The organism is Burkholderia sp. BCC0097 (assembly GCF_902832985.1).
Lineage (GTDB): Bacteria > Pseudomonadota > Gammaproteobacteria > Burkholderiales > Burkholderiaceae > Burkholderia > Burkholderia orbicola.
In genome coordinates, this window is record NZ_CADFDM010000017.1 from 1 (window position 1) to 55,057 (window position 55,057).

A 55,057-nucleotide genomic window follows, 5' to 3' on the forward strand; every position below is an offset into this window, starting at 1 on the left:
TGTAATCCCGCTGCGTCCGCTTGATCCCTTGCTCCACTTGCCACCTCTTCGTCTCGGCGAAAAAGTGTCAACCTATTTCAGGATGGGTCACGGGCAATAAAAAAGGCTGCCAGTCGGGCAGCCCTCTTCGATACAGCGGTCGCGGGCTCGCGCCACGCGCGTCCGTTATCCGGCCTTGCGCACCGCCGCCAGCGCCTGCGCAACGCCGACGTATTCGGCCACGCTCACATCCTCCGCCCGGCGCGCGAGATCGAAGCCGAGCGCATCGAAATCGATCGTCTCGCGGTAGTCGCCGAGCGTATTGCGCAGCATCTTGCGACGCTGCGAGAACGCGGCCGTGACGATTTCGCCGAGCAGTACCGGATCGACGTCCGGCAGTTCGTGCGGCTCGTACGGAATCATCCGGACGATCGCCGAATCGACCTTCGGCGGCGGCTGGAACGATTCCGGCGGCACGTCGAGCATCTTTTCCATCACGTAGCGGTACTGCAGCATCACCGACAGCCGCGAAAACGCCTTCGTGCCGGGCTCCGCGACCATCCGCTCGACGACTTCGTTCTGCAGCATGAAATGCTGGTCGATGACCGCATCGGCGAACGTCATCAGGTGAAACAGCAGCGGGCTGGAAATGTTGTACGGCAGGTTGCCGACGATCCGCAGCGACGGCTTGTCGCCGGGCGCCGCGAGCGACCGGAAGTCGAACGCGAGCGCGTCGCCCGCGTGCAGTTCCAGCAGCGCGCCGAAGCGTTGCTGCAGGCGCCCGATCAGGTCGCGATCGAGCTCGACCGCATGCAGCGGCGAGTCGGGCGTCGCGAGACGCTCGATCAGCGGCCCGGTCAGCGCGCCGAGCCCCGGGCCGATCTCGACCATCCGCTGGCCGCGCGCGGGGCCGATCGTCGCGACGATCGAGTCGATCACGCCCTGATCGACGAGGAAGTTCTGCCCGAAGCGCTTGCGCGCGAAATGGCCTTGGTGCTGTCTGCTGTTCGACATCGGCTGAATGAAACGAAAAAATACGACGAATGGGGTAAACCGGCAGCGTCAGGCTGCGCGGCGATGGCGCGCCATCGTGACGGCCGTATCGAGCGCGGCGATCATGCTGCCCGGATCCGCGCGGCCCGTGCCGGCCAGATCGAGTGCGGTGCCGTGATCGACCGACGTGCGGATGATCGGCAGCCCGAGCGTCACGTTGATGCCCTCGCCGAACGTCGCGTACTTCAGCACGGGCAGACCCTGGTCATGGAACATCGCCAGCACGCAATCGGCATCGGCCAGATGGCGCGGCTGGAACAGCGTGTCGGCCGGATACGGGCCGCGCGCGTCGATGCGTTGGGCGTTCGCGCGGGCCAGTGCCGGCGAGATCACGTCGATCTCCTCGCGGCCGAGATAACCGTTCTCGCCCGCGTGCGGGTTCAGGCCCGTCACGAGGATGCGCGGTGCGGCGAGACCAAAGTCGCGCCGCAGGTCGCGATCGATGATCGCGAGCGTCTCGACGAGCCCGTCGATCGTCAGCGCGGCCGATACGTCCTTCAGCGGCAGGTGCGTGGTCGCGAGTGCGACACGCAGCGGCCGGTGGCCGGTGCCGGCCAGCATCATCACGACGCGCGGCGTATGCGTGCGTTCGGCCAGGTATTCGGTATGGCCGGTGAACGGCACGCCCGCATCGTTGATCGTGCTTTTCTGCAGCGGCGCGGTGACGATCGCGTCGTACCGGCCTGCCAGCGCGCCGTCGATCGCCGCGTCGAGCAGGCCGAGCACGTACCGGCCGTTCGCCGCGTCCAGCTTGCCTGCCTGCGCGGGCACGGCCAGCGCGTGATGCGCGACCGACACCTGCGCGCCGCCGGCCAGCGTGGCCGGGTCCGCCCCGACCGCCGCGGCCCGCGCGTCGAGCAGCGCCGCATCGCCGAGCACGGTGAAATGCGCATCGGGCCAGCGCTGCGCGGCATCACGCAGCGCCTGCACGGTCAGCTCCGGGCCGACTCCCGCGGGTTCGCCGGTCGTGATCGCGATCTGCAGCGCGGGCGTGGTCATCCGAAGCTCGCTCAGTTCGCCGGGCCGACGCCGCCGATCTTGTACTGCACGTACGACGAGTCGCGCAGCTCGCGCAGCCAGTCGGCATACGCCTGCTCTGCCTTGCGCTGGCCGATCGCCTGGCGGGCGATGTCCATCTGCTGCTGCACCGACCCTTCCGCCTCGCGGCGGCTCAGCACCTGGATCAGGTGGTAGCCGTATTCGGTACGAATCGGCTGGCTGATCTGGCCGTCCTGCAGGTTGTTCATCGCGCGCTCGAATTCCGGCACGGTCTCGCCCGGGCTGATCCAGCCGAGATCGCCGCCCTGCGACGCGGAACCGTCCTGCGAATAGGTGCGCGCGAACTTCGCGAAATCGCCGCCGGCCTCGACCTGGTTGCGGATGTCGACCAGTTGCTGACGCGCCTGGCCTTCGGACTTGCCTTCACCGACGCGCAGCAGGATGTGGCGCACGTGCGTCTGGACGATCTTCGGCGCCGCGGCGCTCGCGCCCTGGCTCTGGCGGCGATCGACGAGACGCACGATCTCGAAGCCGTCCGGCACGCGGATCAGCGTCGGGTTGACCTGGCCCGGGCGCAGCTTCGACGCGGCCTCGACGACGTCGGCCGGCAGCGCGCTCGGCGACTTGAAGCCGAGATCGCCGCCCTTCTTCGCGTCGTTCGCTTCGGAGTTGTTCTTCGCGAGGCGCTCGAAATCGGCGCCCGACTTCGCCTGCTGCAGCAGCGCGTCGGCCTTCTTCTGCGCGGCTTCGATGTCGGCCTGCGGCGCGTTGGTGGGCGCCTTGATGAAGATGTGCTGGAAGCGCAGATCCTGCTGCTGCGACGCGTTCGGCCCGCGCTGGCTCGCGATGTAGTTCGCGACCTCGGCGTCCGACACCGTGATCTTGCCGTCGACCTCGCGCTCGCGCAGCTTCGACAGCATCAGCTCGGTACGCGCATCGTTCGTGAAGATGCTCCAGGGCACGCCTTGCGCCTCGAGACGCGCGCGGTACTGGTCGAGCGTCATCCCGTTCGCCTGCGCGAGACGCTGCAGCGTGGCCTGCACGGTCGCGTCGTCGATACGGATTCCGTCGTCCTTGGCCTTCTGCACCTGGATACGCTCGAGCACCATCTGGTTCAGCACCTGCGCGCGCAGCTGGTCGGCCGGCGGCACCGGCGCGTTCTGCTGCTGCAGCCGGCGCGCGATCAGGCCGACGCGCTGGTCGAGTTCGCGGCCCGTGATCACGTCGTTGTTGACGACCGCGACGACTTCGTCGGCGAGCTGCGCACCTTGCGAACCGAGCGCCTGCGCCGCGGCCGGCGCGGCGACGAGCAGCGCGGCGGACGCGGCGAGGCCGGACACGACTGCCGCGAAACGAAGGGTTTTCTTCATTGCCACTGGAACTCCATTGAAATCGTGCTGACCGGTGCAGACATGCCGGCGTTACTCGTAGTTGCTGAAGCGGGACATCGGCGGCGGCGGCGGCGGCAACGGCGTGTAGCCCGGGACCCCGGCGCGGAATGCGGACACGAGGCCGTTGTCGACGGTCGACAGGCCCTTGAGCGTCAGCTGCATCATGAATCGCGTCGACGAGTTCTGCTGTCCCGACGAATTGATGCCGTTCGCGGCCCGCTGCACCCCGACCCCGAGCGCCCAGCAATCCGCGTCGTATTGTAAGCCGACCAGACCGTCGACCACGCGATCGCCGGCGAGGTCGTAGTTGAAACGGCCGATCGCATACAGACGGCGCGTGAGCGGCCATTGCGCGGACACCAGGAACTGGTTGATCGGCTGGTTGTCGAGCGTGGTGTTCGCACGCGTATAGCGGTAGCCGACGTTGATCACGCGGCGCTCGCCCGGGCTGTAGCCGAAACCGACGCTCGACTTCACGAGCTGGTTGTTGTTCTGGTTGTACTGGAACGCCGTCTCGGACATGAAGCCCGAGCCGAGCTTCAGCGCGGCGCCGACGATCAGGTCGGAGTGGCGCGCCAGCACGGCGGCCTGCCCGGGGTTCAGCGTGACGCGCTGATCGGCGAAGTAGTACTGCTGCGCGATCACGAAGCGCGCGCGCTCGTCGCCGGTGCGCGGATCGATGAAGCGCGACGTCAGGCCGGCCGTGATCCGGTTCGCATCGGCGATCCGGTCGTTACCGACGAACGTGTTCGGCTGGTAGATCTCCGCGAGGCCGAAGTCCGATTCCGCGGTGTCGAACAGCGGCGCGTTCGACTGGTCGCGATACGGCGTGTACACGTAGTACAGGCGCGGCTCGAGGGTCTGGATGAAGTCCTGGCCGAACAGGCGCACCGAGCGATCGAAGATCAGGCCCGTGTCGAAGGTCACGGTCGGGATCGACTCGGTGAAGCGCTTCGGGCTGTTCGGCGTGGTCGACGACAGGTAGTTCAGGTCGTACGACGCGAAGTGGTACTGGACCTTCGGCACGACGAAGTAGCCGGGGCCGTACACGCCGTACGAGATGTACGGGTTGAAGACGATCCGGTCGCCTTCGGTCGCATCGGCGGTCGTGATGCGGAACCGCGAATAGTCGGCTTCCGCGCCGAAGTCGAACCCGCCGACGTTGTACTTCGTGTACTTCACGTTCAACTGCGGCTCGCGGCTGTACGGCGCGATCGACGGCGGCAGCGTCTGCCAGTGCTGGTAGCGCGCGAGCACCGACCACGGCCCGTTGTTGTACGTGAGGCCCGCTTCCTGCTGGTACAGCGTCTGCGTCCCGTTGACGAACTGGTTCGCCGAGCCGAGGTCTTCGGGATACGTGTTGTCCGAGACCTTGTTGTAATAGACGTAGCCGCCGAAGCCGCCGCCGAAGTTCTGCTGGTGCTGCCAGTAGATCGCGTAGCGGTTGCGGTGCGCGAGCCGGTCATCCGGCAGGTAATTGGCCGTAAACGTGCCCGAATACGACGGCGACAGATAGCGGAACGTCGCTTCGGTCATCACGCCGCGCCGCGAGATGATGCGCGGCGTGAGCGTCAGGTCGCGGTTCGGCGCGATGTTGAAGTAGTACGGCAGCGACAGCTCGAAGCCGTTGCTCGAGTTCATCGAGAACGTCGGCGGCAGCAGGCCGCTGCGCCGCTCGCCCGACAGCGGGAACGTCATCCACGGGCTCGCGAAGATCGGCACGCCCTGGAAGAACAGCACGCCGTTGCGCGCGGTGCCTTCGTCGGCGCCCGTATCGAAATCGAAGCGGCTGCCCTTGATGTACCACGCGGGGTTCGTCGAGCACTGGCACGCCGTGTACGTGCCGTTGACGAACACCGAGCGCTCGTTGTCGACCATGTCGACACGCTCCGCGCTGCCCGACCCGCCCGTCACGTTGAAGTGATACTTCGGCGCGGTCATGAAGCCCTGGTTCGCCTCGATCTTCAGGTGCGCCTCGGGGCCGGCGAACGACGTGCCGCCATTGATCACCTTGACCTGGCCGTACGCATCGGCCATGTCGGTATCCTGATCGTAGTGGATCGCGTCGGCCTTCACGACGGCGTCGCCGCGCCGCAGCTCGGCCGAACCCTTCGCGGCGAGATCCTGCTCGGCGGTGCCGCTCGTATGGTCGGCGATCACGAAGGCGGCCGGCTTCGCGCCGTCCTTCAGCGGATGATCCTCGAGCTGGGGCGCGAGACGCAGATCCCACGGCGAGTCGAGCGGCTGCGGCTGCGCAGCCGCGCCCGACAGCTGCGCATACGACACGGCCGGCACGAGGCCGGGCACGGCCAGGAGCGCGAGCGCGAGCCGCCGTTTGCGCGGCGCCCCGTCACCGGGGAAAACATTCGGGAATAGCGGTTTGGGCGGCATCTATCGTTTGGCGAATCGCCCCTTGTCAACCGCGCCTGCACGGCACCTCGCGCGCGGCGGCCGCGCCGTCGAGCCGCGACTGCGGCTCTTCGCAAACCGGGGAGGCGATCGGGCGGACGGCGCGACAGGCGGCGGGCCTGCACGGCGGAAGCTGACGCGGGGCGCGTCAAAAAAGTCGTGGGGTATTATATGGCAAGACGTTCCCCCCTCCGCCGAGTTTCATGACGCCCCCATCCGCCGCATCCCAGCCCGACGCCCGCCTCGACGCGCTTACCGCGTGGCTGCACCCGCTCGCCGAGCGCTACGCCCTCGACCTGTCGACCCTCGCGCCCGCCTCGTCGGACGCCAGTTTCCGCCGCTATTTCCGCGTCGCGTCGGCCGCGAGCCCCGGCGGCACGCTGATCGCGGTCGATGCGCCGCCGCCCGAGAAGTGCCGCGAGTTCGTCCAGGTCGCGCAGTTGCTCGCCGCGGCCGGCGACCACGTGCCGGACGTGCTGGCCCACGATTTCGACGCGGGCTTCATGCTGGTGACCGACCTCGGCCGCACGTCGTACATCTCGGTGCTCGATCCGGCCGACCCGGCCGCCGCACGGCCGCTGATGCGCGCCGCGCTCGATGCGCTGATCCGCTTCCAGCTCACGTCGAAGCCCGACGTGCTGCCGCCGTTCGACGAAGCGTTCCTGCGCCGCGAAATGGAGCTGCTGCCCGAATGGTTCGTCGGCCGCCACCTCGGCAAGCCAGTCACCGACGCGATGCGCGGCACGCTCGACCGCACCTTCGCGCTGCTGGTCGCGAGCGCGCACGCGCAGCCGCAGGGCTTCATGCTGCGCGACTTCATGCCGCGCAACCTGATGGTCTGCGAGCCGAACCCGGGCGTGCTCGACTTCCAGGACGCCGTGTACGGACCGCTGACGTACGACGTCGTGTCGCTGCTGCGCGACGCGTTCATCAGCTGGGACGAGGAGTTCGAGCTCGACTGCTTCGCGTATTACTGGGAAAAGGCGAAAAAGGCCGGCCTGCCGGTCGATCCGGATTTCGGCGAGTTCTACCGCCAGCTCGAATGGATGGGGCTGCAGCGCCATATCAAGATTCTCGGCCTGTTCGCGCGCATCAACTACCGCGACGGCAAGCCGCACTACCTGAACGACCTGCCGCGCTTCCTGACCTATGCGCGCAAGGTCGCGCTGCGCTATCGCCCGCTCGTGCCGTTCGCGAAGCTGCTGGACGAGCTCGAGGGCAACGCGCCGGCCGACGTCGGCTATACGTTCTGACCATCCTCACGCCCAGTCGAACATGAGCACTACCCTGACCACGGCGATGATCTTCGCCGCCGGACGCGGCGAGCGGATGCGCCCGCTGACCGACACCCGCCCGAAACCGCTGCTCGAAGTCGGCGGCAAGCCGCTGATCGTGTGGCAGATCGAGGCGCTCGCGCGGGCGGGCATCGAGACGATCGTGATCAACCACGCGTGGCTCGGCGAGCAGATCGAGGCGGCGCTCGGCGACGGTTCGCGCTGGGGTGTGCGGCTCGCGTATTCGGCCGAAGGCGACGCGCTGGAAACCGCGGGCGGCATCGCGCAGGCGCTGCCGCTCATCGAGCGCGACGGGCAGCCGGCCGTGTTCGCGGCCGTCAGCGGCGACGTGTACTGCGCGTTCGACTACCGGACGCTCGCCCCGCGCGCCGCCCGGATGGCCGCGCTCGACACGCCGGCGATGCACCTGGTGATGGTGCCGAACCCGCCGTTCCACCCGGCCGGCGACTTCGCGCTCGGCGACGACGGTCGTCTGGCGCTCGACGGTGCCGCGCGCTTCACGTTCGGCAACATCGGCCTGTACGACACGCGGATGTTCCGCGATCTCGAGCCCGGCACGCGGCGCGCGCTGACGCCGTACTATCGCGCGGCGATCGAAGCCGGCCACGCAACCGGCGAACTGTACGAAGGCATCTGGGAGAACGTCGGCACGCCCGCACAGCTCGGCGAGCTCGACGCGCGACTGCGCGCCGCGGCAGGCTGATCGTTTCGCGACTGACTGCCGGTCCCCCGGCGTGGCGGCCGATGGGCCGACAGGCCGGTGACGGCGCGCGGTCCACCAGCCGCGAACCGTTCCGGAGCGAATGCCGGAAACGCTCCGCCGGCTCACGCAGCCGTGACGGCGCCACGCTGCAGGGTGTCGGACAGCCCGCACACCGCCCGCTCCCGCTCTCGTCGCGCGCCACGGCACGCAGCACGCCTCCAAGCCGTTACGCGGCTTCGGCCTCTTCCCCACCCGCCGCCGCGCGCTGCTGTTGCAGCGCCCACATTTGCGCATACAACCCGTCGGCGCGCACGAGTTCGTCGTGCGTGCCGCGCTCGACGATCCGCCCGTGGTCCATCACGAGGATCTGCTGCGCGTGCACGACCGTCGACAGCCGGTGCGCGATCACGAGCGTCGTGCGATGCCGCGCGATCTGGTCGAGTTCGTGCTGGATCGCGCGTTCCGAACGCGAATCGAGCGCCGACGTCGCTTCGTCGAACAGCAGCACCGGCGGGTCCTTCAGCAGCGTGCGCGCGATCGCGACGCGCTGCTTCTCACCGCCCGACAGCCTCAGCCCGCGCTCGCCGACCGGCGTGTCATAGCCCTTCGGCAAAGTTTCGATGAAATCGTGGATGTGCGCGGCGCGCGCGGCCGCGACCACCTCGTCGCGGGTCGCCGTCGGCCGGCCGTACGCGATGTTGTAGTAGATCGAGTCGTTGAACAGCACGGTGTCCTGCGGCACGATCCCGATCGATGCGCGCAGCGATTCCTGCGTGACGTCGCGAATGTCCTGGCCGTCGATCCGGATCGCGCCGCCCGTCTCGCGATCGAGATCGTAGAAGCGGAACAGCAGCCGCGACAGCGTCGATTTCCCCGAACCGCTGTGACCGACCACCGCGGTCGTCGTGCCGGCCTCGATCGTAAACGTCACGTCGTGCAGGATCTGGCGCGACGGCTCGTACGCGAAGTTCACGTGCTCGAAGCGCACCTGCGCGCCGGCCACCGCGAGCGGCGGCGCATCGGGCCGGTCGGCCACTTCCTTCGGCGCGGACAGCAGCCCGAACATCCGGTCCATGTCGGTCAGGCTCTGCTTCAGCTCGCGATAGACGACGCCGAGGAAGTTCAGCGGAATGTACAGCTGCAGCATGAACGTGTTGATCAGCACGAGATCGCCAAGCGTCAGCTTGCCCGCGAGCACGCCCTGCGTCGCGCGCCACAGGATGAACACGAGGCCCGTGCCGATGATCGCCTGCTGGCCGAAGTTCAGCACCGACAGCGAGTTCTGCGAGCGGATCGCGGCCTTCCGGTAGCGCTTCAGGTTCTCGTCGTAGCGCTGCGCCTCCCACTCCTCGTTGCCGAAGTACTTCACCGTCTCGTAGTTGATCAGCGAATCGATCGCCCGCGAGTTCGCGCGCGAATCGAGCTCGTTCATCGTGCGGCGGAAGTGCGTGCGCCAGTTGGTGACCTTCACGGTGAACACGATGTACGTGACCAGCGCGGCGAACGTCACGTACGCGTAGTAGGCCTCGTACTTGACCACGAAGAAGCCGAGCACGAGCCCGACCTCGACGAGCGTCGGCAGGATGCTGTACAGCGAATACGAAATCAGTTGCTGGATGCCGCGCGTGCCGCGCTCGATGTCGCGCGACATGCCGCCCGTCTGGCGTTCGAGATGAAACCGCAGCGACAGCCCGTGCAGATGCCGGAACACCTGCAGCGCGAGCTGGCGCACCGCGCTCTCGGTGACCTTCGAGAACAGGATCTCGCGCAGCTCGGTAAAGAGCGACGTCGACAGCCGCACGAGCGCATACGCGACCACCAGCAGCCCGACGCCGCCCGCGAGCACGATGCCGGCCGACTGCTCGGCGCGGCCGAGCGCGGTGAGCTGCTGGACGTAGGACAGATGGTCGACGATGCGCTTCATCACGACCGGCACGCCGAGGTTCGCGACCTTCGCACCGATCAGGCAGCCGAGCGCGAGCGCGACGCGCCATTTGTAGGTGGTCAGGTACGGCAGCAGCGACCGGATGGTCTGCCAGTCGTTGCGAGGCCCGGTCGAAGCCGGCGCGGGCTCGCCAGAAGCGGGAAATCGGCGCATGGGGAAGGGTTCCGCGGCGGGGCCGGAACCGTGTCTCGGCGGCCGGCTCGCGCGCTTTCTCGTACAATTTGTGAACGTTGTATTGTCGCAGAAGCCGCTTCGCGCCGCTGCCGGCGCCCTCGCCGGCCAGCCTGCGCGCGGCGGCCCCTTTATTACAGGATGAAAACCCCCGCCATGACCGATTCGACCCTCGATCTCCCGCAGAAGCAGCCCGCGCTGCGCGTCGTCCCGCAACCGCACGACGCGAACGTCCACGGCGACGTGTTCGGCGGCTGGATCATGTCGCAGGTCGACATCGCCGGCTCCATTCCCGCGAGCCAGCGCGCGAACGGCCGCGTCGCGACGGTCGCGGTCAACTCGTTCGTGTTCAAGCAGCCGGTATTCGTCGGCGATCTGCTGAGCTTCTACGCCACCATCATGCGCACCGGCAACACGTCGATCACGGTCGACGTCGAGGTGTACGCGCAGCGCATGCGCCTGATGGGCGAAGTCGTGAAAGTCACCGAAGCGACGCTCACCTACGTCGCGACCGGCTCGGACCGCAAGCCGCGGCAACTGCCGCCGCTCTGACACTCACGCGCCGCGCCGCGCCGCAGCGCGGCATGCGGCCGTCAGTGCGTGGCGGCCAGCCCGAACTCCCGCATCGCGGGCACGAAATCGTGATTCAGCTTCGGCTTGCGCGACAGCTTGACCAGCACGTAGCGCTGGAATGGCGCAAGCCGCTGCCACTGCACGAGCGCAGGCGCCGGCAGCCCGGCCAGCGCGCTTTGCTGCACGAGCGACTCCGGCACCGTGTCGACGGCGCGCCAGGCCGGTTGCTCGTCCGGCTGGAACCATGACGGCTCCAGATCGGCGTGCGTGCGCAGCATTTCGAATAGCGCGTGATCGAAATTGGGCTCGATCGCGGTGTCATCGTCGGCCGGAAAGCGCGCGAGCAGCTTGCGGTCCTCGAGCGGCAGCAGTTGCCACTGTTCGAGCGAAATTCGCAGCCCGAAGCGGTCGAGATTGAAACGCACGATCATCGGGATGTACGTGAAGTTTTCCGACGAATCGTGTTCGAAGTTGAAGAGCAACGGAGCGTCGCTGAGTCCCATGGTCGTTACCTGACGTGGCGGATGCCGGCGCGGCCGGCTTGCCTGGGGTATTTTAGAACCTCTGCGCGCGGGCGGCGGCACGATCGTCGCCGGCCGCGCTTCGAATCAACGGGAGTGCTCGTGAATCCGACCCAATCAGACGAACCGCGCGATGCGTTGCGCGACGAACCGCGCGGCGCGATCGAGCTGCCCGTGAGCCGCACGCGCGGCGGCGCGGTCGAAACCGCGCACGACTTCGTCGGCCAGGAATGGCCGGTCGCACTCGTCTTCAACGGCATCTCGCACGCGGTGATGATGTGTACGCCGTGCGACCTCGAAGCGTTCGCGGTCGGCTTCGCGATCTCGGAAGGCATCGTCGCGCGCGGCAGCGACATCAAGGACATCGAGGTGATCCTGCACGCCGGCGCGCCGCTGCCGCATGCGGAAGTCCATCTGGAAGTGGTCCAGCAGGCGTTTGCCGCGCTGAAGGACCGGCGCCGCGCGCTCGCGGGGCGCACGGGCTGCGGCGTCTGCGGCATCGAAAGCATCGACCTGCTCGACCTCGCGCCCGAACGCGTGCCCGATACCGGCTTTCTCGCGCGCCTCGCGCCCGACGCGCTGGCGCGTGCCGCGCATGCGCTGCCGGCGCATCAGGCGCTCACGAAACTGACCGGCGGCCTGCACGCGGCCGCGTGGTGCGACGCAACAGGCGCGATCCGCGCGGCATTCGAGGATGTCGGCCGCCACAACGCGCTCGACAAGCTGATCGGCTCGCTCGTGCTGTCGCGCGCCGATACCACCGACGGCTTCGTGTTCCTGTCGAGCCGCGCGAGCTACGAGCTCGTGCGCAAGGCCGCGCGAGTCGGCATCCCGCTGGTCGCGACCATCTCCGCGCCGTCGTCGCTCGCGATCGAGATCGCGAAGGCGGCCGGCTTGCGGCTCGTCAGCTTCTGCCGCGAAACCGGCCACGTCGATTACGGCACGGCCTGATCCAGGCCGTGCGATCGCGCCGACGACATCCCGCCGGCGCGCATCAGTCCGTCAGTCGAACTGACGGAAATCCGGCTTGCGCTTCTCGAAGAACGCCGTCATCGCCTCGCGCGCTTCCGGCGCGCGCAGCATCGTCGAGAAGTGGCGCGCCTCTTCAGCCATCCGCGCGGGCGTCGCCACGCCGCCCGTATCCTTGAGCAGCGCCTTCGTCACCCGCAGCGATGCCGCCGGGAGCGCCGCCAGCTTCGCTGCCTGCTTCGCCGCGAACGCGTCGAGTTCGGCCGCCGGCAGCACGCGGTTGACGATACCGATCCGGTGCGCTTCCAGCGCGTCGAACGCCTCGCCCAGCAGCAGCTTCTCGGCCGCGACCTGATGGCCGGCCAGTCGCGGCAGCAGTGCGCTCGACGCGGCTTCCGGGCACAGCCCGAGCTGCACGAACGGCAGCGAGAACGTTGCGGTGTCGGCCGCGTAGACCAGATCGCAGTGCAGCAGCATCGTCACGCCGACGCCGACCGCAATGCCCGGCACCGCGGCCACGACCGGCTTGCTCGCGCTGCTGATCCGCGCCAGGAACTGGAACACCGACGCGGTATCGTCCTGCGGCGGCGCCTTCAGGAAATCCTCGAGATCGTTGCCCGCGCTGAAATTGCCGTCGCTGCCGCGCAGCAGGATCACGCGCGTCGCCTTGTCTTCCTGCGCGTCGGCGAGCGCATCGGCCATCGTCTGGTACATCGCCGCCGTCAGCGCATTCTTCTTCGCCGGGCGCGCGATCGTGATCGTCATCACGCCGTCGGCGCGTTCCACTTGAATGTCGGCCACAACCGTCTCCTTTGACTGTCTCTACCGGAATGAAAAAACGGTGCGCGAGCTCGTGGCCCGCGCACCGTCGTCGCTTTTCGTCGCGTCCCGCTTACAGGCGTTCGATGATGCCCGCCGCACCCATGCCGGTGCCGACGCACATCGTGACCATCCCGTATTTCAGGTTGCGGCGGCGCAGGCCGTGCACGACGGTCGCCGCCCGGATCGCGCCGGTCGCGCCGAGCGGGTGGCCCAGTGCGATCGCGCCGCCCAGCGGGTTGACCTTCGACGGATCGAGGCCGAGATCGCGCATCACCGCCAGCGACTGCGCGGCGAACGCCTCGTTCAGCTCGATCCAGTCGAGATCGTCCTGCTTCAGGCCGGCGGCCTTCAGCGCGGCCGGAATCGCTTCCTTCGGACCGATACCCATGATTTCCGGCGGCACGCCGCGCACCGCGAAGCTCACGAAGCGCGCGAGCGGCGTCAGGTTGAATTCCTTCAGCACCTTCTCCGACACGACGAGCAGCGCACCGGCGCCGTCCGACGTCTGCGAGCTGTTGCCGGCCGTGACCGAGCCCTTGTTCGCGAACACCGTGCGCAGCTTAGCGAGGCCTTCGAGCGACGTATCCGCGCGCGGACCCTCGTCGAGCTTGATCTCGCGCGTCTTCACGTCGACCTCGCCGGTCGCGAGGTTCGGGAAACGCTCGGTGATCGTGTACGCAGCGATTTCGTCGCCGAACTCGCCGGCCTGCTGCGCGGCGAGCGCCTTGCGGTGCGATTCGACCGAGAACGCGTCCTGGTCGTCGCGGCTCACCTTCCACTGCTCGGCCACACGCTCGGCCGTCAGGCCCATCCCGTACGCGATGCCGAAGTCTTCGCTGCGATCGAAGATGTGCGGCGACATCGACGGCTTGTTGCCCATCATCGGCACCATGCTCATCGATTCGCAGCCGCCCGCGAAGATCGCGTCCGATTCGCCGACGCGAATGCGGTCGGCCGCCATCGCCAGCGCGGTGATGCCCGACGCGCAGAAGCGGTTGACCGTCACGCCGCCGACCGTCTGCGGCAGGCCGGCGAGCAGCGCGCCCATGCGCGCGACGTTCAGGCCCTGCTCGGCTTCCGGAATCGCGCAGCCGATGATCGCGTCCTCGATCACCTTCGTGTCGAGACCGGGCACCTGCGCGACCGCCGACTTGATCGCGTGAACCAGCAGCTCGTCGGGGCGCGTGTTCTTGAAGACACCGCGCGGGGCCTTGCCGATCGGCGTGCGGCTGGCGGCGACGATGTATGCGTCTTGCAGTTGTTTGCTCATTTCAGACTCCTTGTCTGCTCGCTCAGTTACGCACCGGCTTGCCGGTCTGCAACATGCCCATGATCCGTTCCTGCGTCTTCTGCGTGCCGAGCAGCTCGACGAACGCGCGGCGCTCCAGCGCGAGCAGCCATTCCTCGTCGACGAGGCTGCCGGCTTCGACGTCGCCGCCGCACACGGCTTCGGCGATGCGGCTCGCGATCAGGTAGTCGTGGTCGCTGATGAAGCGGCCGTCACGCATGTTGACGAGCGATGCCTTGATCGTCGCGATCGCCGAGCGGCCCGCGACCGGCACGTCCTTCGCGCGCAGCGGGGCGCGATAGCCGGTATCGGCCAGCGCACGCGCTTCCTTCTTCGCGGTGTCGAGCAGTTCGAACACGTTGAAGACGATCGTGTCGGACGGCTTCACGTAGCCCATCGCACGCGCGTCGTGCGCGGACGCCGACACCTTCGCCATCGCCGCGTTCTCGAACGACTTCGTGACGAACTTCAGGATGTCGGTGGTCGCGTTCGCGGCCGTCGCGGCGTCCGCCGCGCGCAGCGCCGCTTCCTTCAGGCCGCCGCCGGCCGGCACGAGGCCGACGCCCACTTCGACGAGGCCGATGTAGCTCTCGACGTGCACGACGCGCTTCGCGCTGTGCAGCATCAGCTCGCACCCGCCGCCGAGCGCGATGCCCGACACGGCTGCCACGACCGGCACGTTCGCGTACTTCACGCGCAGCATGCCTTCCTGGAACTTCTTCACGAACGGCTCGATGCCCTTCGCGCCGCCCATCATGAACGCGGGCATCGCCTCCTCGAGGTTCGCGCCGGCCGAGAACGGGCCGCCCGGCGTGCCGAGTTTCAGCGACGTCGGTTGCCAGATCACCACGCCCTTGTAGTCCTTCTCCGCGAGTTCGATCGCCTGCACGAGGCCGTCGATCACGCTCGGTCCGATCGTGTTCATTTTCGACTTGAACGACACGATCACGACGTCGTCCTCACCGGCACGGTCGTCGACCCATGCGCGCACCGCGTCGGTTTCGAACAGCGTCTTGCCGTACGTCTTCGGATCGGCGCCCGCTTCACCCAGCAGCGGCGCGCGGAACACCTGCTTGCGGTACACGGCCAGGTCCGAACGCGGCACGAAGCGCTTCGATGCCGGCGCCCACGAGCCTTCAGCCGTGTGCACGCCGCCCTTCTCGGCGACCGGGCCTTCGAGCACCCACGACGGCAGCGGCACGTTCGCGAGCGCCTTGCCGGCCGCGATGTCTTCCTGGACCCACTCGGCGACCTGCTTCCAGCCGGCGGCCTGCCAGCCTTCGAACGGGCCTTCGTTCCAGCCGAAGCCCCAGCGGATCGCGAGGTCGACGTCGCGCGCGTTGTCGGCGATCGATTCGAGATGCACGCCGATGTAGTGGAACACGTCGCGGAAGATCGACCACAGGAACTGCGCATGCGGATGATCCGTCTCGCGCAGCAGCTTCAGGCGTTCCGCCGGCGGGCGCTTCAGGATGCGGCCGACCGTTTCGTCCGCCTTCGCGCCCGAATCGACGTAGCTGCCCGTCTTCGCGTCGAGCACCTTGATCGCCTTGCCTTCCTTCTTGTAGAACCCGCCGCCCGTCTTCTGGCCGAGCGCGCCCTGCTTCACCAGTTCGGCGAGCACGGCGGGCGTCTGGTACACCGGGAAGAACGGATCATCGGCGAGGTTGTCCTGCATCGTCTTGATCACGTGCGCCATCGTGTCGAGGCCGACCACGTCCGCGGTGCGGAACGTCGCCGACTTCGCGCGGCCGAGGCGGCTGCCCGTCAGGTCGTCGACTTCGTCGAAGCGCAGGCCGAACTTCGCGGCCTCGGTGATCACCGCGAGGATCGAGAAGATGCCGACACGGTTCGCGATGAAGTTCGGCGTGTCCTTCGCGCGCACGACGCCCTTGCCGACGACGCTCGTCAGGAAGGTTTCGAGCTGGTCGAGGATCTCGGCACGCGTGTGCGCGGTCGGGATCAGCTCGACGAGGTGCATGTAGCGCGGCGGGTTGAAGAAGTGCACGCCGCAGAAGCGCGCCTTCAGCTCGTCCGAGAAACCTTCGGACAGCTTCGTGATCGACAGGCCCGACGTGTTGGTCGCGAAGATCGCGTTCGGCGCGATGTGCGGCGCGACCTTCTTGTACAGGTCGTGCTTCCAGTCCATCCGCTCGGCGATCGCTTCGATCACGACGTCGCATTCGGCGAGCTTCGCGATGTCGTCTTCGTAGTTCGCCGCCTCGAGGTACTTCGCATCGTCCTTCACGCCGAACGGCGCGGGCGACAGCTTCTTCAGGTTCTCGATCGCCTTCAGCGCGATCGCGTTTTTCGGGCCTTCCTTGGCCGGCAGGTCGAACAGCAGCACCGGCACGCGCGCGTTGACGAGGTGCGCGGCGATCTGCGCGCCCATCACGCCGGCGCCCAGCACGGCGACCTTGCGAATCAGGAAATTGCTCACGGGATGTCTCCGGATAGTGCCGTGCAGCGCGGAATGTGAGGGCTGCACGGCGAAGTGAGTACCAGGAACCGTTGCGTTCGGGCGGCGCGGCACGCGGCGCACACCGCCCGGACTCGCGTCAGAACAGCGATTCGTCGACTTCCATCAGCGTCTTCGAACCGGCGCGCGCGGCGCGGATCGTCGATGCCGTTTCGGGCAGCAGACGCGCGAAGTAGAAGCGGGCGGTGGCAAGCTTCGACTTGTAGAACGGATCGCCCGACGCTTCCTTGTCGAGGGCGAGGCGCGCCATGCGCGCCCAGAAGTACGAGAACACCAGGTGGCCGACGGTGCGCAGGTACGGCACGGCGGCCGCGCCGACTTCGTCCGGGTTCTGCATCGCCTTCATGCCGATTTCCATCGTCAGCTTCTGCACCTTTTCACCGATGTCGGCGAGCGGGTTGATGAACTCGGCCATTTCCGGCTTCACGCCTTCGGCTTCCGCGAACTCCGTCACGAGCTTGCCGAACTTCTTCAGCTTCGCGCCCATGTCGCCGAGCACCTTGCGGCCCAGCAGGTCGAGCGACTGGATCGAGTTGGTGCCTTCGTAGATCATGTTGATCCGCGCGTCGCGCACGTACTGCTCCATGCCCCACTCGGAGATGAAGCCGTGGCCGCCGTAGATCTGCATCGCGTGGTTGGTCGACTCGAACGCGTTGTCGGTCAGGAACGCCTTGATGATCGGCGTGAGCAGCGCGACGAGGTCGGCCGCTTCCTTGCGCACCGCTTCGTCGGCGTGCGACAGTTCCTTGTCGATCTGCAGCGCGGACCAGTACGTGAACGCGCGCGCGCCTTCCGCGTAGGCCTTCTGCGTGAGCAGCATGCGGCGCACGTCCGGGTGCACGATGATCGGGTCGGCCGGTTTGTCCGGTGCCTTCGGGCCCGTCAGCGAGCGCATCTGCAGGCGTTCCTTCGCGTACGCCAGCGAGTTCTGGTATGCGACTTCCGTGAGGCCGAGGCCCTGCATGCCGACGCCGAGGCGCGCGGCATTCATCATCACGAACATTGCGTTCAAGCCCTTGTTCGGCTCGCCGACCATCCAGCCCTTCGCGCCGTCCAGGTTCATCACGCACGTCGAGTTGCCGTGGATGCCCATCTTGTGTTCGATCGAGCCGCATTTGATGCCGTTGCGCTCGCCCGGCTCGCCCGCGGCGTCCGGAATGAACTTCGGCACGATGAACAGCGAGATCCCCTTCGTGCCTTGCGGCGCGTCCGGCAGGCGCGCGAGCACGAGATGGATGATGTTCTTCGACATGTCGTGCTCGCCGCTCGAGATGAAGATCTTCGTGCCGCTGATCGAGTACGAGCCGTCGCCGTTCGGTTCGGCCTTGGTGCGCAGGATGCCGAGGTCGGTGCCGCAGTGCGGCTCGGTCAGGCACATCGTGCCCGTCCATTCGCCCGACACGAGCTTCGGCAGGTATTGCTGCTGCAGTTCCGGCGCGCCGTGCGCGTGCAGGCATTCGTACGCGCCGTGCGACAGGCCCGGATACATCGTCCACGCCTGGTTCGCCGAGTTCAGCATTTCGTAGAGTGCGTTGTTCACGAACGCGGGCAGGCCCTGGCCGCCGTAGTCGGGATCACAGCCGAGCGCCGGCCAGCCGGCCTCGACGTACTGCTGATAGGCTTCCTTGAAGCCGGTCGGGGTCTTCACGACGCCGTCGCCTTCATACGTGCAGCCTTCGCGGTCGCCGACCTGGTTCAGCGGGAACAGTACCTCGGAGCAGAACTTGCCCGCTTCCTCGAGGACCTGGTTGATCGTGTCGGCGTCGAGGTCCGCATGCTTGGGCATTTGCTTGACTTCGGCTTCGACGTTCAGAAGCTCGTGCAACACGAATTGCATGTCGCGCAGCGGCGCGGCGTACTGTCCCATGACTCTCTCCAAAGGTGGGCTACAACTCGAGCTCCTGGCGGGCGGGTCACGCGCCGCTAACGGCTCTCGCTCTGATACGAAACAATCGTCTTTTCCAGCGCGGCCCACGTGAGGCGCACGGCGTCCGGCGAATGCAGGAAGCGTGCGTCGTGATGCAGGCCGAGCGTGAAGCTGTACAACTCGAAGAGCATCAGGTCCGGATCCGTATCCGCGCGCAGATGCCCTTCTTCCATCGCCTGCGAAATGGCGCGCAGCAACGCGGCACGCCAGGCGGTCACGCTCGCGATCAACTGCTCGCGCACGGGGCTGTCCGGCCGGTCGTCGTACTCCACTGCGCCGCTGATATAGATGCACCCGGTCGTCACCTCCTGGATGCGCTTCTCGATCCAGCGCGCCAGCATCGCCCGAAGACGCGGCAGACCGCGCGACTCGCGCAGGCTCGGAAAGAACACCTCGTTCTCGAAACGATGGTGGTACTCGCGGACGACCTCGACCTGCAGGTCCTCGCGCGATCCGAAGTGCGCGAACACGCCGCTCTTGCTCATCTGCATGCGCTCGGCCAGCAGGCCGATCGTCAGCCCCTCCAGCCCGTCACGGCTGGCGAGGTCCAAAGCAGCTTCAAGTATCGCGGCACGCGTCTGTTCGCCTTTTCGCATAGCTATTTCTGTAACCGTTCGGGGGTTCGAATAAAATCGAACGGCCGTACTATTATTGAGTGCGGCCGCTCGCGAAACAAGGAAATTATTAGAAACCGGTGTCTAACCGAGCCGCTATTTTGCGCGATTCCGGCGGGACCGGAGCGGCTTTTCCGCACGAACGTGCGGACAGATTTTTTGAAGCGAATACTTAGTCTGCGTCAGTCGTAACCGCCGACCGTCAGCGCCTTCATCACGAGGCGGTATGTGTTGTACGCCAGCCAGTTCAGCAGCCGCTCGATGCGCGGGCGCGCCGCGTAGCGCGCGGCGTCGATCTCCCGGCCTTCGGCGAATGCGGTGGCGATCGCATCGCGCAACTGGTTCGTCACTGCATCGTAGCGCACCAGCACGACGTTCGCTTCATTGTTCAGCATCAGGCTCAGCGCGTCCAGATTCGACGAACCGACCGTCGCCCAGTTGTCGTCGATCACGGCGACCTTGCCGTGCAGGATCGTCTTGTCGTATTCGGCGACGCGCACGCCCGCGCGCAACAGCGAGTGATACAGGAACGGCACGGCCGTATCGAGCGCCGTGAATTCCTTGCGGCCGATCAGCACCTGCACGTCGACGCCGCGGCGGGCCGCGCCCGTCAGCGCGCGGCGCAGCTTGCGGCCCGGCATGAAATACGGATTCGCGAGCAGGATCCGCTGGCGCGCCTGGCCGATCGCCGCAAGATAGGCCTTCTCGATCGCGCGGCGGTTCACGACGTTGTCGCGCGCGACGAACGCGACGCTCGGCTCCGTCACGACCCGCAGCGCGCCGGCCTTGATCCATCGATGGCTGCGCATCCAGCGCCGGAACATGTCCGGGAACGCTTCGCCGCCGTGCAGCCCGGCCGCGTACTGCGCATACGGCTTGTGGCCGAACTGGATCCGGTGCCATTGCAGCTCGAACGCGGCACGCACGTCAGCCACCGCGGGCCCGGCCATCTCGACCGCGAAATCCCAGCGCGGGAACGGCAGCGTCGCGCTGCCCTGCGTGTAGTCGTCGACGATGTTGATGCCGCCGCAGAACGCGGTCGTCTGATCGATCACCGCGAGCTTGCGGTGCGTGCGCGAGAAGCCGAAGCGGCCGAACAGGAAGCGGTTGTAGATGCAGTGCTCGACGCCGGCTTCGGCCCATGTGTCGAACAGCGGCAGGCGCGCGGTGCCGATGCCGTCGGTGATCACCCGCACGCGCACGCCGCGCTGCGCCGCGCGAATCAGCGCGTCCGACACCGGGCGGCCGGCCGCGTCGTCGCAGAAGATGTAGGTTTCGAGCATCACCTGCTCGCGGGCGGCGTCGATCCGCTCGATCAGCGCGTGGAAGAATTCGCCACCGGTTTCGCACAGCCGCACCGTGTTGCCGGCCGTAAACGCGAGCCGCGACGCGGAGCCGCGCTCCTGCAGGAACATCTGCCGCAATTGCGCGAAGCGCTTGCGGGTCTCCGCATTCATGCGGATGAGCCGTGCGGCGCACGCGCGAGGGCCATGCGTGCGGGCAATTGCAGGATCGCCTCGGCGTTCGACGGCGAGAAGCAGCGCGCGGCCGCCTCGCGGAACGGCAGCCACGCATGGTCGACATGCTCGCGCGGCGACAGCGTCACGTCGACGCGATGCGGCACGCACAGGCCGAACCAGTGCTCGACGTTGCGGGTGACGCCCGGCGCATAGCGATGCAGGTATTGCGGATAGATCGTGTATTCGATCCGGTGATGCCAGTCGACGAGCGCGCTGGCCGGCACGTCCGGCGTGCCGACCGCGATGCCGGTTTCCTCGGCCACTTCGCGCGCGGCGGTGAGCGCGAGCGGCTCGTCGAGCGCGTCCTTCGAGCCGGTGACCGATTGCCAGAAATCGGGCTGGTCGGCACGCTTGATCACGAGCACATCGAGGTCGGGCGTGTAGATCACGACCAGAACGGATTCGGGGATTTTCGGCGGCTTCGTCATCTTTGTTTCATGCGGCACAGGGCCGTGCGCCGGGCCTGCGCCCGAACGTGCGGCAAGTGCTGCGACTGTACCGCAAAAAACGAAAAAGGCGCATCACTGCGCCTTTTCATGGTGCCGTGCGTGCGTGACCGCACACACGACCGGGGGCGAAAGCGCGTTACGCCTTCGGCTGCTCCGGCTGACGCAGACGGATGTGCAGCTCGCGCAGCTGACGCTCGTCGACCGGGCTCGGCGCCTGCGTGAGCAGATCCTGCGCACGCTGCGTCTTCGGGAACGCGATCACGTCGCGGATCGAATCGGCACCCGCCATCATCGTGACGATGCGGTCGAGACCGAATGCGATACCGCCGTGCGGCGGCGCGCCGTACTGCAGCGCGTCCAGCAGGAAGCCGAACTTCAGCTGCGCTTCTTCCGCGCCGATCTTCAGCGCGCGGAACACCTTGCTCTGCACTTCCTCGCGGTGGATACGCACCGAGCCGCCGCCGATTTCCCAGCCGTTCAGCACCATGTCGTACGCCTTCGCGAGGCAGCGGCCCGGGTCGGTCTCGAGGTACTCGAGGTGCTCGTCCTTCGGGCTCGTGAACGGGTGGTGCGCGGCGACGTAGCGCGCATCTTCGTCGTCGTATTCGAACATCGGGAAGTCGACGACCCACAGCGGCTTCCAGCCGGCCTGGACCAGACCGTTCGCCTTGCCGAATTCCGAATGGCCGATCTTCAGGCGCAGCGCGCCGAGGCTGTCGTTGACGACCTTCGCGCGGTCGGCCGCGAAGAAGATGATGTCGCCGTCTTCGGCGCCGGTGCGCTCGAGGATCGCGGCGATCGACGCGTCGTGCAGGTTCTTGACGATCGGGCTTTGCAGGCCGTCACGGCCCTTCGCCTTCTCGTTGACCTTGATCCACGCGAGGCCCTTCGCGCCGTAGATGCGCACGAATTCCGTGTAGCCGTCGATGTCGCCGCGCGACAGCTCGCCGCCCTTCGGCACGCGCAGTGCCGCGACCCGGCCGTCCTTCGCATTGGCCGGCGTGCTGAACACCTTGAAGTCGACGTCCTTCATCGCGTCGGTCAGCTCGGTGAATTCGAGCTGCACGCGCAGGTCCGGCTTGTCCGAACCGAAACGCGCCATCGCTTCCGAGTACGGCATCACCGGGAATTTCGCGTCGAGCTCGACGTCGATCGTCGTCTTGAAGATGTGACGGATCATGTCCTCGAACAGGTCACGGATTTCCTGCTCGCCCAGGAACGACGTTTCGCAGTCGATCTGCGTGAATTCCGGCTGACGGTCCGCGCGAAGATCCTCGTCGCGGAAGCACTTGGTGATCTGGTAGTAACGGTCGAAGTTCGCGACCATCAGCAGCTGCTTGAACAGCTGCGGCGACTGCGGCAGCGCGAAGAACTGGCCCGCGTTCACGCGCGACGGCACGAGGTAGTCGCGCGCGCCTTCCGGCGTGCTCTTCGTCAGCATCGGCGTCTCGATGTCGATGAAGCCCTGCTCGTCGAGGTACTTGCGCGCCTCGATCGCGACGCGGTAGCGCAGGCGCAGGTTGTGCTGCATCTGCGGGCGACGCAGGTCGAGCACGCGGTGCGTGAGACGCGTCGTTTCCGACAGGTTGTCGTCGTCGAGCTGGAACGGCGGCGTGACCGACGCGTTCAGCACGTTCAGTTCGTGGCACAGCACTTCGATCTTGCCGCTCTTCAGGCCGGCGTTGACCGTGCCTTCCGGACGGTTGCGCACGAGGCCCTTGATCTGCACGCAGAACTCGTTGCGCACGCCTTCGGCGGTCGCGAACATCTCGGCGCGATCCGGATCGCACACCACTTGCACGAGGCCTTCACGATCGCGCAGGTCGATGAAGATCACACCGCCGTGATCGCGGCGGCGCTGCACCCAGCCGCACAGCGACACGGTTTGGCCCAGCAGGTGTTCGGTCACGAGACCGCAGTATTCAGTACGCATCGACATGATGTTTGCTTTCGTTCGGTTTGATCAACGGGCGCCGCAACGCGCGGCCCGGGCGATGATTCTTTACTTACAGCGGCGGCTCGACGGGACGGCGGGCGGGCGCCGGAGCAGGCGCCGAAGGCGCCACGACGCCCATCGAGACGATGTACTTGAGCGCGGCATCGACCGACATGTCGAGTTCGATGACTTCGCTCTTCGGCAGCATCAGGAAGAAGCCCGACGTCGGGTTCGGCGTCGTGGGCACGTACACGCTCACGTACTCTTCCGTCAGATGGTTGACCACGTCGCCGCCGGGCGTGCCGGTCAGAAACGCGATCGTATACGAGCCGCGGCGCGGGTATTCGATCAGCAGCGCCTTGCGGAACGCGTTGCCGCTGCTCGACAGCAGCGTGTCCGATACCTGCTTGACGCTCGTGTAGATCGGCCCGACGACCGGGATGTGGCGCACCACCGCGTTCCACCACGTGACGAGCTTCTGGCCGATGAAGTTCTGCGTGGCCAGCCCGACGACGAAGATGAACGCGAGCGTCAGCACGGCGCCGATCCCCGGCAGGTGGAAGCCGAGCAGCCGCTCGGGCTGCCACGATTCGGGCAGCAGGAGCAGCGTCTGGTCCATCGTGCCGATGATGAGGCCGAGCACCCACAGCGTGATCGCGAGCGGGACGAGAACCAGCAAGCCGGTCAGGAACACCGTTTTCAGGGTCGTCTTTTTCATCATCTGCCGTCAATGAACCGCGCCTAAGGCGCGGGTTGGTCGCGACCCGGCCGGGCCGCGACGGTCAACTGCCGGCGGCGGGCGTCGCGGCCGGTGCCGGCGCGGCGCTCGTCGTCGTGGTGCTGCCCGAACTGCCCGAGCTGCTCGTCGCAGCCGGCGCGGCCGCAGCGGGTGCGGCTTGCGCCGCGGGTGCTGCCGGCGCCGCGTCGCCCGACGCCGTCGCCGGTGCGCTGGCGCCGCCCGAGCCGCCGCGGAAATCGGTGACATACCACCCCGAGCCCTTCAGTTGGAAACCGGCGGCGGTCACCTGTTTGCGAAAAGCATCCTTCCCGCATTCAGGGCATTGCGTCAGCGGCGCGTCGCTCATCTTCTGGAGCACGTCCTTCGCGAAACCGCACGCTTCGCATCGATAGGCGTAGATCGGCATGATATTTTTTCCCGCAGAAACTGGAAACGGCTTGCAAAGCCTTGAATTATAGCCGAAACCCCGGCGCGCTCCGGCAATGGCCGCAACGCCCGCGCATCAGCGACGGCGCCACGTGAGCCAGCGCTCGTGCCCGTCGAACACGGCCAGCGAATCGGTCACGGGCAAATCCTCGAGCAGCTCGAAGTGCGGCGCGAGCAGCGCATCGAGTTCCGCCCGCTCGATCCCGAACGGCGGCCCCTTCGGTTTGGCCACCACGAAGAAATAGCCGGCCAGCAATCCGCCCGTGGGCAGCAGCTCGGCCATCCGCGCCGCATAGCCGGCGCGCAGGCTCGGCGGCAACGCGCACAGGAACGCGCGCTCGTACACCCACTGCACGTCGAACGGCGGCCGGTACTGGAAAAAATCGGCCTGTTCGACGACGTCCGCATGCGCGCCGAGCTGCGCCTTCGCCGCAGCGACCGCCTGCGCGGCGAAATCGATCGCACGCACCGGCCAGCCGGCCTGCGCGAGCCAGCCGGCCTCCTGCGCACTGCCGCAGCCGGGAATCAGCACCGCGCACGGCTCGCGCCGCTGCGCGAATGCGCGAAAGCCGTCCGGCACGCCGCCGAATTCCCACGGCGTCACGCCGCGCTCGAAGCGCTCGTTCCAGAACGACGCACTGCCCGGGTCGCGCGTCGCGAAATCGGAGGCCGACGGTGCGGCCGGTTGCTTCGGTTCGGACATCGCCGCGCTCCTTTCGATCAAGCGCCGTACGCGAGCGCGAGCAGCACGCGCGCGACGAGCGCCCCGACGCCGACGGCCAGGCCGAAGATCAGCAACGCCTGCAGCAGCCGGTTCGTCCGCTTCTGCTCGACGAGGACCTGACGCATCAGCTCCTCGCTCGCGGCGCGCGGCGCGTCGTGGCGCGCGGCCAGCGCATGGTGGATCAGGCGCGGCAGTTGCGGCAGCGTCTTGCTCCACTGCGGCGCCTCGACCTTGAACCGCTCGTACCAGCCGCGCAGGCCGATCTGTTCGGTCATCCAGCGCTCGAGATACGGCTTCGCGGTCTTCCACAGGTCGAGCTCGGGATCGAGCGAGCGGCCGAGCCCTTCGACGTTCAGCATCGTCTTCTGCAGCAGCACGAGCTGCGGCTGGATCTCGACGTTGAAGCGGCGCGACGTCGAGAACAGACGCATCAGCACCTGGCCGAGCGAGATGTCCTTCAGCGCGCGGTCGAAATACGGCTCGCACACCGCGCGAATCGCGCTTTCGAGCTCCTCGACGCGTGTCTCGGGCGGCACCCAGCCCGATTCGAGGTGGAGCGTCGCGACACGGTGGTAGTCGCGCTTGAAGAACGCGAGGAAGTTCTGCGCGAGGTAATTCTTGTCGAAATCGGACAGCGCGCCGACGATCCCGAAATCGAGCGCGATATAACGGCCGAACGTGTTCGGGTCGAGGCTCACCTGGATGTTGCCGGGGTGCATGTCCGCGTGGAAGAAACCGTCGCGGAACACCTGCGTGAAGAAGATCTCGACGCCTTCGCGCGCGAGCTTCTTGATGTCGACGCCGGCCGAGCGCAGCGTCTCGACCTGGCTGATCGGCACGCCGGTCATGCGCTCCATCACGAGCACCTGCGACGTCGAGAAATCCCAGAACATCTCGGGCACGAGCAGCAGGTCGAGGCCCGCGAAGTTGCGGCGCAGCTGGCTGCCGTTGGCGGCCTCGCGCATCAGGTCGAGTTCGTCGTGCAGGTACTTGTCGAATTCGGCGACGACCTCGCGCGGCTTCAGGCGCCGGCCGTCGGCCCACATGCGCTCGGTCCACGTCGCGATGTCGCGCATCAGCGCGAGGTCGGAATCGATCACCGGCAGCATGTTCGGCCGCAGCACCTTGACGGCGACGGCCTTGCCCGCATGCACGCCCTGCTTCAGCTTCGCGAAATGCACCTGCGCGATCGACGCGCTCGCGATCGGCTCGCGCTCGAATTCGTCGAACAGCTCATCGACCGGCGCGCCGAGCGACTTCTCGATGATCGCGATCGCGACGGCCGAATCGAACGGCGGCACCTGGTCCTGCAGCTTCGCGAGTTCGTTCGCGAAATCGACCGACAGCAGGTCGCGGCGCGTCGACAGCACCTGGCCGAACTTCACGAAGATCGGACCGAGGCTTTCGAGCGCGTGACGCAACCGCACGGCCGGCGGATCGGAGAAACGGCGGCCGATCGTCGTGATCCGCAGCAGCAGTTTCACGCGCCGGTCGTCGATCCGGGACAGCATCACTTCGTCGAGACCAAAGCGGATGACGGTGTAGACAATCTTGATGAAACGGAAAATGCGCATGCCCTGCGGCCCTCAGTGCGCGCCGCGCGGGCCGGAGCCTGCGCGCGCGCCGATTTTTTGTTCGAGTCGCTCGACCCGCTTTTCGACCCGCGCGAGTGCATCGCGTGCGCGCGCCAGTTCGGCGTCGAAGCCGCCGAGCGACGCGCGCCGGACGACCTGCGGGTTCTCGTCGAGCCAGTATTCGGCGACGGAATCGAGCACATTGCGGCCGGTGCGGCGCGCGCGCGCGCCGGCGTCGCGCACGACCGTCGCGATCCGGTACGCCGCCGCGTCGCCGACCAGCTTCGCGAGATCTTCTTCCGGCTCCCAGCGCAGATGCTCGGCCAGCTTCGCGATCTGCGTCGCGAATTCCGCGTCGCCTTCGATCTTCACGTGCTTCATCACGGCCGCCTGGCCACCCTGCAGAAACGCGGCGACCGCGTCGCCGGCAAGCGCGATCGACACGTCGACCTGTTGCGCATCGTGCGCGTCGACGGCCGACAGATAACCGTCGGGCTGCACCAGCAGCGTGAGCGTGACGGGAGGCACGTCGATCCGAGCAGTCTTGCCGGCATAGGGAATCAGGCGGTCGCGTGCCCACGATTCGCGCGCGAGCAAGTGGTTGACGGCAGCAGCAAAGGGCTTGGCGGCAAAGGTCATCGGGCTGGGAAAGAAAAAACCCGCGCAGGCCGGGCGCCCACGCGGGTTTCTATTGTAACGTCGGATCGGCGGCAGACCGTGCCTGACCGTACACCCGGGCGGCAAGCGGTCGCAGTGCGGCGGCCGTCGCGCGGGTGCCCGGCGGCGCAGGCCGCCGGCCACGCTCAGTGCGTGTTGATCTGCTGGATACCCGCGAGCAGCCAGCCCTGACTGCCCGACTTCGACAGGTTCCACACCTCGTCGAACGGGGCGGCCGACGTATTCGCCGATTCGCGGATCAGGCCATGGAAGCGCACGCTCGCCGACTGCTCGATGCCGCGATCCTCGATCGCGACCAGTTCCGCGTCGAGCTGCACGACGTCGGTCTGGTTCGCGTCGTTGCCGCGCGAATCGAGGTCGATCTTGATCTCGGCGAACATTTCGGGCGTCGTGAACTCGCGGATGTCGGCCAGGTTGCCCTGGTCCCACGCCGCCTGCAGGCGCACGAAATAGACTTTCGCGCTACGCAGGAACGCTTCGGTGTCGAAGCCGGCCGGCACCTGCAGCGGCGCCGCTGCCGCCGCGGCCGCGCCGGCGGCCGCTGCACCGCCACCGAACACGCCCTGCGCTTCGTTCGCATAGCTGCTGCCGCTACCCGCGTAGTTGCTGCCGGTGTTGCCCTGCTGGAACGACGGGCTTTGCGAGTAGCCGCCCGACGACGATGCCGCGCCGCCGACCGAATACGCCGGCTCCTGCGGGCGACGGCGGTTCATGAACTTGCGGATCAGCCAGATGCCGACCATCGCGAGCAACGCGATCACGATGACGTTCGCCATCATGCTCGCGAATGCGCCGCCGAGACCGAAATGCGACAGCAGCGCCGCGATGCCGAGACCGGCCGCGAGGCCAGCGATCGGCCCGAGCCAGCGCGAGCGGTTGGGCTGCGCGGCCGGCGTGGGCGCGGCCGGGTTCGCACGCTGCGCCTGCGACGGCGCGGCCTGCTGCATCGGCTGCTGCGCGGGCGGCGTGGCCTGGCGCTGCGTGACGGTGGAATTCTGGCGGCCGATGCTGCGCCCGCCGCCCATGCGCCGGGCTTCGGCATCGAGCGATGCGAACGTGCCGGCCGTGAGCAGGCCGACCATCAGCAGCGTGCCGACCCGTCGAGCCCACGGCTTCGACGGTTTGCTACGGTTGAACAACGAACGCGATTCAGACATCAGCTTCTCCGAATGTAAGACGAATGTAGGGAAAGAACCCCTTAGTACTTGGTCCCTAGGTGTAAAGCTACCACGCCACCTGACAAATTGTAATATTTGACGGCGTCGAGGCCCGCTTGTTCCATCATCGTCTTCAGCGTGTCCTGATCGGGGTGCATCCGGATAGATTCAGCAAGATACCGATAACTTTCAGCATCTTTCGCGAACTTGTCGCCAAGCCACGGTAATACTTTGAAAGAATACAGATCGTACGCCTTTTTCAGCGGATCCCACACTTTCGAGAATTCCAGCACCATCACGCGGCCGCCGGGCTTCGTCACGCGACGCATCTCGGCGAGCGCGGCATCCTTGTGCGTCATGTTGCGCAGCCCGAACGCGACCGTGACCACGTCGAAGTAGTTGTCCGGAAAGGGAATTTTCTCGGCGTCGCACAACAGCGACGGCGTCACGATGCCCTTGTCGAGCAGCCGGTCGCGGCCGACGCGCAGCATCGATTCGTTGATGTCGGTATGCCAGACCTCGCCCGTCGGCCCGGCCGCCTTCGCGAACGACTTGGTCAGGTCGCCGGTGCCGGCCGCGATGTCGAGCACCTTGAAGCCGGGGCGCACGTTCGCCTGCGCGATCGTGAACGCCTTCCACGCGCGGTGCATGCCCGCCGACATCAGGTCGTTCATCAGATCGTAGTTGCTCGCGACCGAATGAAACACGCCCGCCACTTTCTTCGCTTTTTCGTTTTCCTCGACGCTCTCGAAGCCGAAGTGGGTTTTGCTCATCGCGTTGATCCTCAGTAAATGGCAAGACGGCGCCGAGCGGGCGCCGTCGATTTCAGTGGCAGTGGCCGTGCGGCGCGCCGGCCGCCTGCATCGGCGCGTCGCGCTCGACGCCCGCCGCCTTCAGTTTGTCGAAATAGTCGCGCCACAGCGCGTCCTGCTGCGTCGCCAGCTCGTACAGCAGGTCCCACGAGTAGATGCCGGTCGAATGGCCGTCGGAGAACGTCGGCTGCAGCGCATAGTTGCCGACACCCTCGAGCGCGGTGATCGTCACTTCGCGCTTGCCGGTCTGCAACGTCTCCTGGCCGGGCCCGTGGCCGCGCACCTCGGCCGACGGCGAATAGACGCGCATCAGCTCGAACGGAATCCGGTAACTCTCGCCGTTCGGGTACTGCAATTCGAGCACGCGCGACACCGCGTGCACGACGACGCCGGACGGAATCGGCGTCGTGGAAGTCAAACCGCTCATGCTTGCCTCGAATCGGTCATGCGTTGAATTTCCTCGCGCACCGCATTGTGCAGCAGCGAGGCCTGCGCCGCGCGCGAGCGCAGCAGCGCCTCGGACACGCTGCGCTGGCGCGGCGCCCACACGGGCTGCGGAAAATGGGCATCGTTGGAAAAACGCGGAATCACGTGCCAGTGCACGTGCGGCACCATGTTGCCGAGGCTCGCGAGATTCACCTTGTTCGGCTGCATCACGCGGCGCACGGCCCGCTCGACCGCGTAGACCACACGCATCAGATGTGCCCGCTCGGGCTCGCCGAGATCGGAGAACTCGGCCACGTGCGCGCCCCAGATCACCCGGCAGAAGCCCGGGTAGTCGTGCTCGCCCGTGGCGAGCACGACGCGCAGCGCATCGTCCTGCCAGAGCACCTCGCCGCCGTCTTCACGGCAAAACACGCATTCCATCGTCGCTCCCATGTGGACGGGCGCCGGCATGACATGCCGGCGCCCGCTCATTCCCGGCCCGGTCGGGCGGTCGTCATGCCCGCATTAGACCAGCACGCGCTCGATCCCGCCATGGTTCGCCCGTGCGACATAATCGGCCATCCAGTTCTCGCCGAGCACCTGGCGCGCGATTTCGACCACGATGTAGTCGGCTTCGAGGTTCGCGTCCTCGCCGTAGCGCGACAGGCCCTGCAGGCACGACGGGCAGCTCGTCAGGATCTTCACGTCCGGGCCGTTCGCGGCCGCGGCGGCCGGCGCCGGCGCATCGCCCGCCACCACGGGAATCGCGCGCAGCTTCGCGGCGCCCTTGCGGATCTCCTCTTCCTTGCGGAAGCGGACCTGCGTGGAGATGTCCGGCCGCGTGACCGCGAGCGTGCCCGATTCGCCGCAGCAGCGATCGTTCTTCTCGATCTTGTAGCCGTCCTTCTCCGAGCCCATCAGCTCGTTGACCAGCTTCACCGGGTCGATCGTCTTGATCGGCGTGTGACACGGGTCGTGATACATGTAGCGCGTGCCCGTCACGCCGTCGAGCTTCATCCCCTTCTCGAGCAGGAACTCGTGGATGTCGATGATCCGGCAGCCCGGGAAGATCTTGTCGAATTCGTAGCCCGCGAGCTGGTCGTAGCAGGTGCCGCACGACACGACCACCGTCTTGATGTCGAGGTAGTTCAGCGTATTCGCGACACGGTGGAACAGCACGCGGTTATCCGTGACGATCTTCTCGGCCTTGTCGTACTGGCCCGAGCCGCGCTGCGGATAGCCGCAGCACAGGTAGCCCGGCGGCAGCACCGTCTGCACGCCGGCTTCCCACAGCATCGCCTGCGTGGCCAGCCCGACCTGCGAGAACAGGCGCTCGGAGCCGCAGCCCGGGAAGTAGAACACCGCTTCCGAATCGACGGTCGTCGACTTCGGGTTGCGGATGATCGGCACGATCTTGTTGTCCTCGATGTCCAGCAGCGCGCGCGCCGTCTTCTTCGGCAGGTTGCCGGGCATCTTCTTGTTGACGAAGTGGATCACCTGCTCGACCGCGGGCGGCTTGCCGGTGGTCGCGGGCGGGTGCTGCGTCTGCTTCGTCACGACCTTCTTCAGCATGTCGTTCGCGAAGCGCTGCACCTTGTAGCCGACGCCCATCATCACGCCGCGCGCGAGGTTGATCGTCTGCGGATTGGTCGCGTTCAGGAAGAACATGCCCGCCGCATTCCCGGCGTTGAACTTCTTCTTGCCCATCTTGCGCAACAGGTTGCGCATGTTCATCGTGACGTCGCCGAAGTCGATCTTCACCGGGCACGGCGTCGCGCACTTGTGGCACACCGTGCAGTGGTCGGCCACGTCGTTGAACTCGTCCCAGTGCTTGATCGACACGCCGCGGCGCGTCTGCTCTTCGTACAGGAACGCCTCGACCAGCAGCGACGTCGCGAGAATCTTGTTGCGCGGGCTGTACAGCAGGTTCGCGCGCGGCACGTGGGTCGCGCACACCGGCTTGCACTTGCCGCAGCGCAGGCAGTCCTTCACCGAATCGGCGATCGCGCCGATGTCGGACTGCTGCATGATCAGCGATTCATAGCCCATCAGCCCGAAGCTGGGCGTGTACGCGTTGCGCAGGTCGGCGCCGTCGAGCAGCTTGCCCTTGTTGAAACGGCCGTTCGGGTCGACGCGCTGCTTGTACGCGCGGAATTCGGCGATCTCGTCGTCGGTCAGGAATTCGAGCTTCGTGATGCCGATCCCGTGTTCGCCGGAGATCACGCCGTCGAGCGAGCGCGCGAGCGTCATGATGCGGGCGACCGATGCATGCGCGTCCTGCAGCATCTCGTAGTTGTCGGAGTTGACCGGGATGTTGGTGTGGACGTTGCCGTCGCCCGCGTGCATGTGCAGCGCGACGAACACGCGGCCGCGCAGCACGCGCTTGTGGATCGCCTGCGCTTCGTCGAGGATCTGCTTGAACGCGCCGCCGTTGAAGATCGCGCGCAGTTCCGCGCGGATCTCCTGCTTCCACGAGATGCGGACCGTGCGGTCCTGCGTAATGTGGAACACGGTCGCGCCCGGCTGCTCGTCCGCGCGATCGGCGAACTTCTCGGCGAGCGCCTCGTAACCGAGCTGCACCAGGTAGTGCTGCGCCTCGCGCAGCGGCTGGTCGAGCCGGTCGCGCACGAACTCCCAGCGCGCGCGCACGCGCTTGAGCAGCTCCAGCGCCTGCTGCACACGGTCTTCGAGCAGTTCGGCGCTCGGGATCTCGTTCGCGTCGTCGGTCTTGCCGAGCGGCAGGTTGCCGCCGCGGAAGAACGCTTCGAGCGCGTCGACCAGCTGCAGCTTGTTCTTCAGCGACAGCTCGATGTTGATCCGCTCGATGCCGTCGGTGTACTCGCCCATCCGGTTCAGCGGGATCACGACGTCTTCGTTGATCTTGAACGCGTTCGTGTGCTTCGCGATCGCGGCCGTGCGGCTGCGGTCGAGCCAGAAGCGCTTGCGCGCCTCCGCGCTGACCGCGACGAAGCCTTCGCCGCTCTTGCCGTTCGCCATCCGGATCACTTCGGACGTCGCCTGCGCGACCGCATCGGCGTCGTCGCCGACGATGTCGCCGATCAGCACCATCTTCGGGAACGCATTGCGCTTGCTCTTGGTCGCGTAGCCGACCGCGCGCAGGTAGCGCTCGTCGAGGTGCTCGAGGCCCGCGAGGATCGCGCCGCCCTGCTTCGACGTTTCGAACAGGTAGTCCTTGATCTCGACGATGCTCGGGATCGCCTCGCGCGCCTGGCCGAAGAATTCGAGGCAGACGGTGCGCGTGTGCGCGGGCATCTTGTGCAGCACCCAGCGCGCGGACGTGATGAGCCCGTCGCAGCCTTCCTTCTGCACGCCCGGCAGGCCGGCGAGGAACTTGTCGGTCACGTCCTTGCCGAGCCCTTCCTTGCGGAACCGGCGGCCTTCGATCTCGAGCATCTCGGTACGCAGCAGCTTCTCGCCGGGGGCGTATGCGCCGTCGAACCACTTCAGCTCGAAGCGCGCGACCGCGATGTCGTGGATCTTGCCCTGGTTGTGCTCGTGGCGCGTGACTTCGAGCCAGTTGCCGTCCGGGTCGACCATCCGCCACCAGGCCAGGTTGTCAAGCGCGGTGCCCCACAACACGGCCTTCTTGCCGCCCGCGTTCATCGCGACGTTGCCGCCGATGCACGAGGCGTCGAGCGAGGTCGGATCGACCGCGAACACGTAGCCGGCCGCTTCCGCTGCCTCGGTCACGCGGCGCGTGACGACGCCCGCGCCGGAGAAGATCGTCGGCACCTTGTGCGCGACGCCCGGCAGCTCGGTCAGCTCGACCGCGCCGAGCTGTTCGAGCTTCTCGGTGTTGATCACCGCGGAGAACGGCGTGAGCGGCACCGCGCCGCCCGTGTAGCCGGTGCCGCCGCCGCGCGGGATCACGGTCAGGCCGAGCTCGAAGCACGCCTTGATCAGGCCGGCGATCTCGGCTTCGGTGTCGGGCGTCAGCACGACGAACGGGTATTCGACCCGCCAGTCGGTCGCGTCGGTCACGTGCGACACGCGCGACAGCCCGTCGAAGCGGATATTGTCCTTCTGCGTGCAGCGGCCGAGCGCCTTGGTCGCGCGGCGGCGCAGGTCGGCCATCTTGTCGAATTCGTCCGCGAACTCGTTGACCGCCCGCTGCGCGGCGGTCTCGAGCATCTCGACGCGCGACGCGCGCTCGCGGCCCGCGTCGTCGCGGTGCTCGGTGAGATCCGCGCTGCGGCGCTTGCCGATCTCGGTCAGGCGGTGGTTCAGCGCCTCGATCAGCAGCGCGCGGCGCTTCGGGTTGTCGAGCAGGTCGTCCTGGAGATATGGGTTGCGACGCACGACCCAGATATCGCCGAGCACTTCGTACAGCATCCGTGCCGAGCGGCCCGTGCGGCGCTCGGCACGCAGTTCGTCGAGCACCGACCACGCCTCTTCGCCGAGCAGGCGGATCACGATCTCGCGATCCGAGAAGGACGTGTAGTTGTAGGGAATCTCGCGCAAGCGGGGCGCGGGGTCGGCGGCGACGGCGGCGGCCGCGCCATGCGGATCGAAAACTTGTGGTGCGTTCATGTTCGGACGACTCGGAGGGCCGATACACCGTGCACGGGCGTCGGCAAGCGCGTAGGCGCAATCTTGGGGAAATCTGTTCTGTTACCAGGCGCGCGGCTGTCCTTCATGGGGCCGGAGCGGGCGACTCGCCCCTCCGGGCCGGCGACAGGGCCTGGCGGCACTCGGAACCATCAGCACGATCGCGCGCGGCGCGCATGCCGTTCGGCCGCGGGGCTGGCTGCGCGCGGCGTCGGCTTCAACGGTGCGATCCGAGGGTGCCTCTGCATCTTCCGAATCCTTGATTCAAAACGGAATTCTAACCCATGATCGCGCCGCCCGTGGCACGCCGGACAGGTCGTGGGGCTATCGCCGCGAGCCGCGCCGGGCGGGGCTCGGCGCGATTTCATGTGATCATTCGCCGTCCGTCCGGTCGGTAACCATACGGTTAAACCGGTAAAAACCGGCCGCCGGCGGCGCCAAGGGTCCGCCCGCACGCGCAGGCGGCCGTCCACGACCACCCGCCCGGCATGCCGCTTGCGTGCGGGCGGACCCTTGGCGCTATCATTGACCCTTTACCGTCTGCATCCGCACTGCACGCGAGCGCCCATGGCATCCCACGATTACCTGAAGAAAATCCTCACCGCGCGCGTCTACGACGTCGCGATCGAGACGGAACTCGAACCGGCCCGCAACCTGTCGGCCCGGCTGCACAACGCCGTTTACCTGAAGCGCGAGGACAACCAGCCGGTGTTCTCGTTCAAGCTGCGCGGTGCGTACAACAAGATGGCGCACATTCCGGCGGACGCGCTCGCGCGCGGCGTGATTACGGCGTCGGCCGGCAACCACGCGCAGGGCGTCGCGTTCTCGGCGGCCCGGATGGGCGTCAAGGCCGTGATCGTCGTGCCCGTCACGACGCCGCAGGTGAAGGTCGATGCGGTGCGCGCGCACGGCGGCCCGAGCGTCGAGGTGATCCAGGCGGGCGAATCGTACAGCGATGCGTATGCACACGCGGTCAAGGTGCAGCAGGAGCGCGACCTGACGTTCGTTCACCCTTTCGACGACCCGTACGTGATCGCCGGCCAAGGCACGATCGCGATGGAGATCCTGCGCCAGCACCAGGGCCCGATCCACGCGATCTTCGTGCCGATCGGCGGCGGCGGGCTCGCGTCCGGCGTCGCCGCGTACGTGAAGGCGGTGCGCCCGGAGATCAAGGTGATCGGCGTGCAGGCCGAGGATTCGTGCGCGATGGCGCAATCGCTGGACGCGGGCGAGCGCATCGAGCTGAGCGAAGTCGGGCTCTTCGCGGACGGCACCGCGGTGAAGCTCGTCGGCGAGGAAACCTTCCGGCTGTGCCGCGAATTCCTCGACGGCGTCGTGACGGTCAACACCGACGCGCTGTGCGCGGCGATCAAGGACGTGTTCCAGGACACGCGCAGCGTGCTCGAGCCGTCCGGCGCGCTCGCGGTCGCGGGCGCGAAGCTGTACGCGGAACGCGAAGGCATCGAGAACCAGACGCTCGTCGCGGTCACGTCCGGCGCGAACATGAATTTCGACCGGATGCGCTTCGTCGCCGAGCGCGCCGAGGTCGGCGAAGCGCGCGAAGCCGTGTTCGCGGTCACGATCCCCGAGGAGCGCGGCAGCTTCAAGCGCTTCTGCTCGCTCGTCGGCGATCGCAACGTCACCGAGTTCAACTACCGGATCGCCGATGCGCAATCCGCGCACATCTTCGTCGGCGTGCAGATCAAGCGCCGCGGCGAATCGGCGGAGATCGCCGCGAACTTCGAGTCGCATGGCTTCAAGAGCGTCGACCTGACGCACGACGAGCTGTCGAAGGAACACATCCGCTACATGGTCGGCGGCCGCTCGCCGCTCGCGCTCGACGAGCGCCTGTTCCGCTTCGAATTCCCGGAACGGCCGGGCGCGCTGATGAAGTTCCTGTCGTCGATGGCGCCGGACTGGAACATCAGCCTGTTCCACTACCGGAATCAGGGCGCGGACTACAGCTCGATCCTCGTCGGGCTGCAGGTGCCGCAGGCCGATCGCGCCGAATTCGAACGCTTCCTCGCGGCGCTCGGCTATCCGTATGTCGAAGAGAGCGCCAACCCGGCTTACCGCCTCTTCCTGTCGTAAAGGCTTCGTGCAATGAATCCCGAACATTCCCCGCTCGGCAAGGCCACCGTCTACGCAGCGCAGTACGACGCGTCGCTGCTGTTCCCGATCCCGCGCGCCGGCGCGCGCGAGCAGCTCGGCATCACGTCGGCGCTGCCGTTCTTCGGCACCGACATCTGGAACGCGTACGAGCTGTCGTGGCTCAACGCGCGCGGTAAGCCGCAGGTCGCGATCGCGACGTTCTACGTGCCGGCCGAATCGCCGAACATCGTCGAATCGAAGTCGTTCAAGCTGTATCTCGGCTCGTTCGCGCAGTCGAAGTTCGACTCGGTCGACGCGGTGCGCGACGTGCTGAAGCGCGACGTGTCGGCCGCGTGCGGCGCGAGCGTGTCGGTCCAGCTGGTGTCGGCGCACGATTTCGCCAAGCTCGAGATGGACGAGCTCGACGGGCTGTCGCTCGACCGGCTCGACCTCGACACCGACGTGTACGAACCCGATCCGTCGCTGCTGTCGGCAGCCGACGGCGAGAACGAAGCGCCGGTCGAGGAAACCCTCGTGTCCGACCTGCTGCGCTCGAACTGCCCGGTCACGGGCCAGCCCGACTGGGGCAGCGTGCAGATCCACTACGTCGGACCGCAGATCGACCACGCTGGGCTGCTGCGGTACATCATCTCGTTCCGCAATCACACGGGCTTTCATGAGCAGTGCGTCGAGCGGATCTTTCTCGACATCCTGCATGCGTGCAAACCGGTGAAGCTCGCGGTGTATGCGCGCTATACGCGCCGCGGCGGGCTCGACATCAACCCGTTCCGCACGAACTACAACCAGCCGATGCCGGATAACGCACGGACGGCGCGGCAGTGAATGAGTGGGTTGGCGGACATTTTCGGTCCGCCAACACTGCGTGCTTGCGGAAGGCGCGCCTCTCTAATTCGGTGCGAATACGTCGGCCCGGCACTTCGGACAATACAGGCAGATTGTTCGACCATCGTGCATGGAAATGAAGCCTCGCCTTGCCTGGTCTATCCTCCATTTCGCCGCGCCACCACCCGCCAGACGCGCTTCGCCTTCGGCATAGCAACGCGCGGCGTCCAGGTCATGGCTGTACGCCCGTTCTGTTACGCGGTCCGCACGCTTGAAAAACGCGCTGACATCCGCACGCCGAAGAACGAACGTACGACACATATCGGCCGTTTCGTCCCCGCTGATGTCAGCCGACCACGCACCGTTCCTGACGATTTCGACTGACTCCGGCACGACAATGGGTAGCGCGCCGCCAGGCGATAACCTATTGGGCAACGTGCCCGCAAGCGCACCGTGGTCGATCAAGAGCGCCAAAGTCAAAACTGCGATCCAGATCACCATTGCCCCCGGCGGCGTCCGTGCGGTTCTTCCGCAAGCCGCGACGTACACTGTCACCTGTCCCGCGCCGGCAAGCCGCCAAAGGTGCGTGCAAAGTTGCTCTCGATATAGGCCAGCGCACGCGTCAGCGCGTCGTGGTCTTCGTACAGATCGACAAGCGCGTCCTCATCGAGCGAATCTGGACCGATGCGCTTGATCTGTTCAAGCCGCAGACGGATGGTTTCCATCAGTACGGCGCATTCGCCCATCAGCGATGGTACGGCCATGTCGGCTGGAATTTCTGCTTGGTCACCTGGAGTCGTTTCAATTCACCTTTTGACAATAAGTAGCCTACTCCCGCAGCAAACCGATGAATTTGGCAAACGGCATGTTGCCGGGAGGCGCCAACCTGTGATGCCCCTCAATCAAGCATGCGCCTTACCAAACACAGCCCCAAGAGCAATTACGCATTGCCCGGCATCCGCCAGACACCGCGCCTGTTCGAATATCCGATGTTTCACGGCAGCGCGGCCAATCGCGCGGCGTCCCATCTCCTTTCTACGGCTGCACGATGCAGCATCGCGAGCGTAATCGGTTCCCGTTTGAAGTCGTGCGGCTTTCGGAGCACCCATCGCAGGAATAGCGAATAGAGCAACCCTTCGCCTTCCATCAGGAAATATCTGTGGAAATCGAAATCGCCCGTATCCACAGCAAACCGTTCAAAAAAGTGCCCCATGAAATCGTTGGCTTCGTCGCCGGTTTGACCCAGGTCTTCCCAGAGCCGAGTGCCAGCGGCGAGCGGCTTCGATGGGCCGAGCCCTGCCTCCGACCTGACAAAGGCCTCGATCTCGTCCCAACTCACCTTTTCCATCAGAACACCCTATCCTCGCGTTTGACCAGGCTGTTGTATCTGCAGACCATGCCGTGAACGATCGCGAACACGTCACGCGCAAGCAGCGCCCAACCCACGCCGGGAACGGCACGTCCGACAAACACGCTGAGCTTATGGGTCAAGATGATCCGAAACGACTTGATACTCTGCAACGTGACGGTGGGTAAAACCTTCCTGTTCAACTGGTATCGGAAAATCGATCGAGCCATCACGGATGCGACGGACGTTCCTTTCGTCGCGCCGCCGAATTTCTGCCGCGTCGGCAAAACCGGCCAGCCCGCGAGAATCAGGATCACAGCTTCGACATCGTCGATCCCGGCCCGTGCACACGTCTCTTCTACAGCCACGAAAAAGAAAAGCTCGGCGGGAGTGAGATCCGAATGAACGCTGTAGCGGTATGTATTGCTCGTCATGGTGCGACTTCACGAAATCGTTGATCGGGAAGACGACCATACCCAGCAATCCGCTTGGTCTGCTCGTTCGAATTTCACGATGCCGGTTGCGAATTACGCGCCCATCACTGCCGTCACCCGCCAGACGGACCTATCGTCTCGCGCTCTCATCGACAGGACTCTATTCAAAGTGTAAAAAATTCAGTGCCAACGCAACAAGGCCGGTGCACATCAATGCACCGGCCTTGTTGTACAGCTTCCGCCCTCGCCGCGTTACTTCACCGGCGGCTTGTACGCGATGCAATCGACCTCGACCTTGCAGTCGATGACCATGCTCGACTGCACGCAGGCCCGCGCCGGCGGATGCTCGCCAAAGTACGACACGAAGACCTTGTTGAACGACGCGAAATCGCGCGCGTCGTCGAGCCACACGCCGCAGCGCACGACGTGCTCGAGGCCATAGCCGGCTTCCTTCAGGATCGCGATGACGTTCTCGATCGTCTGCTTCGACTGCGTGACGATCCCGCCTTCGACGACCTCGCCGTTCACCATCGGCGTCTGGCCCGACACGTACAGCCAGCCGTCGGCCTCGACCGCACGCGCGAACGGCATCACCTGGCCGCCGGTCCCCTTCGCTTCGCCTACGCCATATCGCTTCATCGTTTTACTCCTCATATTTCGGTTGCGGATGCGCGCGCCTGCTGCTGCGGCGCGCGCGGAAGATCGGAATGCGCGCGTTCAGAACGCCGCATCGGCACTGGCCGGCACGCGTTCGCCGCGTGCGACGAAACCGCCGGCGCGCTCGCCGGTCGGCTGGCCGTTTTCGTAAGTCAGCACGCCGTTCACCCACACCGCGTCGATCCCGTGCGCGGGCTGTTGCGGCTTCTCGAACGTCGCCGCGTCGATCACGCTCGCCGGATCGAACAGCACGAGATCCGCGTGGTAGCCGACATGCACTTCGCCGCGCTTCGCGATGCCATAGCGGCGCGCGGACAGCGACGTCATCTTGCGGATCGCCTCTTCGAGCGGCAGCAGGTTGGTGTCGCGCACGTAATGGCCGAGCACGCGCGGGAACGCGCCCCACAGCCGCGGATGCGGCAGCGGATCGTTCGGCAGGCCGTCGGAGCCGACCATCGTCGCCGGATGCGACAGGATCCGGCGCACGTCGTCCTCGGACATGTTGTGGTACACGGCGCCCGCGGGGCGAATGCGCTGCGCGGCTTCCTGCTCGCTCACGCCCCAGTCGGCCGCGATCGCCTTCAGCAGCTTGCCCGCGACTTCCGGGTGCGGCTCCGACCACGTGATCGTGATGTCGATGTCGCCCGTCACCTGCTTCAGGTCGAGCGTCGACGAACTGCGGCTGTACGGATAGCAGTCGCAGCCGACCGGCTGGTAACGTCGCGCGCCGTCGAGCGACGCGAGCACCTCGGTGCTGCGCCCCCAGTTCGACGGGCCCGCGCACTTCAGGTGCGAAATCACGACCGGCACCTGCGCGTGGCGGCCGACGCGGTACGCCTCGTCCATCGCGTCGAGGATCGCGTCGAACTCGGTGCGCATGTGCGTCGTATACAGCGCACCGGCTTGGGCGAGCGGCTCGGCGAGCGCCATCACTTCCTCGGCGGGCGCCGCGAACGCGGAGCCGTACGCGAGACCCGACGACAGGCCGAGCGCGCCGTTCGCGAGCGCCTCCTCGAGCTGCGCGCGCATGCCGGCGATCTCGTCGTCGGTCGCCGCGCGGTCGAGGCGGTCCATCTGGTTGTTGCGCAGCGCCGTGTGGCCGACGAGCGCCGCGACGTTCACGGCCGGGCGCGCAGCGTTCACGGCCGCGACGTAAGCAGCGAAGGTCGGGTACTGGAACGCGCCGCGCTCGCCGAGCAGGTTCATCGGATCGGGCGGATCGCCCGCGAGCGTCACCGGCGACGCGCTGATCCCGCAGTTGCCGACGATCACGGTCGTCACGCCCTGCGAGATCTTCGGGATCATCTGCGGCGCGCGGATCACGTGCGTGTCGTCGTGCGTGTGCACGTCGACGAAACCCGGCGCGAGCGCACGGCCGTTCGCGTCGACGACGTTCTCGGCCAGCCAGTTCGACAGGTTGCCGATCGCCGCGATCAGGCCGTTGCGGATCGCGACGTCGCGCATGACGGGCGGCGCGCCGGTGCCGTCGTACAGTTGCGCGCCGACGATCAGCGTATCGGCCGCTTCGGGATGCGAATGCATGGTCAGTCTCCTACCGGTTGACGGTCGCCGCCGCCGCGGTGCGCATCGAGCGCGTGTTTGATGCGGCGCAGCGATTCCCGGCCCGCATCGCCGAGCCGCAACGCGACGCCGGTGACGAGCACGTCGATCGCCATCATCATCGCGTAGCGCGATGTCGACGGCTTGTAAATGAAATCGGTTTCGAACGCGACGACGGGAATCAGATGGTCGGCAAGCTTCGCGAGCGGCGACGCCGGCGCGGTGATCGCGATCAGCTTCGCGCCATAGCGCTTCGCGAGCCGGCAGCTTTCGAGCAGCTCGGGCACGCGCCCGCTCACCGACAACGCGACGACGACCGTGTCGCCCGACAGCGTCGCGGCCACCATCCGCTGCAACAGGCTGTCCTGGTAGCTCGCGACCGGCCGGCCGAAGCGCACGAGCCGGAAGCGCAGCTCGTCGGCGAGTGCGGTCGAGCCGCCGCCCTGCCCGTACACGTACGTCATCTTGGCCCCGGCGAGCAGGTCGGCCGCCGCGTCGAACGACGTGTTGCGCAGCAGCTGGTGATTGTGCGCGAGCGCCACGCGGATTTCGTCGTAGACCATCGACGCGGGGCTCGCATCATCGGCCGGCGCGTCGTCGGACGGCACCAGAAAGCGCTGGCCGACGGCCGCCGCCTGCGCGACGAGCACCTTCAGTTCGCGCACGTCGCGGCAGCCGACGGCCTTCGCGAAACGCGTGACCGTCGCGACGCTGACCTCCGCGTCGCGCGCCAGTGCGCCGATGCTCGCATGCGCGGCGCGCGCCAGATCGGCGAGGATGAACGCGGCGACCTTGCGCTCGGCTTCGCGCAGCTCGGGCGCGCATTCGGCGATCCGCGCGACGATGTCGAGGACCGGGACGGCGGCCTGAGCCGAATGGGGCTCGGCGGCGGGCGAAGCGGACGAGGAAGCGGGCGTGTTCATCGAGGGAAAAGGGTGCGGGGCTTGATGTTATTAAATAACATCACCGCGCAGATGCTACTTTCTGTACCATCTGCATGTCAACTTCAGTGCAATGCATAGTGATGATGGAGCGGGATGACATGAAAGTTACAAACTATCAGGAAGCGACGATCGATCCGTTCGGCAAGGGCCTGGGCAATCTGCCGAGCGCGAGCGTGCCGCTCGGCGACGCGGGCCGGCTCGAATGGAATCTGCTCGCGGAAGACGTCAGCCTGCCGGCCGCCGTGCTTTACGAGGATCGCGTCGAGCACAACCTGAACTGGATGCAGGCGTTCGTGCAGAAATACGGCGTCAAGTTCGCGCCGCACGGCAAGACGACGATGGCGCCACAACTGTTTCGCCGCCAGCTCGACGCCGGCGCGTGGGGCATCACGCTCGCCACCGCGCACCAGACGCAGGCCGCATATCACGGCGGCGTGCGGCGCGTGCTGCTCGCGAACCAGCTGGTCGGCCGCCAGAACATGACGATCATTGCTGGGCTGCTCTCCGATCCCGATTTCGAATTCTTCTGCCTCGTCGATTCCGCGGAGAGCGTCGACCAGCTCGGCCGCTTCTTCGGCGCCGCGAAGAAATCGCTGAACGTGCTGATCGAGCTCGGCGTACCGGGCGGCCGCGCGGGCGTGCGCGATGCCGCGCAGCGCGAGGCCGTGCTGGCCGCGATCGCGCGCTATCCGGACACGCTGAAGCTGGCCGGCATCGAGCTCTATGAAGGCGTGCTGAAGGAGGAAGGCGAGATCCGCGCGTTCCTCCAGCAGGCGGTCGCGCTCACGCGCGAGCTGGCCGAAGCCGGCCGCTTCGCGCGCACACCGGCGATCCTTTCCGGCGCCGGTTCGGCGTGGTACGACGTGGTCGCGGAGGAATTCAGGAAGGCGTCCGACGCGGGCTTCGCGGAAGTCGTGCTGCGTCCGGGCTGCTACCTGACGCACGACGTCGGCATCTACAAGAAGGCGCAGACCGACGTGTTCGCGCGCAACCCGATCGCCCGCTCGATGGGCGAAGGGCTGCTGCCGGCGCTGCAGCTGTGGGCATACGTGCAGTCGGTACCGGAAGCCGACCGTGCGATCGTCGCGCTCGGCAAGCGCGACGCGGCGTTCGACGCGGGCCTGCCCGAGCCGGCGCGCCACTTCCGCCCGGGCCGCGACACCGCGCCGCGCGACGTCGCCGCCACCGAAGGCTGGGCCGTCACCGGGATGATGGACCAGCACGCGTACCTGCAGATCCCGCCGGGCGCGGACGTGAAGGTCGGCGACATGGTCGCGTTCGACATCTCGCACCCGTGCCTGACGTTCGACAAGTGGCGCCAGGTGCTCGTGCTCGATCCGCAGTTCCGCGTAACGGAAGTCGTCGAAACGTTCTTCTGACGCCCGCCGCGCGCGGCGCCGCCCTGCCGCTCGCGCGGGGCGGCCGTCACGCGCGCTTCAATCTGCCGGAGTACACTGCGCTTTCGTCCTCGGGGCCCGTCGCGGACGTCATGCACGGCGCGACCGGGCCTTCAACGCTGCTTCACTGGAGAAAGCCATGGCCGCGAAGAAGATCCTGTTCCTGACCGGCGATTTCGCCGAAGACTACGAAACGATGGTGCCCTTCCAGGCGCTGCAGGCCGTCGGCCACCACGTCGATGCAGTCTGCCCGGGCAAGCGCGCGGGCGACAAGATCAAGACCGCGATCCACGATTTCGAGGGCGACCAGACCTACACCGAGAAGCCCGGCCACAACTTCACGCTGAACGCGGCGTTCGACGACGTCGACGCGGCGCGCTACGACGCACTCGCGATCGCGGGCGGCCGTGCGCCCGAATATCTCCGACTCGATCCGAAGGTGATTTCGCTCGTGCGCGAGTTCGCCGAAGCCGGCAAGCCGATCGCGGCGATCTGCCACGCGGCGCAACTGCTCGCGGCCGCCGACGTGATCCGCGGCAAGCGCATTTCGGCCTACCCGGCCTGCGCGCCGGAGGTCAAGCTCGCGGGCGGCGAATACGCGGACATTCCGGTCGACGCGGCCGTGACCGACGCGCCGTTCGTCACCGCGCCCGCGTGGCCCGCGCATCCGGCCTGGCTCGCGCAGTTCCTCGCGCTGCTCGGCACGCGCATCGAGCTGTAAACGCCCAATCAGAATGAAATGAAGCGGCGGTCGGCGGCGTTCACGTGCCGCCCGGCCCCGCGTATCAACGCGCGACCGGTGTCGACCCGACGTCCGCGATCCGAGATTCCAGCATCGCGAGCGCACCCGACAGTGCATTCAGCACATCGTCCGGCAACTGCGCCATCGTCTGTTCGAGAAACGCCTTGCGGCGCGGCAGGCACGCGTCGAACGCCGCGCGGCCGGCGTCCGTCAGCGTGACGTTGGTCACGCGGTTGTCGCGCGCGTCCGATTCGCGCTCGATCCAGCCGAGCGCGTCGAGCGACTTCAACTGGCGCGTGAGCGCGCCCGGATCGATGCGCAGCACTTCGACGAGCTTCTTCTGCGACGCATGCCCGTCCATCGTGTGCAGCGCGACCATGATGCGCCAGCGCGGCATCGGCTGCCCGACGTGCGCTTCGAACGCGGTCATGAAGGCGCGATACGTGCGTCCGAATTGCTGCAAGATCGCGACGCGGTCCTGTTCTTCCATGCGCTGATTTCGTTCCGGTGAATCGTTGAGTCGTCGAATCGCCCGATCGGTCGATCGCTCGGTTAGTCAGTTAATCGGCCGCGACGTGCGGTTCGATCTTGCGCCGCAGCGCGATCGGCGGCACGCGACGGCACTGCCACACCGACACCACCGCGACGACGGCCGCCATCGCGACACCCAGGTGAATCGCGCCGACCAGCGATTCGCGGGCCGCTTCCAGCAGCAGCGCGCCATTATGCCCGGCACGCGTCAACTCCGCGACGAGACCGCCCTGCGCCGCGCGATCGATCAGGATCTGCGGATCGGCGAGGCGCGCGTGCCACTGCATCGCGTGGTCGGTCGACAGCGCATTGCGCACGCCGCCCGAATACATCTGGTTGACGAGCGTGCCCGTGAGCGCGGTGCCGAGCATCCCGCCGACCATCCGCAGCGACTGCAGGAGCGCCGTCGCGATGCCGAGATGCTCGCGGCCGGCCGTCTGCTGCGCGAACACGGTGAGGTTCGGCAGCACGAAGCCGAGCCCGATGCCGCCCGCGACCATCAGCGCCATCAGCATCCAGGTCGGCGTCGTGTGGGTCGACACGACGATGCCCGCGCACGCGATCGCGAACAGCACGAAGCCGACGTGCAGCATCGTGTTCGGATGGCGGATGCGCGTGACGACGCGGCCGTTCATGATGCTGCCGATCGTGATGAACACGACGAGCGGCGTGATCACGAGCCCGGCCTCCCTCGGCGACATCCCGAAACCGCCCTGGAACAGCAGCGGCGCGTAGAACAGCAGCGAGAACATCGAGAAACCGGCGAGGATCGCGAGCACGAAGAGGGCCGACAGTGCGCGGTTGCCGAACATGTCGAACGGCAGAATCGGCTGCGCGCAGCGCTTTTCCCAGTGCCACAGGCCGATGCCCGCCGCGACCGCGACGACGAGCAGCAGCGACGCCCAGCTCGCGACGCCGTACTTCGGCAGCCATTCGACGAATAGTTGCAGCGCACCGAGCGACAGCGCGATCAACAGCGCGCCCGGCCAGTCGAGCCGCATCTTGCGGTCGTGCTCGACGTGGCGCAGGTGCGGCAGGTAGCGCCACACGAAGAACAGCGACAGGATGCCGATCGGCAGGTTCACGTAGAACACCGAGCGCCAGCCGAACGACTGGGTCAGCACGCCGCCGAGCGACGGGCCGACCGCATTCGCGATGCCAAACGCCGAGCTCATCAGCACCTGCCAGCGCAGCCGCACGACGGAATCGGGGAACAGATCGGGAATGCACGCGAACGCGGTGCCGACCAGCATCCCGCCGCCGATTCCCTGCAGCCCGCGCGCGAGCACGAGATACAGCATGTCGTTGGCCATCCCGCACAGCACCGACGCGCCGGTGAACACGACGATCGACGCGATCACGAACGGCTTGCGGCCGTAGTAGTCGCCGAGCCGGCCGAAGATCGGCACCGTGATCACGGAACTGAGCAGGTACGAGGTCGCGACCCACGCGTACAGGTCGAAGCCGCGGAGTTCGGCGACGATGGTCGGCAGCGCGGTGCCGACTACCGTCTGGTCCAGCGCGACCAGCATGGTGACGAACGAGATCCCGATCATCGCGAGCAGCGATTCGCGGAACGGCAGGACTTGCCCGCTCGAATGGTGGGCGGCAGTATGAACGGCCATTTTTTGTCGATGCAACTTTTGCCGAGTCAAAGAATCTCAAAATTCTAGCATGCCGGAGTAATCTAGGCTGGCGATAGGTTCAGGGCCTGTTCAGGCCAGGGAGAAAGATGGAACCGATTTCAATCACCCCCGCGACGACGCTTTCGCCGGAGGATCGGGACGCGCTGCGGCGCGCGAAGCAGGTGCTGGAAAGCCCGTCGCTGACGATGAAGCTGACGGGCGTGCTCGGCGCGCCGGTCGAGAAAATGATCGCGCGGCTGCCGGACTTCGCGACGGGCAAGATCAACGACGCGACGCAGCTCGCGCTGCGCAAGTGCCTGAACATCGCGCTGCGCACGCTCGGCAAGCCACAGGCGCCGGACGCCGAGCCTGAAAAGCCGAGCAACCTGCTGCACAAGCTCGCGGTCGCGACGACCGGCGCGGCGGGCGGCGCGTTCGGCTTCCTCGCGCTGCCGGTCGAACTGCCGGTGACGACCACGCTGATCTTCCGCTCGGTGTGCGACATCGCGCGCAGCGAGGGCGAGGACCTGACGTCGGTCGATACCCAGTTGCAATGCCTGGCCGTGCTCGGCATGGGCGGCAACCCGGACAAGCAGGAGGAAGACGCCGATCTCGGCTATTTCGTGCTGCGCGGCGCGCTCGCGCAGGCGATCTCGAAGGCGTCGTCGGACATCACCGCAAAAGGCATCGCCGCGCACAGCTCGGCGGCCGTCTTCAAGCTCGTGCAGACGGTGGCGTCGCGCTTCTCGGTGCAGGTGACCGAGCAGATGGCCGCGAAGTCGATCCCGGCGATCGGCGCCGTGCTCGGCGCGACCGTCAACACGCTGTTCATCGACCACTTCCAGCAGATGGCGCACGGCCACTTCACCGTGCGCCGGCTCGAACGCAAGTACGGCTCGGTGGCCGTCCAGGCCGCCTATCAGGCGATCGACGCCTCGCCCGCGCGCTGAACCGCACGCTCGACCGCGACGCGGCGCAGGAACGCGGCCGCGCCGTCGAGCGCGTCGCGCGCTTCCGGCACCATCGGCGCGTACAGTTGCCACACGTGCGGCATGTCGGGCCACACCTCGATTTCCACCTGAACGCCGGCCGCCTTTGCCTTCTCGGCGACGCGGCGCGAATCGTCGAGCAGCACCTCGGTGCTGCCGACCTGGATATACAGCGGCGGCAGGCCCGTGAAATCGGCGTAGAACGGCGACGCGTACGGATTCGTCGCGGGCTCGTCGCCCAGGTACAGCGTCGCCGCCTTCGGCAGCGCTGCGGCCGCGAACATCGGGTCGCGGCCGTCATTGCTGCGCATCGTGCCGCCGGTGCCGGCCAGGTCCGTCCACGGCGAGAACAAAATCGCGCCAGCCGGCAGCGGCTCGCCGCGGTCACGTAGCGCGACGAGCGTCGCGAGCGCGAGGCCGCCGCCCGCCGAATCGCCGCCGAACACGATCGACTCGGGCGGCGTGCCGAGCGCCAGCAGTTGCCGGTAAGCGGCGAGCGCATCGTCGAGTGCGGCCGGAAAGCGGTTTTCGGGCGCGAGCCGGTAGTCGAGCGAGAAAGAACGCACGCCCGCGCGCTTCGTCAGCCCGAACACCAGCGGCCGGTGTGTTTTCGTCGAACAGAAGTAGTAACCGCCGCCGTGGAAATACAGCAGCGTGCGGCCCGGCCCGCGGCCCGCGCCCGCATCGGTGCGTTCGAGCCATTCGCCGCGCAGCGGCGCGTCGTCGGCGCCATAACACTGCCGCAACCGGTAGCCCGACGGCGGCCGGCGCGGCACGAACATCCGCAGGTCGGTAAAGCGCCGGGCACGCGCGGGGTCGAGCACCTCGCGCGTGGTCTCCGGACGAAACTGCCAGCGCAGCAGCCAGCAGGCGAACTTGCTTTGCCAACTCATCGGACGCACTCCGTCATCGCAGTGTGACGATGGTACGTTCAAACGTTCCCGCGTCGCTCGACAGGTGCCTCTACATCAAACGCCGGCGCTCAGTTCGCCGGCATCACCTGGCCGCGGATCTCACCGGACGGATGCTCCTTCGTATGGATGTTGAAATACCACTTGCCGCCCATCAGGTCGGTGACCTGCTCATCCGTGAGCGCCTTCGAACCCTTGATCGGGCTCGCCAGTTCGTCCTTCGGAATCGGCACCTGCACGCCGGCGTTCTGGCCGACCGGCGCGGGCCCGTGGAAATGCGCGGCGGTGGCCGGCCCCGTGAGGTGTTCGTAAGTGACCGTCCACTGCAGCATGTGGGTGGCCGTGTCGTAGGCGGCGGCGACGGTGCCGGAGCCCTTGGTCGCCGTCGGCGGCACTTCGCTCGACGGCTGCAGACTGGCGGACAGGCGCACCGTTTCGGCGGCGGCGCTGCCGGCGGCCAGCACGCCCGCCAATAACGCGACCTGGAGCGAACGCAGCTTGAGCATGGATTCTCCTTGTACGACGTGGTACGCCGCCGGAACGGGGGCGCTACGCATGATGGTAGTCGATCGCCGCCGCGCCGGCAGTCCACCGAACGGCCATGCTGCGAATCGCCGCACCGCCCGTCGGCGCGCCGCGCGTGGCCGGCGATCTTGCGCGGCGGCTGGCGCGGCAGTCTGCTTCAGGCTGGAACGGACCTTTGCAGCCTGACGGCTGAATCCATGCGCGGCCTTTCGCTACACTTCGTTCCACAGTTGCTTGTTTCCTTCGTCCGAAGGAGTCTGCGAGTATTCACGCGGCCACCCGGCCGCGTTTTTTTTGCGTGCGCCGCACGTCACGCGCGGTAGCCCGGATCGATCCGGTCGACGATACGCTGCAGCGCGTCGAACGCGTCCTGTCCCGCGCCATGCTTCGGATCGAAATTCAGCGAATCGCGCACGCACCCTTCGAGCACGGGCGGCGCAATCGGCAGCGCAGCGCCGATCGCATGCGTCGCGATCTGCACCTCGCACGCGCGGTTGAGCAGCCACATCAGCGAAAACGTCTGCGCGAGCGTCGCGCCGATCGTCACGGGGCCGTGGTTGCGCAGCAGCAGCACCGGCCGCCCGCCCGCGCTCTCGACGATGCGCCGGCCTTCCTCGAGATGCACGGTGATGCCTTCGAAGTCGTGATACGCGATCTTCCCGTACAGCTGCGCCGAATAGAAATTCGAGAACGACAGCCCGTCGCGCGAACAGCACACGGCCATCGTCGGCGTCGTGTGCACGTGCATCACGCAGTGCGCATCGGGCAGCGCCGCATGGATCGCGCCGTGAAACGTGAAGCCGGCCGGATTGATCGGCCAGTCGGAATGACCGATCACGTTGCCGTCGATGTCGATCTTCACGAGATTCGACGCGCACACCTCGCGGTAATGGAGCCCGAACGGGTTGATCAGGAAATGTCCGTCCTCGCCCGGCACGCGCAGCGAGATATGGTTGTAGATCAGCTCGGTCCAGCCGAGATGATCGAAGATGCGGTAGGCGGCCGCGAGCTGCACCCGCGCCTGCCATTCGGCTTCGGAAAAGCGCGCGGGACGCGTGAACGGCTGGTTCGGTACACGTTGCATGGAAAACTCCGGTTGCGAGGGCGCGGCCCCGGGCGAATGGCGGTGCGCATCGTCCATCGTGTGCAGGCGCCGGGCGCGGTGCGAGGTGCGTATCACGCACGTGTGGCGGCGCGTCGTTCGGCGCCGTTCCGGCCCGCATTGCGCGAGCGGCTCGGCAGCGCCCCTTCACGATTCACTTATAGTTGCGCGCACAACCATATCACCTTTCCCCGCATGCCGGTATCGCGGGTTTTGCCGGAGCCGTTCGTGCCCTTACAGCTGGTCGTCGACCGGCAGCAGCGTGAAGATGCCCGTCATCACGTTGCGCAGCAGCCCCGCATGCGGGTCGACGTGATAGGTGGCGGTCTGGCCGCCTTCGGTGCCCGTCCATTCGAGCGCCGGCGGGCCGCCATCGGTCCGCTTCGCGAGCGTGACGCGGTAGCTTTCGTCCGGCTGCGTCACGCGCGTGAAGATCGCCGCGCCCTGCTGCGCGAGCACGGGGCTGTGGATCACGAGCGCAAGCTCGGTGTTCAGGTGCGCGGAGCGCGGATCGAGGTTCAGCGAGCCGATTACGAGGATTTTCCGGTCGATCACGTACGCCTTCGCATGCAGGCTCGCACGCGAGCGCGAACCGAACAGCCGCGCGGGCTGCTGGTCCGGCTGCGACTTGAATTCGTACAGCTCGACGCCGCGCTGCAGCAGCGGCACGCGATACGGCGCATAGCCGGACTGCACCGCGACCGCATCGGTCGCCGCGAGCGAGTTCGTCACGATCGCGACGCGCACGCCGCGCGCGGCCGTGTCGCCGAGAATCTTCACGCCGGCGTCGTGCGGCACGAAGTACGGCGAAAACGCGAGGAATTCCATCTGCGCGCCGCGCGTCAGCTCGGCCAGGCGCTGCATCGGCGGGCTCACGTACGTGCCGGTCGGCCGCGCGACCTTGTCCGGCGCATCGACCTTGAATTCGGCCGGCGCCCACACGAGTTCGAGTTCGTCGCGCGCGATCTGCCGGGCGAGCGGCGTCGCGTTCAGCGGTTTCGCGTTGTACGGATCGGCGTTCTTGCGCCAGTGATCGCGCAGCTCGTCGCGCATCGCGTCGAGATCCTTCGGATCGAACGTCTGATGATTGAGCACGCGCAACGGATAGCTGCTCGCGCTCGCCCAGTAGTCGTCGAAGCTCTTCGAGATGTCGCCCGTCACGGGGCCGGCCGCCAGCACGTCGAGATCGCGGAACTGCAGCGTCGGGCTCGCACTGAAGTATTCGTCGCCGAGATTGCGGCCGCCGACGATCGCGAGCTGGTTGTCCGCGATCATCGCCTTGTTGTGCATCCGGCGCGTGAAGCTGTCGATCCGCGTGAAGAAGTTGGCCGTGCGCTCCATCATGCCGCGCTGCGACGCGCCGAACGGGTTGAACACGCGGATCTCGATGTTCTGGTGCGTATTCAGCGCGGCCATCACGCGGTCGATATCGTGGAAGTTCAGGTCGTCGACCAGCATCCGCACGCGCACGCCGCGATCTGCCGCGTACAGCGCCGCGCCCAGCAGCAGCTTGCCGGTGGTGTCCTCGGTCGCGATGTAGTACTGCATGTCGAGCGTCTTCGTCGCCGCACGCGCAAGCGCGATGCGCATCTGCAATGCGGTGGCGCCGTCGGCCAGCAGCCGGAAGCCCGACTGCCCGGGATGCGCGGCTTCCGGCGCGGCCAGCGCATCGCGCAGCGGCGTCGCGGTTTCGGCCGACAACGCGTGGGAGACGGGGCGATCGAGCGAGGTGGCGGGCGGATGCGTCGCGCATGCGGCGAGCGGCAGCAGCGCGCAGACGACCAGCGCGCGGGCCTTGCGGCATGCGGCGCGCCACGACAACGCGGCCGGCGCGCGCCGGATCAAGGATGTGAGCACGGAAGCTTCCTCGACAGTCGGATCAATGGGCACATCATGGCCGCGGCGCGCGGCCGACAGGCGGTTCCGGACGATTCTAGTGGGCGCCCGACGAGCGGGTCAATCGAGCGGCCCCCGCATGCCGCGCCGCCGCCACGTGCGTCATGCACGGCGGCTCGTGATGCGTGTGCGCGACCGGTCGCCGCTCGTGCGGGCATCGGCGCAGGTCCAATCAATCTCACGGTGCGCCGCTCCCGTTCGAAATGGCTGCGCACGCAGCGGATATGCGTCCGCATCGCGGTGCGCACCTCTTCGGGCCGGTGCGCGCAAATCGCCTCGTACACGACCCGTGTGCTGCAATGACAGCAACTCGGATGCCTGCTCACCCTCCATCGTCATCCGGCCACGCCGATGGAGATGTGCTCGCGCAGCATGCCGATCACGCTCGTATGTAGATGCAGGAACATCGTGTTGTCCGACGCGAACGCGATCGCCTCGTGCAGCTTCGCCTGGGTCGCGGCTTCGACGGCCGCGTCTTCCTTCGCGTGCGCGGTTTCGAGCTGGTAAGCGGCGACGTGCATGCCGAAAAAACAAAAAACCCACGCCCGAGCGAGCGTGGGTTGCTTCATGTCGCTTGCCGATCGCCGGCGCTGACGGCCGGCGATCGGCCGCGGGATCAGCTGCCCTTCGCGATGCGATCCTGGATGTGCTGCGCGCGGCTCGCCGACGACGGGTGCGAGCTCATCATCGAGCTCTGGCCGCCGTCCATCTGCGCGAGCTTCTGGAAGCCGGTAACGAGGCCCTTCTGGCTCATGCCCTTCTGCTTCATCAGGTCGAACGAGTAGTCGTCGGCCGCGCTTTCCTGCGACTGCGAGAACTGCGCGTTGATGAACTTCTCGGTGATGTCGCCGAGCTGCGAGCTCGACAGCGCCGCCACGCCCGGCGATGCCGCGCCGGCCGCGCTGCGCGCCGCGCTCACCGCGTATGCCGTCTGCATCGCCTTCTTCGAGTGGCCGAGTGCGACGTGGCCCATTTCATGGCCGATCACGCCGCGCAGCTCGTCGTCGTTCATCATGTCCATCAGGCCGCTGTACACGCGCACGCAGCCGTTGCCCATCGCCCACGCGTTGACGTCCTTGGTCATGTAGACCTTGTAGTTGATCTTCTGGCCGTTCAGCGTCATGTCGCCGAAGCCCTTCATCACTTTCGTCAGGCGCTTCGCGTACGCGCTGTTCGCCGGCGCGATCTTCGATTCGGCGTCGCTCGACTTGCACGACTCGTTCGACAGCGCGGCGATGTCGCTGTCCGACAGCGTCGCTGCCTTGTACAGGTTGGTCCCCGCCGACGTCAGGCTGTTCGCGTCAAGGCTCTGCACCCCGCCGCACGCGCTCAACAGAAACGCCACGCCACATGCCGCCACCGCTTTCTTGAGTTGCATCCCGGAATCCCTCGATAGTTGTATTTGGGAGCGGCGATTTTGCATAATCCGGCAGAAAATTACCAGATGTTTACATCCAATGACACGTTCATTACTCAGTGGATTGACATGACGTAGCGATCCAGCCCCGGATTGGCGACGAAAAGTGGGGCAATCGCGGCGACCGGCGCGCCGGCCGGAAAGGAAAGCGGCCGCCGCTCAGGCCGTCTGGTCGCGGCGCCGCGTCAGACGGCGTGCGACCAGCATCGGCAGCCGCATCGCGAAGCCGGTGAACAGGCGAGGTGCATCAACGCGAGCAGCGCGTTGTCGCGGCCGTAGTGAAAGTGCGACACACCGCCTTCGTGCCGGCCGAAATAGCGCACCGGCGCATCGATGCGGATCGGGCGTACGCCGGCCCAGCACAGCCGCACGGCCGCTTCGGGACCGAAGTCGAAGCCGCGCATCCACGGCTGGCGCCGCATGATCGCCGCCAGCGGCGCGACCGGATAGACGCGAAAGCCATACGACGAATCGCCGATCCCGGCCCACAGCGTCTCGCTCGCCGATCGCGACGCGCCTCTCAGCGTGCACCGCGCATGCGGCGCAGCGACCCCGCCGGCTTGCGCGCGAAGCACTTGCCGTACGCGGCGAGCCAGCAATCGCGATGATCGAAGTTCCGCAGCAGCCGCGCGCGGCGCCGCTCGAGCCAGTAGAGCGAGATCGCCATCGTCAGCGCGACGGCCAGCGCCGAGCCGCCGATCACGAGTCCCAGCCAGGTGTCGCCCATGCGTTCTCCGGAATGCGGGGCCGAAGCGGCGTGCCTGCCGCCGCTCCGGCAGGGGGGATAGTGGGGAACGCGGCCCGCGCGGGCGCGAACGTCGTACGGGCCGCCGCGCGTCAGTGCATGTGCTGACCGCCGTTGATCGCGATGTTGGAGCCCGTCACGAAGCCGGCCTCCTCCGAGCACAGGTAAGCCACCAGCGCCGCGACTTCCTCGGGCTTGCCGAGCCGGCCCGCCGGGATCTGCGGGAGGATCTTCGTGTCGAGGATGTCCTGCGGAATCGCGGTGACCATCTTCGTCGCGAGGTAGCCCGGCGACACCGTGTTCACCGTCACGCCCTTGCGCGCGACCTCGAGCGCGAGCGATTTCGTGAAGCCGTGCATGCCGGCTTTCGCGGCCGCGTAGTTGGTCTGGCCGACCGCCCCCTTCGAACCGTTCACCGACGAGATGTTGACGATCCGGCCCCAGCCGCGCTCGACCATGCCGTCGCAGACCGGTTTCGTCATGTTGAACACGGAATCGAGGTTGGTGCGGATCACCGCATCCCAGTTGACCTTGTCGAGCTTGCGCAGCGTCATGTCGCGCGTGATGCCCGCATTGTTCACGAGAATGTCGACCGGGCCGACGTCGCGCACGATCTTCTCGATGCATTGCTGGCACGAGTCGTGATCGGCCACATCCACCGGATACGCATGGAATTCGCGGCCGGCCGCATGCATCTCGGTCAGCCAGCGGTCCGCGCCGGCATTGTTCGGCGAATACGTGACGACTACCCGGTGACCCGCGTCGTTCAACCGGATGCTGACCGCCTCGCCGAGGCCGCCCATCCCACCTGTCACAACTGCGATTCGCTTAGTCATACTATGAATTACCGACAAAAAAAGTAATCGATGAAAGGCGGGGCGACGGCATCGCACCTGCTGCCGCCCCACCGCTTCGATGCGCAGCCGCCTGCGTCGCGGGCGCGACACGCACCGGCACCTCGCGCTTGTCGTTGACCACCTGTGTTGCGCGAAAACCGCCCGGCTCGCCCGCGGCGCTGGCCCACGCCGCAAGCGAACCGTGTCGTCAGCCGCTGCTCAGACGCGCTCGACCGCGAGCGCGACGCCCATCCCACCGCCGATGCACAGCGACGCCAGCCCGCGCTTCGCGTCGCGCTTGGCCATCTCGTGCAGC

General features: G+C 66.9%; 50 protein-coding genes and 2 pseudogenes. 9 read left to right on the forward strand and 43 right to left on the reverse strand.

Going from position 1 to position 55,057, the window contains the following annotated elements; translation table 11 throughout:
- Nucleotides 1–165: 165 nt before the first annotated feature.
- From rsmA to HWX07_RS35405, 4 genes are read right to left on the reverse strand one after another with little or no spacing between them, the layout of a single operon-like run.
- Complete coding sequence (rsmA, locus tag HWX07_RS35390; protein WP_175879373.1) at nucleotides 166–993, reverse strand: 16S rRNA (adenine(1518)-N(6)/adenine(1519)-N(6))-dimethyltransferase RsmA; 828 nt, start codon at nucleotides 991–993, stop codon at nucleotides 166–168.
- Between the two features lie 48 nt (nucleotides 994–1,041).
- Nucleotides 1,042–2,031, reverse strand: a complete 990-nt coding sequence (gene pdxA, locus HWX07_RS35395; protein WP_175879374.1) for a 4-hydroxythreonine-4-phosphate dehydrogenase PdxA — start codon at nucleotides 2,029–2,031, stop codon at nucleotides 1,042–1,044.
- 11 nt (nucleotides 2,032–2,042) lie between these two features.
- The gene (locus HWX07_RS35400) at nucleotides 2,043–3,401 is read right to left on the reverse strand and encodes a peptidylprolyl isomerase (RefSeq protein WP_175879375.1); all 1,359 of its coding nucleotides are present in this window, start codon (nucleotides 3,399–3,401) and stop codon (nucleotides 2,043–2,045) included.
- Nucleotides 3,402–3,452: 51 nt separating this feature from the next.
- A complete protein-coding gene (locus tag HWX07_RS35405; protein WP_175879376.1) occupies nucleotides 3,453–5,813 on the reverse strand; it encodes an LPS-assembly protein LptD in 2,361 nt (786 codons plus the stop codon).
- Between the two features lie 221 nt (nucleotides 5,814–6,034).
- Here HWX07_RS35405 and HWX07_RS35410 point away from each other — a divergent pair, with 221 nt between their 5' ends.
- Together HWX07_RS35410 and murU are read left to right on the forward strand one after the other, a co-directional pair.
- Nucleotides 6,035–7,084, forward strand: coding sequence for a phosphotransferase (locus HWX07_RS35410; protein ID WP_027811447.1), 1,050 nt, complete (start codon nucleotides 6,035–6,037; stop codon nucleotides 7,082–7,084).
- A 22-nt stretch (nucleotides 7,085–7,106) separates the two neighbouring features.
- Entirely contained in the window at nucleotides 7,107–7,829 is a 723-nt protein-coding gene (gene murU, locus HWX07_RS35415; protein WP_175879377.1) for an N-acetylmuramate alpha-1-phosphate uridylyltransferase MurU, read from the forward strand.
- A gap of 226 nt (nucleotides 7,830–8,055) precedes the next feature.
- Here the strand turns inward: murU and HWX07_RS35420 are convergent, their stop codons facing one another.
- Nucleotides 8,056–9,927: an ABC transporter ATP-binding protein/permease gene (locus HWX07_RS35420; protein WP_175879378.1), complete on the reverse strand. Its 1,872-nt coding sequence runs from the start codon at nucleotides 9,925–9,927 to the stop codon at nucleotides 8,056–8,058.
- A 174-nt stretch (nucleotides 9,928–10,101) separates the two neighbouring features.
- Between HWX07_RS35420 and HWX07_RS35425 the strand changes: the two genes are divergently transcribed.
- Nucleotides 10,102–10,497, forward strand: a complete 396-nt coding sequence (locus HWX07_RS35425) for an acyl-CoA thioesterase (RefSeq protein ID WP_027785387.1) — start codon at nucleotides 10,102–10,104, stop codon at nucleotides 10,495–10,497.
- Nucleotides 10,498–10,538: 41 nt separating this feature from the next.
- Here the strand turns inward: HWX07_RS35425 and HWX07_RS35430 are convergent, their stop codons facing one another.
- Nucleotides 10,539–11,021: a nitrate reductase associated protein gene (locus HWX07_RS35430; protein WP_175879379.1), complete on the reverse strand. Its 483-nt coding sequence runs from the start codon at nucleotides 11,019–11,021 to the stop codon at nucleotides 10,539–10,541.
- Nucleotides 11,022–11,135: 114 nt separating this feature from the next.
- Between HWX07_RS35430 and fdhD the strand changes: the two genes are divergently transcribed.
- Complete coding sequence (gene fdhD / locus HWX07_RS35435; RefSeq protein WP_175879380.1) at nucleotides 11,136–11,990, forward strand: formate dehydrogenase accessory sulfurtransferase FdhD; 855 nt, start codon at nucleotides 11,136–11,138, stop codon at nucleotides 11,988–11,990.
- Between the two features lie 51 nt (nucleotides 11,991–12,041).
- Here the strand turns inward: fdhD and HWX07_RS35440 are convergent, their stop codons facing one another.
- From HWX07_RS35440 to HWX07_RS35525, 18 genes are all read right to left on the reverse strand, one after another.
- Entirely contained in the window at nucleotides 12,042–12,809 is a 768-nt protein-coding gene (locus HWX07_RS35440; RefSeq protein ID WP_175879381.1) for an enoyl-CoA hydratase, read from the reverse strand.
- Nucleotides 12,810–12,900: 91 nt separating this feature from the next.
- On the reverse strand, nucleotides 12,901–14,100 hold the full coding sequence (locus HWX07_RS35445; protein ID WP_175879382.1) for an acetyl-CoA C-acyltransferase: 1,200 nt from the start codon (nucleotides 14,098–14,100) through the stop codon (nucleotides 12,901–12,903).
- 22 nt (nucleotides 14,101–14,122) lie between these two features.
- A complete protein-coding gene (locus HWX07_RS35450; RefSeq protein ID WP_126363268.1) occupies nucleotides 14,123–16,558 on the reverse strand; it encodes a 3-hydroxyacyl-CoA dehydrogenase/enoyl-CoA hydratase family protein in 2,436 nt (811 codons plus the stop codon).
- Nucleotides 16,559–16,676: 118 nt separating this feature from the next.
- Nucleotides 16,677–18,464, reverse strand: coding sequence for an acyl-CoA dehydrogenase C-terminal domain-containing protein (locus HWX07_RS35455; RefSeq protein WP_175879383.1), 1,788 nt, complete (start codon nucleotides 18,462–18,464; stop codon nucleotides 16,677–16,679).
- Between the two features lie 56 nt (nucleotides 18,465–18,520).
- The gene (locus HWX07_RS35460) at nucleotides 18,521–19,120 is read right to left on the reverse strand and encodes a TetR/AcrR family transcriptional regulator (protein ID WP_050014686.1); all 600 of its coding nucleotides are present in this window, start codon (nucleotides 19,118–19,120) and stop codon (nucleotides 18,521–18,523) included.
- 200 nt (nucleotides 19,121–19,320) lie between these two features.
- Complete coding sequence (gene clsB / locus HWX07_RS35465) at nucleotides 19,321–20,595, reverse strand: cardiolipin synthase ClsB (RefSeq protein WP_175879384.1); 1,275 nt, start codon at nucleotides 20,593–20,595, stop codon at nucleotides 19,321–19,323.
- Nucleotides 20,592–21,086: a dihydroneopterin triphosphate diphosphatase gene (gene nudB, locus HWX07_RS35470; protein ID WP_175879385.1), complete on the reverse strand. Its 495-nt coding sequence runs from the start codon at nucleotides 21,084–21,086 to the stop codon at nucleotides 20,592–20,594. The genes clsB and nudB overlap by 4 nt, the downstream gene beginning before the upstream one ends.
- Before the next feature lie 157 nt (nucleotides 21,087–21,243).
- Nucleotides 21,244–23,046 carry an aspartate--tRNA ligase gene (aspS, locus tag HWX07_RS35475; protein ID WP_006477843.1) on the reverse strand — a complete coding sequence of 601 codons (1,803 nt, stop codon included), beginning with the start codon at nucleotides 23,044–23,046 and terminating at the stop codon, nucleotides 21,244–21,246.
- A 67-nt stretch (nucleotides 23,047–23,113) separates the two neighbouring features.
- Nucleotides 23,114–23,764, reverse strand: a complete 651-nt coding sequence (locus HWX07_RS35480) for a DUF502 domain-containing protein (RefSeq protein ID WP_175879386.1) — start codon at nucleotides 23,762–23,764, stop codon at nucleotides 23,114–23,116.
- Nucleotides 23,765–23,825: 61 nt separating this feature from the next.
- Nucleotides 23,826–24,188 carry an FmdB family zinc ribbon protein gene (locus HWX07_RS35485; RefSeq protein ID WP_175879387.1) on the reverse strand — a complete coding sequence of 121 codons (363 nt, stop codon included), beginning with the start codon at nucleotides 24,186–24,188 and terminating at the stop codon, nucleotides 23,826–23,828.
- Between the two features lie 96 nt (nucleotides 24,189–24,284).
- Nucleotides 24,285–24,911 (reverse strand): SAM-dependent methyltransferase, encoded by a 627-nt coding sequence (locus tag HWX07_RS35490; protein ID WP_175879388.1) that lies wholly within the window; start codon nucleotides 24,909–24,911, stop codon nucleotides 24,285–24,287.
- Between the two features lie 17 nt (nucleotides 24,912–24,928).
- A complete protein-coding gene (ubiB, locus tag HWX07_RS35495) occupies nucleotides 24,929–26,506 on the reverse strand; it encodes a ubiquinone biosynthesis regulatory protein kinase UbiB (RefSeq protein ID WP_006487907.1) in 1,578 nt (525 codons plus the stop codon).
- A gap of 12 nt (nucleotides 26,507–26,518) precedes the next feature.
- On the reverse strand, nucleotides 26,519–27,145 hold the full coding sequence (locus tag HWX07_RS35500) for an SCP2 sterol-binding domain-containing protein (RefSeq protein WP_175879389.1): 627 nt from the start codon (nucleotides 27,143–27,145) through the stop codon (nucleotides 26,519–26,521).
- Nucleotides 27,146–27,309: 164 nt separating this feature from the next.
- The gene (locus HWX07_RS35505; RefSeq protein ID WP_006477838.1) at nucleotides 27,310–28,341 is read right to left on the reverse strand and encodes a TIM44-like domain-containing protein; all 1,032 of its coding nucleotides are present in this window, start codon (nucleotides 28,339–28,341) and stop codon (nucleotides 27,310–27,312) included.
- Nucleotides 28,342–28,382: 41 nt separating this feature from the next.
- Nucleotides 28,383–29,114, reverse strand: a complete 732-nt coding sequence (gene ubiE / locus HWX07_RS35510) for a bifunctional demethylmenaquinone methyltransferase/2-methoxy-6-polyprenyl-1,4-benzoquinol methylase UbiE (protein ID WP_011546189.1) — start codon at nucleotides 29,112–29,114, stop codon at nucleotides 28,383–28,385.
- 52 nt (nucleotides 29,115–29,166) lie between these two features.
- A complete protein-coding gene (locus tag HWX07_RS35515; protein ID WP_006487879.1) occupies nucleotides 29,167–29,580 on the reverse strand; it encodes a DUF971 domain-containing protein in 414 nt (137 codons plus the stop codon).
- Nucleotides 29,577–30,020: an HIT family protein gene (locus HWX07_RS35520; RefSeq protein ID WP_011546191.1), complete on the reverse strand. Its 444-nt coding sequence runs from the start codon at nucleotides 30,018–30,020 to the stop codon at nucleotides 29,577–29,579. Before HWX07_RS35520 ends, HWX07_RS35515 begins: the two co-directional genes overlap by 4 nt.
- Before the next feature lie 84 nt (nucleotides 30,021–30,104).
- Complete coding sequence (locus HWX07_RS35525; protein WP_175879390.1) at nucleotides 30,105–34,130, reverse strand: DUF3683 domain-containing protein; 4,026 nt, start codon at nucleotides 34,128–34,130, stop codon at nucleotides 30,105–30,107.
- Nucleotides 34,131–34,715: 585 nt separating this feature from the next.
- On the opposite strand from HWX07_RS35525, the gene ilvA reads away from it, so the two are divergent.
- Nucleotides 34,716–36,239 carry a threonine ammonia-lyase, biosynthetic gene (gene ilvA, locus HWX07_RS35530; protein ID WP_175879391.1) on the forward strand — a complete coding sequence of 508 codons (1,524 nt, stop codon included), beginning with the start codon at nucleotides 34,716–34,718 and terminating at the stop codon, nucleotides 36,237–36,239.
- 12 nt (nucleotides 36,240–36,251) lie between these two features.
- Entirely contained in the window at nucleotides 36,252–37,082 is an 831-nt protein-coding gene (queF, locus tag HWX07_RS35535) for an NADPH-dependent 7-cyano-7-deazaguanine reductase QueF (protein ID WP_175788624.1), read from the forward strand.
- Between the two features lie 63 nt (nucleotides 37,083–37,145).
- On the opposite strand, the gene HWX07_RS35540 is transcribed toward queF, so the two are convergent.
- From HWX07_RS35540 to HWX07_RS35570, 7 genes are all read right to left on the reverse strand, one after another.
- Nucleotides 37,146–37,583, reverse strand: coding sequence for a hypothetical protein (locus HWX07_RS35540; RefSeq protein WP_175879392.1), 438 nt, complete (start codon nucleotides 37,581–37,583; stop codon nucleotides 37,146–37,148).
- Between the two features lie 50 nt (nucleotides 37,584–37,633).
- Entirely contained in the window at nucleotides 37,634–37,846 is a 213-nt protein-coding gene (locus tag HWX07_RS35545) for a hypothetical protein (RefSeq protein ID WP_175879393.1), read from the reverse strand.
- Between the two features lie 230 nt (nucleotides 37,847–38,076).
- Complete coding sequence (locus HWX07_RS35550; protein WP_175879394.1) at nucleotides 38,077–38,430, reverse strand: DUF1493 family protein; 354 nt, start codon at nucleotides 38,428–38,430, stop codon at nucleotides 38,077–38,079.
- Nucleotides 38,430–38,864 (reverse strand): STM2901 family protein, encoded by a 435-nt coding sequence (locus HWX07_RS35555; RefSeq protein ID WP_175879395.1) that lies wholly within the window; start codon nucleotides 38,862–38,864, stop codon nucleotides 38,430–38,432. Before HWX07_RS35555 ends, HWX07_RS35550 begins: the two co-directional genes overlap by 1 nt.
- A 252-nt stretch (nucleotides 38,865–39,116) precedes the next feature.
- Complete coding sequence (locus tag HWX07_RS35560; protein WP_006477830.1) at nucleotides 39,117–39,503, reverse strand: RidA family protein; 387 nt, start codon at nucleotides 39,501–39,503, stop codon at nucleotides 39,117–39,119.
- Nucleotides 39,504–39,581: 78 nt separating this feature from the next.
- Nucleotides 39,582–41,063, reverse strand: a complete 1,482-nt coding sequence (locus HWX07_RS35565) for a D-aminoacylase (protein WP_175879396.1) — start codon at nucleotides 41,061–41,063, stop codon at nucleotides 39,582–39,584.
- A 2-nt stretch (nucleotides 41,064–41,065) separates the two neighbouring features.
- Nucleotides 41,066–42,004, reverse strand: a complete 939-nt coding sequence (locus HWX07_RS35570) for a MurR/RpiR family transcriptional regulator (protein WP_175879397.1) — start codon at nucleotides 42,002–42,004, stop codon at nucleotides 41,066–41,068.
- 119 nt (nucleotides 42,005–42,123) lie between these two features.
- Here HWX07_RS35570 and HWX07_RS35575 point away from each other — a divergent pair, with 119 nt between their 5' ends.
- Together HWX07_RS35575 and HWX07_RS35580 are read left to right on the forward strand one after the other, a co-directional pair.
- Complete coding sequence (locus HWX07_RS35575; protein WP_175766815.1) at nucleotides 42,124–43,404, forward strand: amino acid deaminase; 1,281 nt, start codon at nucleotides 42,124–42,126, stop codon at nucleotides 43,402–43,404.
- 157 nt (nucleotides 43,405–43,561) lie between these two features.
- On the forward strand, nucleotides 43,562–44,143 hold the full coding sequence (locus HWX07_RS35580; RefSeq protein ID WP_006477826.1) for a DJ-1/PfpI family protein: 582 nt from the start codon (nucleotides 43,562–43,564) through the stop codon (nucleotides 44,141–44,143).
- A 64-nt stretch (nucleotides 44,144–44,207) separates the two neighbouring features.
- Here the strand turns inward: HWX07_RS35580 and HWX07_RS35585 are convergent, their stop codons facing one another.
- Nucleotides 44,208–44,654, reverse strand: coding sequence for a MarR family transcriptional regulator (locus tag HWX07_RS35585; protein ID WP_069620876.1), 447 nt, complete (start codon nucleotides 44,652–44,654; stop codon nucleotides 44,208–44,210).
- A gap of 70 nt (nucleotides 44,655–44,724) precedes the next feature.
- A complete protein-coding gene (locus HWX07_RS35590) occupies nucleotides 44,725–46,320 on the reverse strand; it encodes an MDR family MFS transporter (protein ID WP_175879398.1) in 1,596 nt (531 codons plus the stop codon).
- Between the two features lie 107 nt (nucleotides 46,321–46,427).
- Between HWX07_RS35590 and HWX07_RS35595 the strand changes: the two genes are divergently transcribed.
- Nucleotides 46,428–47,270, forward strand: coding sequence for an EcsC family protein (locus HWX07_RS35595; RefSeq protein WP_006477823.1), 843 nt, complete (start codon nucleotides 46,428–46,430; stop codon nucleotides 47,268–47,270).
- Here the strand turns inward: HWX07_RS35595 and HWX07_RS35600 are convergent.
- From HWX07_RS35600 to HWX07_RS35645, 10 genes and pseudogenes are all read right to left on the reverse strand, one after another.
- Complete coding sequence (locus HWX07_RS35600) at nucleotides 47,240–48,202, reverse strand: alpha/beta hydrolase (RefSeq protein ID WP_175879399.1); 963 nt, start codon at nucleotides 48,200–48,202, stop codon at nucleotides 47,240–47,242. The genes HWX07_RS35595 and HWX07_RS35600 overlap by 31 nt on opposite strands.
- 89 nt (nucleotides 48,203–48,291) lie before the next feature.
- Nucleotides 48,292–48,726 (reverse strand): CHRD domain-containing protein, encoded by a 435-nt coding sequence (locus tag HWX07_RS35605; RefSeq protein ID WP_175879400.1) that lies wholly within the window; start codon nucleotides 48,724–48,726, stop codon nucleotides 48,292–48,294.
- Between the two features lie 329 nt (nucleotides 48,727–49,055).
- On the reverse strand, nucleotides 49,056–49,829 hold the full coding sequence (locus HWX07_RS35610; RefSeq protein WP_069233136.1) for a class II aldolase/adducin family protein: 774 nt from the start codon (nucleotides 49,827–49,829) through the stop codon (nucleotides 49,056–49,058).
- 252 nt (nucleotides 49,830–50,081) lie between these two features.
- The gene (locus HWX07_RS35615; RefSeq protein WP_175879401.1) at nucleotides 50,082–51,704 is read right to left on the reverse strand and encodes a phospholipase D family protein; all 1,623 of its coding nucleotides are present in this window, start codon (nucleotides 51,702–51,704) and stop codon (nucleotides 50,082–50,084) included.
- A 233-nt stretch (nucleotides 51,705–51,937) separates the two neighbouring features.
- A pseudogene (locus HWX07_RS37285) lies at nucleotides 51,938–52,246 on the reverse strand (FCD domain-containing protein); the annotation flags it as partial.
- A 113-nt stretch (nucleotides 52,247–52,359) separates the two neighbouring features.
- Complete coding sequence (locus HWX07_RS35625; RefSeq protein ID WP_089468438.1) at nucleotides 52,360–53,121, reverse strand: M48 family metalloprotease; 762 nt, start codon at nucleotides 53,119–53,121, stop codon at nucleotides 52,360–52,362.
- Between the two features lie 198 nt (nucleotides 53,122–53,319).
- Nucleotides 53,320–53,657: pseudogene (locus tag HWX07_RS35630) on the reverse strand (glycosyltransferase family 2 protein); the annotation flags it as partial.
- Between the two features lie 23 nt (nucleotides 53,658–53,680).
- Nucleotides 53,681–53,887 carry a hypothetical protein gene (locus tag HWX07_RS35635; RefSeq protein ID WP_175879403.1) on the reverse strand — a complete coding sequence of 69 codons (207 nt, stop codon included), beginning with the start codon at nucleotides 53,885–53,887 and terminating at the stop codon, nucleotides 53,681–53,683.
- Between the two features lie 110 nt (nucleotides 53,888–53,997).
- On the reverse strand, nucleotides 53,998–54,741 hold the full coding sequence (gene phbB / locus HWX07_RS35640) for an acetoacetyl-CoA reductase (protein WP_034174402.1): 744 nt from the start codon (nucleotides 54,739–54,741) through the stop codon (nucleotides 53,998–54,000).
- A gap of 219 nt (nucleotides 54,742–54,960) precedes the next feature.
- On the reverse strand, nucleotides 54,961–55,057 hold a 97-nt coding region (locus tag HWX07_RS35645), incomplete at its 5' end, for a hypothetical protein (RefSeq protein WP_148092888.1).

Bases quoted from the DNA above. Each gene is read 5' to 3' on its own strand.
- HWX07_RS35400 (WP_175879375.1), bottom strand. From the start codon at position 3,401: ATGAAGAAAACCCTTCGTTTCGCGGCAGTCGTGTCCGGCCTCGCCGCG.
- HWX07_RS35625 (WP_089468438.1), bottom strand. From the start codon at position 53,121: ATGCAACTCAAGAAAGCGGTGGCGGCATGTGGCGTGGCGTTTCTGTTG.
- HWX07_RS35485 (WP_175879387.1), bottom strand. From the start codon at position 24,188: ATGCCGATCTACGCCTATCGATGCGAAGCGTGCGGTTTCGCGAAGGAC.
- HWX07_RS35560 (WP_006477830.1), bottom strand. From the start codon at position 39,503: ATGAAGCGATATGGCGTAGGCGAAGCGAAGGGGACCGGCGGCCAGGTG.
- HWX07_RS35635 (WP_175879403.1), bottom strand. From the start codon at position 53,887: ATGGGCGACACCTGGCTGGGACTCGTGATCGGCGGCTCGGCGCTGGCC.
- HWX07_RS35545 (WP_175879393.1), bottom strand. From the start codon at position 37,846: ATGGCCGTACCATCGCTGATGGGCGAATGCGCCGTACTGATGGAAACC.
- pdxA (WP_175879374.1), bottom strand. From the start codon at position 2,031: ATGACCACGCCCGCGCTGCAGATCGCGATCACGACCGGCGAACCCGCG.
- murU (WP_175879377.1), top strand. From the start codon at position 7,107: ATGAGCACTACCCTGACCACGGCGATGATCTTCGCCGCCGGACGCGGC.
- HWX07_RS35525 (WP_175879390.1), bottom strand. From the start codon at position 34,130: ATGAACGCACCACAAGTTTTCGATCCGCATGGCGCGGCCGCCGCCGTC.
- queF (WP_175788624.1), top strand. From the start codon at position 36,252: ATGAATCCCGAACATTCCCCGCTCGGCAAGGCCACCGTCTACGCAGCG.
- HWX07_RS35410 (WP_027811447.1), top strand. From the start codon at position 6,035: ATGACGCCCCCATCCGCCGCATCCCAGCCCGACGCCCGCCTCGACGCG.
- HWX07_RS35520 (WP_011546191.1), bottom strand. From the start codon at position 30,020: ATGGAATGCGTGTTTTGCCGTGAAGACGGCGGCGAGGTGCTCTGGCAG.
- HWX07_RS35600 (WP_175879399.1), bottom strand. From the start codon at position 48,202: ATGAGTTGGCAAAGCAAGTTCGCCTGCTGGCTGCTGCGCTGGCAGTTT.
- HWX07_RS35610 (WP_069233136.1), bottom strand. From the start codon at position 49,829: ATGCAACGTGTACCGAACCAGCCGTTCACGCGTCCCGCGCGCTTTTCC.
- phbB (WP_034174402.1), bottom strand. From the start codon at position 54,741: ATGACTAAGCGAATCGCAGTTGTGACAGGTGGGATGGGCGGCCTCGGC.
- HWX07_RS35480 (WP_175879386.1), bottom strand. From the start codon at position 23,764: ATGATGAAAAAGACGACCCTGAAAACGGTGTTCCTGACCGGCTTGCTG.
- HWX07_RS35490 (WP_175879388.1), bottom strand. From the start codon at position 24,911: ATGTCCGAACCGAAGCAACCGGCCGCACCGTCGGCCTCCGATTTCGCG.
- HWX07_RS35430 (WP_175879379.1), bottom strand. From the start codon at position 11,021: ATGGGACTCAGCGACGCTCCGTTGCTCTTCAACTTCGAACACGATTCG.
- HWX07_RS35455 (WP_175879383.1), bottom strand. From the start codon at position 18,464: ATGGGACAGTACGCCGCGCCGCTGCGCGACATGCAATTCGTGTTGCAC.
- rsmA (WP_175879373.1), bottom strand. From the start codon at position 993: ATGTCGAACAGCAGACAGCACCAAGGCCATTTCGCGCGCAAGCGCTTC.
- HWX07_RS35425 (WP_027785387.1), top strand. From the start codon at position 10,102: ATGACCGATTCGACCCTCGATCTCCCGCAGAAGCAGCCCGCGCTGCGC.
- ubiB (WP_006487907.1), bottom strand. From the start codon at position 26,506: ATGCGCATTTTCCGTTTCATCAAGATTGTCTACACCGTCATCCGCTTT.
- HWX07_RS35500 (WP_175879389.1), bottom strand. From the start codon at position 27,145: ATGACCTTTGCCGCCAAGCCCTTTGCTGCTGCCGTCAACCACTTGCTC.
- HWX07_RS35585 (WP_069620876.1), bottom strand. From the start codon at position 44,654: ATGGAAGAACAGGACCGCGTCGCGATCTTGCAGCAATTCGGACGCACG.
- HWX07_RS35575 (WP_175766815.1), top strand. From the start codon at position 42,124: ATGAAAGTTACAAACTATCAGGAAGCGACGATCGATCCGTTCGGCAAG.
- HWX07_RS35405 (WP_175879376.1), bottom strand. From the start codon at position 5,813: ATGCCGCCCAAACCGCTATTCCCGAATGTTTTCCCCGGTGACGGGGCG.
- HWX07_RS35580 (WP_006477826.1), top strand. From the start codon at position 43,562: ATGGCCGCGAAGAAGATCCTGTTCCTGACCGGCGATTTCGCCGAAGAC.
- ilvA (WP_175879391.1), top strand. From the start codon at position 34,716: ATGGCATCCCACGATTACCTGAAGAAAATCCTCACCGCGCGCGTCTAC.
- HWX07_RS35595 (WP_006477823.1), top strand. From the start codon at position 46,428: ATGGAACCGATTTCAATCACCCCCGCGACGACGCTTTCGCCGGAGGAT.
- HWX07_RS35505 (WP_006477838.1), bottom strand. From the start codon at position 28,341: ATGTCTGAATCGCGTTCGTTGTTCAACCGTAGCAAACCGTCGAAGCCG.
- nudB (WP_175879385.1), bottom strand. From the start codon at position 21,086: ATGACGAAGCCGCCGAAAATCCCCGAATCCGTTCTGGTCGTGATCTAC.
- HWX07_RS35565 (WP_175879396.1), bottom strand. From the start codon at position 41,063: ATGCATTCGCATCCCGAAGCGGCCGATACGCTGATCGTCGGCGCGCAA.
- HWX07_RS35570 (WP_175879397.1), bottom strand. From the start codon at position 42,004: ATGAACACGCCCGCTTCCTCGTCCGCTTCGCCCGCCGCCGAGCCCCAT.
- HWX07_RS35555 (WP_175879395.1), bottom strand. From the start codon at position 38,864: ATGACGAGCAATACATACCGCTACAGCGTTCATTCGGATCTCACTCCC.
- HWX07_RS35540 (WP_175879392.1), bottom strand. From the start codon at position 37,583: ATGGTGATCTGGATCGCAGTTTTGACTTTGGCGCTCTTGATCGACCAC.
- clsB (WP_175879384.1), bottom strand. From the start codon at position 20,595: ATGAATGCGGAGACCCGCAAGCGCTTCGCGCAATTGCGGCAGATGTTC.
- HWX07_RS35550 (WP_175879394.1), bottom strand. From the start codon at position 38,430: ATGGAAAAGGTGAGTTGGGACGAGATCGAGGCCTTTGTCAGGTCGGAG.
- aspS (WP_006477843.1), bottom strand. From the start codon at position 23,046: ATGTCGATGCGTACTGAATACTGCGGTCTCGTGACCGAACACCTGCTG.
- HWX07_RS35460 (WP_050014686.1), bottom strand. From the start codon at position 19,120: ATGCGAAAAGGCGAACAGACGCGTGCCGCGATACTTGAAGCTGCTTTG.
- ubiE (WP_011546189.1), bottom strand. From the start codon at position 29,114: ATGAGCAAAACCCACTTCGGCTTCGAGAGCGTCGAGGAAAACGAAAAA.
- HWX07_RS35590 (WP_175879398.1), bottom strand. From the start codon at position 46,320: ATGGCCGTTCATACTGCCGCCCACCATTCGAGCGGGCAAGTCCTGCCG.
- HWX07_RS35515 (WP_006487879.1), bottom strand. From the start codon at position 29,580: ATGAGCGGTTTGACTTCCACGACGCCGATTCCGTCCGGCGTCGTCGTG.
- HWX07_RS35445 (WP_175879382.1), bottom strand. From the start codon at position 14,100: ATGAGCAAACAACTGCAAGACGCATACATCGTCGCCGCCAGCCGCACG.
- HWX07_RS35605 (WP_175879400.1), bottom strand. From the start codon at position 48,726: ATGCTCAAGCTGCGTTCGCTCCAGGTCGCGTTATTGGCGGGCGTGCTG.
- HWX07_RS35420 (WP_175879378.1), bottom strand. From the start codon at position 9,927: ATGCGCCGATTTCCCGCTTCTGGCGAGCCCGCGCCGGCTTCGACCGGG.